Source organism: Promicromonospora xylanilytica, assembly GCF_054782895.1.
In genome coordinates, this window is the sequence record NZ_BAAGRP010000021.1 from 1 (window position 1) to 57,671 (window position 57,671).

Annotated in this window: 49 protein-coding genes and 2 tRNA genes (1 of these 51 running past the window's edge); 20 read left to right on the plus strand and 31 right to left on the minus strand. The window is 69.5% G+C overall.

Going from position 1 to position 57,671, the window contains the following annotated elements; all coding sequences use genetic code 11:
* From ACYVK7_RS17225 to ACYVK7_RS17255, 7 genes are all read left to right on the plus strand, one after another.
* On the plus strand, window positions 1-363 hold a 363-nt coding region (locus ACYVK7_RS17225), incomplete at its 5' end, for an HAD family hydrolase (protein WP_460888954.1).
* On the plus strand, window positions 360-977 hold the full coding sequence (gene folE / locus ACYVK7_RS17230; protein ID WP_460888955.1) for a GTP cyclohydrolase I: 618 nt from the start codon (window positions 360-362) through the stop codon (window positions 975-977). The genes ACYVK7_RS17225 and folE, both read left to right, overlap by 4 nt.
* Window positions 974-1,477 (plus strand): 6-pyruvoyl trahydropterin synthase family protein, encoded by a 504-nt coding sequence (locus ACYVK7_RS17235; protein WP_460888956.1) that lies wholly within the window; start codon window positions 974-976, stop codon window positions 1,475-1,477. Before folE ends, ACYVK7_RS17235 begins: the two co-directional genes overlap by 4 nt.
* Window positions 1,474-2,289 carry a nucleoside-diphosphate kinase gene (locus ACYVK7_RS17240; protein ID WP_460888957.1) on the plus strand — a complete coding sequence of 272 codons (816 nt, stop codon included), beginning with the start codon at window positions 1,474-1,476 and terminating at the stop codon, window positions 2,287-2,289. The genes ACYVK7_RS17235 and ACYVK7_RS17240 overlap by 4 nt, the downstream gene beginning before the upstream one ends.
* 37 nt (window positions 2,290-2,326) lie before the next feature.
* Window positions 2,327-3,112 carry a DUF2797 domain-containing protein gene (locus tag ACYVK7_RS17245; RefSeq protein WP_460888958.1) on the plus strand — a complete coding sequence of 262 codons (786 nt, stop codon included), beginning with the start codon at window positions 2,327-2,329 and terminating at the stop codon, window positions 3,110-3,112.
* On the plus strand, window positions 3,096-3,737 hold the full coding sequence (locus tag ACYVK7_RS17250; RefSeq protein ID WP_460888959.1) for an AAA family ATPase: 642 nt from the start codon (window positions 3,096-3,098) through the stop codon (window positions 3,735-3,737). The genes ACYVK7_RS17245 and ACYVK7_RS17250 overlap by 17 nt, the downstream gene beginning before the upstream one ends.
* A complete protein-coding gene (locus tag ACYVK7_RS17255) occupies window positions 3,734-4,954 on the plus strand; it encodes a glycosyltransferase family 4 protein (protein ID WP_460888960.1) in 1,221 nt (406 codons plus the stop codon). Before ACYVK7_RS17250 ends, ACYVK7_RS17255 begins: the two co-directional genes overlap by 4 nt.
* Window positions 4,955-5,060: 106 nt before the next feature.
* On the opposite strand, the gene ACYVK7_RS17260 is transcribed toward ACYVK7_RS17255, so the two are convergent.
* Window positions 5,061-6,161: a helix-turn-helix domain-containing protein gene (locus ACYVK7_RS17260; RefSeq protein ID WP_460888961.1), complete on the minus strand. Its 1,101-nt coding sequence runs from the start codon at window positions 6,159-6,161 to the stop codon at window positions 5,061-5,063.
* 87 nt (window positions 6,162-6,248) lie between these two features.
* On the opposite strand from ACYVK7_RS17260, the gene ACYVK7_RS17265 reads away from it, so the two are divergent.
* Entirely contained in the window at window positions 6,249-7,232 is a 984-nt protein-coding gene (locus ACYVK7_RS17265) for a hypothetical protein (RefSeq protein ID WP_460888962.1), read from the plus strand.
* Window positions 7,222-8,349, plus strand: coding sequence for a ParB N-terminal domain-containing protein (locus ACYVK7_RS17270; RefSeq protein ID WP_460888963.1), 1,128 nt, complete (start codon window positions 7,222-7,224; stop codon window positions 8,347-8,349). Before ACYVK7_RS17265 ends, ACYVK7_RS17270 begins: the two co-directional genes overlap by 11 nt.
* On the opposite strand, the gene ACYVK7_RS17275 is transcribed toward ACYVK7_RS17270, so the two are convergent.
* The 8 genes from ACYVK7_RS17275 to gyrB form a co-directional block, all read right to left on the minus strand.
* Window positions 8,318-9,640 (minus strand): tyrosine-type recombinase/integrase, encoded by a 1,323-nt coding sequence (locus ACYVK7_RS17275; RefSeq protein ID WP_460888964.1) that lies wholly within the window; start codon window positions 9,638-9,640, stop codon window positions 8,318-8,320. The genes ACYVK7_RS17270 and ACYVK7_RS17275 overlap by 32 nt on opposite strands.
* A gap of 3 nt (window positions 9,641-9,643) precedes the next feature.
* On the minus strand, window positions 9,644-9,976 hold the full coding sequence (locus tag ACYVK7_RS17280) for a helix-turn-helix transcriptional regulator (RefSeq protein WP_460888965.1): 333 nt from the start codon (window positions 9,974-9,976) through the stop codon (window positions 9,644-9,646).
* Between the two features lie 123 nt (window positions 9,977-10,099).
* Window positions 10,100-10,172 (minus strand) — tRNA-Ala (locus ACYVK7_RS17285).
* Window positions 10,173-10,184: 12 nt separating this feature from the next.
* Window positions 10,185-10,304: a DLW-39 family protein gene (locus ACYVK7_RS17290; protein ID WP_229872280.1), complete on the minus strand. Its 120-nt coding sequence runs from the start codon at window positions 10,302-10,304 to the stop codon at window positions 10,185-10,187.
* A gap of 35 nt (window positions 10,305-10,339) precedes the next feature.
* A tRNA-Ile gene (locus tag ACYVK7_RS17295) sits at window positions 10,340-10,413 on the minus strand.
* Between the two features lie 147 nt (window positions 10,414-10,560).
* On the minus strand, window positions 10,561-11,811 hold the full coding sequence (locus ACYVK7_RS17300) for a DUF3566 domain-containing protein (RefSeq protein WP_460888966.1): 1,251 nt from the start codon (window positions 11,809-11,811) through the stop codon (window positions 10,561-10,563).
* The gene (gene gyrA, locus ACYVK7_RS17305; protein ID WP_460888967.1) at window positions 11,811-14,471 is read right to left on the minus strand and encodes a DNA gyrase subunit A; all 2,661 of its coding nucleotides are present in this window, start codon (window positions 14,469-14,471) and stop codon (window positions 11,811-11,813) included. The genes ACYVK7_RS17300 and gyrA overlap by 1 nt, the downstream gene beginning before the upstream one ends.
* A 158-nt stretch (window positions 14,472-14,629) precedes the next feature.
* Window positions 14,630-16,711, minus strand: a complete 2,082-nt coding sequence (gyrB, locus tag ACYVK7_RS17310) for a DNA topoisomerase (ATP-hydrolyzing) subunit B (RefSeq protein ID WP_460888968.1) — start codon at window positions 16,709-16,711, stop codon at window positions 14,630-14,632.
* Window positions 16,712-17,278: 567 nt separating this feature from the next.
* On the opposite strand from gyrB, the gene ACYVK7_RS17315 reads away from it, so the two are divergent.
* Window positions 17,279-17,932 (plus strand): PT domain-containing protein, encoded by a 654-nt coding sequence (locus ACYVK7_RS17315; protein WP_460888969.1) that lies wholly within the window; start codon window positions 17,279-17,281, stop codon window positions 17,930-17,932.
* Between the two features lie 125 nt (window positions 17,933-18,057).
* Here ACYVK7_RS17315 and ACYVK7_RS17320 read toward each other — a convergent pair whose 3' ends face one another.
* From ACYVK7_RS17320 to dnaA, 5 genes are all read right to left on the minus strand, one after another.
* Window positions 18,058-18,573, minus strand: a complete 516-nt coding sequence (locus ACYVK7_RS17320; RefSeq protein ID WP_460888970.1) for a DciA family protein — start codon at window positions 18,571-18,573, stop codon at window positions 18,058-18,060.
* A gap of 19 nt (window positions 18,574-18,592) precedes the next feature.
* A complete protein-coding gene (gene recF, locus ACYVK7_RS17325) occupies window positions 18,593-19,831 on the minus strand; it encodes a DNA replication/repair protein RecF (RefSeq protein ID WP_460888971.1) in 1,239 nt (412 codons plus the stop codon).
* A gap of 26 nt (window positions 19,832-19,857) precedes the next feature.
* Complete coding sequence (gene gnd / locus ACYVK7_RS17330; RefSeq protein WP_460888972.1) at window positions 19,858-20,754, minus strand: phosphogluconate dehydrogenase (NAD(+)-dependent, decarboxylating); 897 nt, start codon at window positions 20,752-20,754, stop codon at window positions 19,858-19,860.
* A 134-nt stretch (window positions 20,755-20,888) separates the two neighbouring features.
* Window positions 20,889-22,019 (minus strand): DNA polymerase III subunit beta, encoded by a 1,131-nt coding sequence (gene dnaN / locus ACYVK7_RS17335; RefSeq protein WP_460888973.1) that lies wholly within the window; start codon window positions 22,017-22,019, stop codon window positions 20,889-20,891.
* A 640-nt stretch (window positions 22,020-22,659) separates the two neighbouring features.
* The gene (dnaA, locus tag ACYVK7_RS17340) at window positions 22,660-24,096 is read right to left on the minus strand and encodes a chromosomal replication initiator protein DnaA (protein ID WP_460888974.1); all 1,437 of its coding nucleotides are present in this window, start codon (window positions 24,094-24,096) and stop codon (window positions 22,660-22,662) included.
* A gap of 430 nt (window positions 24,097-24,526) precedes the next feature.
* Between dnaA and rpmH the strand changes: the two genes are divergently transcribed.
* The 8 genes from rpmH to ACYVK7_RS17380 all read left to right on the plus strand — a co-directional run bounded on the left by rpmH (window position 24,527) and on the right by ACYVK7_RS17380 (window position 32,521).
* Window positions 24,527-24,664, plus strand: coding sequence for a 50S ribosomal protein L34 (rpmH, locus tag ACYVK7_RS17345; protein WP_108493057.1), 138 nt, complete (start codon window positions 24,527-24,529; stop codon window positions 24,662-24,664).
* A 3-nt stretch (window positions 24,665-24,667) separates the two neighbouring features.
* Window positions 24,668-25,045, plus strand: coding sequence for a ribonuclease P protein component (gene rnpA, locus ACYVK7_RS17350; RefSeq protein ID WP_460888975.1), 378 nt, complete (start codon window positions 24,668-24,670; stop codon window positions 25,043-25,045).
* On the plus strand, window positions 25,042-25,350 hold the full coding sequence (gene yidD / locus ACYVK7_RS17355; RefSeq protein WP_460888976.1) for a membrane protein insertion efficiency factor YidD: 309 nt from the start codon (window positions 25,042-25,044) through the stop codon (window positions 25,348-25,350). Before rnpA ends, yidD begins: the two co-directional genes overlap by 4 nt.
* Before the next feature lie 88 nt (window positions 25,351-25,438).
* Window positions 25,439-26,593, plus strand: a complete 1,155-nt coding sequence (gene yidC / locus ACYVK7_RS17360; RefSeq protein ID WP_460888977.1) for a membrane protein insertase YidC — start codon at window positions 25,439-25,441, stop codon at window positions 26,591-26,593.
* Window positions 26,594-26,604: 11 nt separating this feature from the next.
* Window positions 26,605-27,159 (plus strand): Jag family protein, encoded by a 555-nt coding sequence (locus tag ACYVK7_RS17365; protein ID WP_460888978.1) that lies wholly within the window; start codon window positions 26,605-26,607, stop codon window positions 27,157-27,159.
* A gap of 98 nt (window positions 27,160-27,257) precedes the next feature.
* Window positions 27,258-27,947, plus strand: coding sequence for a 16S rRNA (guanine(527)-N(7))-methyltransferase RsmG (rsmG, locus tag ACYVK7_RS17370; RefSeq protein ID WP_460888979.1), 690 nt, complete (start codon window positions 27,258-27,260; stop codon window positions 27,945-27,947).
* 1,108 nt (window positions 27,948-29,055) lie between these two features.
* On the plus strand, window positions 29,056-31,155 hold the full coding sequence (locus ACYVK7_RS17375) for a ParA family protein (protein WP_460888980.1): 2,100 nt from the start codon (window positions 29,056-29,058) through the stop codon (window positions 31,153-31,155).
* A 97-nt stretch (window positions 31,156-31,252) separates the two neighbouring features.
* Entirely contained in the window at window positions 31,253-32,521 is a 1,269-nt protein-coding gene (locus ACYVK7_RS17380; protein WP_460888981.1) for a ParB/RepB/Spo0J family partition protein, read from the plus strand.
* Window positions 32,522-32,601: 80 nt separating this feature from the next.
* On the opposite strand, the gene ACYVK7_RS17385 is transcribed toward ACYVK7_RS17380, so the two are convergent.
* The 8 genes from ACYVK7_RS17385 to ACYVK7_RS17420 form a co-directional block, all read right to left on the minus strand.
* Window positions 32,602-33,624 carry a D-alanine--D-alanine ligase family protein gene (locus tag ACYVK7_RS17385; protein WP_460888982.1) on the minus strand — a complete coding sequence of 341 codons (1,023 nt, stop codon included), beginning with the start codon at window positions 33,622-33,624 and terminating at the stop codon, window positions 32,602-32,604.
* 103 nt (window positions 33,625-33,727) lie between these two features.
* Entirely contained in the window at window positions 33,728-35,038 is a 1,311-nt protein-coding gene (locus ACYVK7_RS17390; RefSeq protein ID WP_460888983.1) for an aminotransferase-like domain-containing protein, read from the minus strand.
* 171 nt (window positions 35,039-35,209) lie between these two features.
* Entirely contained in the window at window positions 35,210-35,536 is a 327-nt protein-coding gene (gene trxA / locus ACYVK7_RS17395) for a thioredoxin (protein ID WP_377182718.1), read from the minus strand.
* 66 nt (window positions 35,537-35,602) lie between these two features.
* The gene (gene trxB / locus ACYVK7_RS17400) at window positions 35,603-36,598 is read right to left on the minus strand and encodes a thioredoxin-disulfide reductase (protein ID WP_460888984.1); all 996 of its coding nucleotides are present in this window, start codon (window positions 36,596-36,598) and stop codon (window positions 35,603-35,605) included.
* 220 nt (window positions 36,599-36,818) lie between these two features.
* Window positions 36,819-38,693 (minus strand): protein kinase family protein, encoded by a 1,875-nt coding sequence (locus tag ACYVK7_RS17405; RefSeq protein WP_460888985.1) that lies wholly within the window; start codon window positions 38,691-38,693, stop codon window positions 36,819-36,821.
* Between the two features lie 154 nt (window positions 38,694-38,847).
* Entirely contained in the window at window positions 38,848-40,575 is a 1,728-nt protein-coding gene (gene murJ / locus ACYVK7_RS17410) for a murein biosynthesis integral membrane protein MurJ (protein WP_460888986.1), read from the minus strand.
* Window positions 40,576-40,659: 84 nt separating this feature from the next.
* Window positions 40,660-42,906 carry a DUF6049 family protein gene (locus tag ACYVK7_RS17415; protein ID WP_460888987.1) on the minus strand — a complete coding sequence of 749 codons (2,247 nt, stop codon included), beginning with the start codon at window positions 42,904-42,906 and terminating at the stop codon, window positions 40,660-40,662.
* Window positions 42,903-43,538 carry an NUDIX hydrolase gene (locus ACYVK7_RS17420; RefSeq protein ID WP_460888988.1) on the minus strand — a complete coding sequence of 212 codons (636 nt, stop codon included), beginning with the start codon at window positions 43,536-43,538 and terminating at the stop codon, window positions 42,903-42,905. Before ACYVK7_RS17420 ends, ACYVK7_RS17415 begins: the two co-directional genes overlap by 4 nt.
* Window positions 43,539-43,650: 112 nt before the next feature.
* On the opposite strand from ACYVK7_RS17420, the gene ACYVK7_RS17425 reads away from it, so the two are divergent.
* On the plus strand, window positions 43,651-45,090 hold the full coding sequence (locus ACYVK7_RS17425; RefSeq protein WP_460888989.1) for a CCA tRNA nucleotidyltransferase: 1,440 nt from the start codon (window positions 43,651-43,653) through the stop codon (window positions 45,088-45,090).
* A gap of 18 nt (window positions 45,091-45,108) precedes the next feature.
* Here the strand turns inward: ACYVK7_RS17425 and ACYVK7_RS17430 are convergent, their stop codons facing one another.
* Window positions 45,109-46,059, minus strand: coding sequence for a ribose-phosphate diphosphokinase (locus ACYVK7_RS17430; RefSeq protein WP_460888990.1), 951 nt, complete (start codon window positions 46,057-46,059; stop codon window positions 45,109-45,111).
* Between the two features lie 62 nt (window positions 46,060-46,121).
* On the opposite strand from ACYVK7_RS17430, the gene ACYVK7_RS17435 reads away from it, so the two are divergent.
* A complete protein-coding gene (locus ACYVK7_RS17435) occupies window positions 46,122-47,375 on the plus strand; it encodes an SMI1/KNR4 family protein (RefSeq protein ID WP_460888991.1) in 1,254 nt (417 codons plus the stop codon).
* A 72-nt stretch (window positions 47,376-47,447) separates the two neighbouring features.
* On the opposite strand, the gene ACYVK7_RS17440 is transcribed toward ACYVK7_RS17435, so the two are convergent.
* The 8 genes from ACYVK7_RS17440 to ACYVK7_RS17475 form a co-directional block, all read right to left on the minus strand.
* Entirely contained in the window at window positions 47,448-48,977 is a 1,530-nt protein-coding gene (locus tag ACYVK7_RS17440; RefSeq protein WP_460888992.1) for an MDR family MFS transporter, read from the minus strand.
* 143 nt (window positions 48,978-49,120) lie between these two features.
* Window positions 49,121-50,419, minus strand: a complete 1,299-nt coding sequence (locus ACYVK7_RS17445; protein WP_460888993.1) for a M23 family metallopeptidase — start codon at window positions 50,417-50,419, stop codon at window positions 49,121-49,123.
* Window positions 50,416-51,042, minus strand: coding sequence for a hypothetical protein (locus ACYVK7_RS17450; protein ID WP_460888994.1), 627 nt, complete (start codon window positions 51,040-51,042; stop codon window positions 50,416-50,418). Before ACYVK7_RS17450 ends, ACYVK7_RS17445 begins: the two co-directional genes overlap by 4 nt.
* Window positions 51,042-53,024, minus strand: coding sequence for a hypothetical protein (locus tag ACYVK7_RS17455; RefSeq protein ID WP_460888995.1), 1,983 nt, complete (start codon window positions 53,022-53,024; stop codon window positions 51,042-51,044). The genes ACYVK7_RS17450 and ACYVK7_RS17455 overlap by 1 nt, the downstream gene beginning before the upstream one ends.
* Window positions 53,021-55,552 (minus strand): ATP-binding protein, encoded by a 2,532-nt coding sequence (locus ACYVK7_RS17460; protein ID WP_460888996.1) that lies wholly within the window; start codon window positions 55,550-55,552, stop codon window positions 53,021-53,023. The genes ACYVK7_RS17455 and ACYVK7_RS17460 overlap by 4 nt, the downstream gene beginning before the upstream one ends.
* A 6-nt stretch (window positions 55,553-55,558) precedes the next feature.
* Complete coding sequence (locus ACYVK7_RS17465; protein WP_460888997.1) at window positions 55,559-56,299, minus strand: hypothetical protein; 741 nt, start codon at window positions 56,297-56,299, stop codon at window positions 55,559-55,561.
* A gap of 125 nt (window positions 56,300-56,424) precedes the next feature.
* A complete protein-coding gene (locus tag ACYVK7_RS17470; RefSeq protein WP_460888998.1) occupies window positions 56,425-56,712 on the minus strand; it encodes a hypothetical protein in 288 nt (95 codons plus the stop codon).
* 14 nt (window positions 56,713-56,726) lie between these two features.
* Window positions 56,727-57,671 carry the 3' portion of a conjugal transfer protein gene (locus ACYVK7_RS17475; RefSeq protein ID WP_460888999.1) on the minus strand. Its footprint extends 201 nt past the window's final position, so the window shows 945 of its 1,146 coding nt (coding positions 202-1,146); its start codon lies beyond the right edge, outside the window; the stop codon is at window positions 56,727-56,729.

A 57,671-nucleotide genomic window follows, 5' to 3' on the forward strand; every position in this document is an offset into this window, starting at 1 on the left:
AGCCCTACACGCCGCTGCCCACCCGGTCCCGGCAAGCCTGGAAACCAACTAACCAGCTCTCCACCAAACCCGGGGCTTGACAACCTGTCGAAGGCAACGGCGTTGGATGCGGTCCGGCAGACCCTGGGTATACCGAGCACTCACACGGTCGCGGTGGGCGACGGCATCAACGACATCGCGATGCTGACCTGGGCTGCCCGGGGAGTTGCGATGGGTCATGCCCCTGCCGAGCTGAGGGCAGTCACCGACGAGGTCACCGGGACCATCGCGGAGAACGGCGTCGTTCCTGTGCTGCGGTCTTTGCTCGCGACGTCTCCTGCCTCTATCTCCCGCAATTCCACCTTCGATCGGAGCGTCAGATGAGCATCCTTGCCCAGAACGCCGACACTGCAGCCAGTGATACCGGCGCCGCACATGACGACCTCGCCGACATTTCTACGGCCGAAGCACATGCCGGGCTGATGCTCACGGCGCTCGGTCTGGATGTGTCCGGCCCCGGCCTGATCGCTACGCCGGGCCGGATGGTCCGTGCCCTGCGCGAGATGACCACACCCCCGCAGTTCACCCCGACGGACTTCGAGGTCACCGCAGAGCCCGGCCAGCTAGTCCTGGTACGAGACATCAGATTCGTTTCGGTGTGCGAGCACCACGTGCTGCCCTTCGTCGGTGTCGCTCACGTCGGGTACGTACCGCGCTACCGGATCCTCGGGCTGAGCAAGGTCGCCCGCGTCGTGCACCACTACGCGCGCAGGCTCCAGGTCCAGGAGCGACTGACCCGGCAGGTCGCGGACTGGATGTCCGGACAGCTCGACGCCGCCGGAGTCGGCGTGCTGATCTCTGCCGAGCACACCTGCATGACTCTGCGCGGAGTCGGAGCGGCCGGGTCCAGCACCAAGACGTCTGCGCTGCGTGGCCTGCTCCTGGACGACGTCGCCGCTCGCGCCGAGTTCATGTCGCTCGCGACAGGCCCGGCATGACCGTCTCGACGGCGGCCCGCCACCTAGCCCGGGCACGCGTAGGCGGCCCGGGCTGGGACTTCAACGCTGCCCACACCGGCTTGCACGACGGCGCCTTCGAGCCCTTGCACGGGCACACCTACCAGGTCGCGCTCACGGTCTGGGGTGAACCGGACGATGCCGGGATGATCGCCGACTTCGCCATCCTCAAGAGCGCCCTGCGTGCGACCCTGGCCCCGCTCAAGCGCCGCACCCTGCTCGCGACCAGTACCCCTGGCGTGCTGGTGGCCGAAGATGACGAGCTGGTCCATGTCACGGGCGGCGGCGCCTTCTTCACCTTGCCGCGCCGTTGGGTCGCGCTCTTGCCGATCGCGAGCACGAGCACCGAGGCGCTCGCCGGGTACCTCGCCGACCAGCTCGCGGTGCAGCTTGCCGTCTCGTGCCCGAGCGTGGAACGACTCGAAACGACGATCACGGAGTCCGCTGAGTGCGCTGCCACTGTCGAGGTAGTGCTCCGATGAATGTGGATCCGCTACGGCTCAGTGCCGCCCTTGGACTGGGTCTGGAGACATGGCTGCATGGCGCGGTAGCGCCCCCGGTCGCCGTGGAATCGGCGTGGGATGCCTGGTGGATCGCGATCCGTTCCGGCGGTCTCGTGCGCCCGATGCTCGACGGCAGGTCAGCGTGCCCGGTGTGCTCGGTGTCGGTGATGGCCGAAGTCGTGCGAGCGGTCCCTGAGCATCCAGGTCTGGAGTGGCGATGCGGTTGCTTCATGGCGTGGGCGTCCGCGATGCGCAGCCCGTCACCTGTACTGCGTAGGACGTGGGCGTTGCCGCAACGGCTCACCGTCGCGCTCCTCAAGCCGGGCGCTCCCGAGGCCGAGATCTGGGCGCACCTGAGACGGCGATTCCGGATCGTGCATCAGGCCGAACGAGCCTTGACCGCTGCCGACTGCAACCGGCTCTACCCCGACGCCTACGGCACGGACTTCGTCGCCACGACCTCCGCCTACCTTACCTCCGGACCGAGCCAGGTCCTCGTTCTGGTGGGCGGGGATGACGCCGTCGTCACCGGGCTCGACGTGAAACGCGCGGTGCGCAAGGAGCTGGCCACTGACAGGATGCGGAACCACCTGCACATGCCTGACACCCCCGCCGAAGCCCTGGCCGACGTCGCCCTGCTGGCCGGGACCGACACTCTGCAGACTCTCTACGACCGCTGGGAGACACCCCATGACCGACACGCCCGCACCCGCCTGGCGGCCTACCGGGCTCGTCTGGACCCAGACCGACACACCGGCCGCGATCCTGGAGTGGCTCTCCCCCACCGGTGAGGTGCGCTCCAGTGCCCTGGACGTCGGGGCACGGCTGGTGCTGACGGTCGGCCTGGACCGCCGGTGCGTCGGGCTCTGGTGGGACGGGCGCCGCATCCCCTGCGTCGCCCAGGCAGCGATCGCACCGGAAGCGAAATCCGGTCAGTGCGAATCGTGCGCCGCGATAGCCCGCTCCCGGTCCATCGCGACCGACACGAGACTGGACGACTCACGGGAGTTCAGCGTCTACCTCGCCCATCATGGAAGCCTGGTCAAGGCCGGGATCACTGCCACGGAACGCGGACAGGTTCGGCTGCTGGAACAGGGTGCGCTGTCCTCGCTGTTCCTCTCGGCCGGCTCCCTGATGTCCGCTCGGCGGTGCGAGTCCCTGCTGACCGCTGCGCTCGGCCTGCCGCAGCAGGTCCACACCGCCCGCAAGCGTGCCGCCCGCCTGGCACCCGGGACGGCGTCGTCCCGCGCAGAGGATCTGGCTGCCGTCGCTGAACAGGCGGCTGGTCTGGACTGGCCGCCCGGCCAGAGGCGGACCAGCGCTGAGCCGGTGGACCACACGCGGGCCTATGGGCTGACTGACGAAGGCGTCGCCCCGGACCGTCAGCTCGACCCCCTGTACGTCGGAGCGACGATCAGCGGCGAACTCATCTGCCGGATCGGGCGCGACCTGTACCTGACGGCGCCTTACGGTGTCGTGCTGCTCGATACCGGCCTGCTGCAGGGCTGGGCGCTGACCCGAGCCGATCACGACACGTCGTTCACCGCACCGACCTCACCTGTGGCGCCGTCTCCGAAGCCGTCCAGGGAGACCGAGCATGACGTCCTCTTCTGATGAGCAGACGCTGAAGGGGCCTGTCGTAGGCTGCGCGGGCGTTATTGCGGTGGAAGGCATGCCAGGCGCCGGGAAGACCACAGCGATGACCGTCCTCGCCGACCGTGGACATACCGTGCTCGGCGAGTACACCGACGACCACGCGCAGTCACTCACCCTGGCCGCGCACCCTCATCACGACGACGAGCACCAACATCTGGCGAACTGGCTCCGCAAGGATTCCCAGGCCCGCCGACTGGCCCGTACGAGCGGCGCGGTCATGGACCGGAACTGGCTCACCGCTCTCGGCTGGGCCGCGTCCGTCGGCGGCTTGCCCGACCGCGCCGGGTGGGCATACTCCCAGCTCGTTGCCGGGCGGCTCACCCTGCCGGAGCGCTGGATCGTCTTGGACTGCACCGTCGAGACGAGCCTCACCCGCCGTCGCGAACACCTCGACCTCACGCACCCGTGGGCCCGCGCGGAGCCGCTCGACCGGCTTCGCGCGTTCTACTGCGACCCTGCCGCTGCCGTCCGGCCCGCGCTGCGCACCCTGGCTGATGCCCTCGCCACGGTGCCCGTGATGAGGATCGACGCTGAGGCCGACCGTGATGCCGTCGGGCACGCCATCTGCGAGGCCACACCGTGAGGCACGCGCTCGTCGTCGCGCTCCACGACGGCTTCTACAGCGCCGCCACCGGCGCGGGCCTGTCTAATCAGGCGCTCTTGGCAGCCGTCGCCGAGCACTTGCCCGACGGGACCGACCTGGTTGTCGCGCCCGTCCACCTCGACCCGACTAGCCCTGAGCACGGCCACACCGCTCACCAGCGGACCCTCGCAATCCTCGACCGCGTCCCGCACAAGGTCATACCGCTGAGCAACGGGACCGGCGGGCAGAGCCGGTTCGGCGACCTAGCCGCGTTTCAGCACCTGGCCAAGGACTCGGCGCGCGTGATCAAGGACCTGAAACGCGACTACGGCAGCGGAGCACTCGTCGCGATCGACCGGCCGTTCGTCGGCCTCGGCCCTCACCTGTCGGATGACCCTTTGTGGAACATCGTCTACCTGCCACGATCGAGCGCTCTGCACCACGCCGACGTTGAGCACACGGATTGGGAGAGTCGTGGCCTGGTCGGCTGGCTGCGTGCCGGCGCGACAATCGGAGCCATCAGCACCCACATGCGCGAGCTCCTGGACGACCAAGCAGTCCCGACGGACCGAATCCTCGATGTACCGAACGGGCTGACCGGGGCCGTCGTGCCGCTCTCCGCTGCACCGCCGATCCCGCCCGAAGCCGAGAGTGGATTCCTGCTCGCGTTCGGCCGCGCCGCACCCTACAAGGGATTCGACGACCTCCTCGACGCACTCGACCACCTGCGCTCCAGGGGCGTTCCGGTCCCGCACCTCGTGCTCGCCGCCGTCACCGACGATGGCGGACCGAGCGCCTATCAGCTGCACCTCAGGCGCCGCTGCTCCGACCTGGCAGTCACACTCTGGACGCGCTTCAACCGCGGCATACCCGGGCTGCTCCGCCACCCCGCACTGGGTGGGGTGATCGTGCCGTCCCGGGTCGAACCGTTCGGGCGCATCCCGCTGGAGGCGTTCATTGCCGGAGCCGGACCCGTTGTCGCCACCACCGTCGGCGGGCTCACCGACACCGTCATCGACGGCGTCACGGGCTACACCGCCACGCCAAGGTCCCCGATTGCCCTCGCCGATGCGATCCAGCGCGCACTCAACGCTGATCCCCAGGCCGTTGCGCTGATGGGCCTCGAGGGCCGCCAGCTCGCCGCCGACCGGGACTACACGCGCATCATCGGCGCCCTGGTGGAACATCTTCTCGACCGGCGTCCGATGACATGTTGAGCATGAGGCTGCCCCGGTCGTCGAGACCCCGTCGTGGCCGTGGATGCCTCGCACACGTCGTCTCGGCGCACCGCAACGCGTGAGCTTCGCTGTCGCCGTAGCGCTCTTACAGTCCCGGTGCGTCTAGGCCTCCGCTGTCGCGCCGATGGGACGGGCCCGCTGGGGACGGCCAGGGCTCGGTCTTCGGTGGCTGGGGTTTGGTTCGCCGTGTCGGTGCCTGCAGGTTGGTCTCGAACGCGGTGGCTGGCCGGGTCAGGTCGGGTGGGGTCCACCGGTCTTCGGGGTCGTTCTGCAGGTAGAAGGGTGTGGCTCCGGGTTCGGGGGCGCCGATGGTCAGGACTCCGTGCACGTCGGGCCGTTCGAACGGATCCTCGATGAACCCGGGAGGGGGCGTGGTGGCGACATGCTCAGCTAGCGCCCGTTCCTCGTCGCTCACTGCGGGCCTGGTATCGCCGACCTTGGCCGCGAGCAGCTGGTAGGTGGTGATTGCGTCGAGGGCCAAGCGTGCGAGGTCGTAGACCTCCATCCGCAGGACCCTCATGAACTCAGCGGGCGCGGGGGCGCCGACCGTCTGGGCACGCGCTTCCAGGGCTCCGGCCTTCTCTTCTTCTCGGAGCATCGCCAGGAGTTGGCCGCGGGCCTCGAATCTGCCGTAAGCGGTGATGGCCGCCAGGCGTGCTTCGAGGACTCTGCCGTACCCGCCGGTGAACCATGCGACGGCAGCGGGAGCTCGCTCGGTATGGCCGGGCAGGATCTCGGCGCTGGTGTTCTTCAGCACGCCCCGCCGGACCACCCCCACGGGTGTGGATGTGGCGGTCGGGACGGTGCTGACCTCCAGCGGATACAGGATCTCGACCGGCGAGACGCCGAGCGCGGCGGCCAACACGGTGACGTCTTGCAGGTAGATCTTCTCCCGCGGCCTGGTCTCCAGGTTCGCGATGCTCGCCCGCGCCATCGGGTAACCCAGCGCGGCGGTCCGGTCGGCGACCTGCTGCGTCGTCAACCCAGCGGCCCGACGGACAGAACGTAACCGCTCGCCGATACCCGCAGTCCAGGACCTCGACCACGCCTGGCCATCATCCGGCAGGCGCACACCACCAGGCTGGCCGGGTCTGATGGCGAGATCGGGGTGTTCGGGCTCGGTGGGCTGTCCCATGCGCATCAGGTTATCCCCTATGCGCGCGATCACAACGCTCCAGTTGTTCATGTGTCAATCTTGCACATAGTCCGCTTTCGGCGTAATGTATTGCACACGCCGTGGTGTGCCGATGCGTGCCGTGGCTGGGGACTGATGATGAGCGATCAGAGCACGGGCGCGGTTCGGACGGCAGGGCCGGACCGCCACCCCGACCAGCAGCCCGCCGGTACTTCTTCGCGCCCCGACGCCGCCACGGCACCTTCGCCCGCCGGCCGGAACGGTGGCCCCGCCGACACAGGCGCTGCGCCGGATTTCACTACCCCAGATGGACTCCGCTCCCTGCTGAACCGGCTTGCCGGGGCAGGTGATGAGGCGTGGTCGACGGATCTGGAGGCCGCGGAGCTGCTCGCCTACTGCGCCGTCCGGTACCGGGCCATGGCACGCAAATACCGTCTGACCGAGCACGATGCCGTTGTCGCGGCGTTCGAAGTTCTCCGCAACGACGCGGTACGGCACGCCGACAACCCGTGGGCGGTCGTGACCGTAGCGGTGAAGCGCACCTTGGGGGCCGAGGCTCGGGCCAATCAGCTCCTGTGCTCTCCGAGCCGCGCGCGCCACCTGATGACTCACACCGACCTGCCACCTGCCCTGCGTATCGGCGACCCGTCTACACCGACTGCGACACCAGCAGGTGAGACTGCCCCCTGGCTCGAACTCGCCCTCGCCACCACGAACGCGGGCGCGACAACAGCAAGCGATCTGGACCCGACCACAGCCGCCACCATCGCTAGGGTCCAGGCCGCGACCCGGACGACGATCGCAGTCCTGGTCGCGGTCGGATGGCCCCAAGACGTCGCCATGGCCGGTTTGGAACACATCACCACGACCCTGACCACAGCAGCCGGTGTACCCGCCGCACGCGACCGCTTGCGCAAGGACCGCCACCCCGCAGCGGAACTCGACATCGACCGGGCAGCCTGGACCCGCCTCGTCTCTGCGGTCCTGGGCACCCCGGCCCGGCACGGCCTCCTGCACCGCCTCCTGGCCGGGCACACCGCATGCCTGGTCATCGAGCAGGACGCGCATGACCTGACCCCGCCCCACCACCTCGACGCCCGGGAGGCAAGACATGCCGCATGACAACACCGACGGGCTACGGCTGGACCGCGCCGTCGACTCGATCACCGTCGGACACCGGCACCGGCGCGAGCTGGGCGACCTCCAGGCGCTGTGTGACTCGATCCGTCGTGTCGGGCTGCTGTGCCCCGTGACTGTCACCCCGGACGGCCTGCTGCTGTGCGGGTGGCGACGCCTGGAAGCCGTCAAGCTGCTCGGCTGGAAGACCGTACCCGTCTTCGTACGCCGTGCTTCGGCCGCGCTGCGCGACCTCATCGCCGAACACGACGAGAACACCATCCGCGAACCCCTACCGCTGGAGACCGCCGAAGAGCTGTACCGCGAGTACAAGACTGCAGAGACCGAACAAGCCGCCCGCCGGCAGCAAGCCACCCGCTTCCATGCCGCCAAGAACGCGACCAACGCAGGCTGGAAGGACGGCAACACGAACGGCGGGGGCAAAAAGGACAACACCGGCCCCGCCGAATCGGCGGCACCGGGACCGGCAGAGCCCGTTCCGGGTCAACACGGTGACGCGCGCGCCAAGGCCGCCCAGATGGTCACCGGCACCAAGTCCTATACCCGCCTCGAACACGCCGGACGGATCAAGGACACCCGCGACGACCCGGACATGCCCGAACATGTCCGCGCCATGGCCGAGACTGCCTGGCACGACATCACGAACAACGATGCATCCCCCGAGAAACACTGGAAACTGATCCGCGCTGCGATCACCGAATACGACGCCACCGACGCCAAGCCCCCGGCAGGCGACCGGCAGAATGATCCCGCCGAGCTAGCCGCCGTAGCCCGGGCCGCGCTCGCCCGACCACGTACACCGCGCCCCAAGGCGCCCGCGTCCGACGACGCCAAAGCAACAGCGCCAGGTACAACACGACCCCTCGCCGAGGTTGTCGCCGACGTCAACGAATGGATCGACCGGGCCGACGTCGCTGGACTCGCCGCAGGCACGAGCAGCAGCGACCTCGCCCACCTGCACCGCGCGACCGAGCGCCTCGACCACCTATGCATCGAGCTTCATGCCGCCCACCGCAAGCGGCACCCTGCGCTCCGGCTCAAGAAGCAGACCGGAGCGCAGAGCCACGCCGCTAACGGAGAGCAGCAACCTTCGCTCTGGTGAGCTGGCTCTTGGATGCTTCGGCGTCCTCGGCAGCCTGTCGCGCTGCTTCCCGGTCGCCGAACTCGACCATGGCTTGCAGCACCGCCGAGGTGTCCGGCGCGAGCCGCAGGCGTTCGATGTAGTGCCTGCCGGTGACTCCGGCGTCGATCGCGTGTCCGAGCAGTGCTGCGGCGTCGGCTGCTCGCATCTTGCGCGCGACCTGGGTCGCCACTGTCGAGCGCAACAGGTGGGGGTGCACCTCGCCCTTCATGTCCGCGAGCTCCAAAGCAGTGCGCAGCATGCGGCGGAGGTTGTGCGTGGAGACGGGCCGCCCGGCGTTGCGACCGTCTTTGAACAGGCGCCCCTGGAAGACGGCCATCTCGGCGGTCGTATCGGCGGGCCGGATCGAGTTCAGCGCGTCAACGGCGAACTGCGGGATGATGATGGTGCGGGCTCCGGCGTCCGTCTTCGGCTTGCCCTGCCGGACTACCCCCTGACCCTTGATGTCGGTCAGGGTGGCCTCCACTGCGATCGTGGGCAGCCCGTCGGGGGAGAGGTTCACTTCTCCCCACCGCAGGGCCAGCACTTCGCCGATTCGCAGGCCGGTACCCAGCATCGCGTCTACCGCAACGCGCAGGTGCCCGGTCGGCTTCGGGCCCAATGCGCCTTCCCTCGACTCCTCCCAACTACGCACGACCCTGCGCAGTCGACCGATGTCCAACGCGGTGATCGCCTTCGGCTGCGGCTTCTCCTTCGACGGCGCGATCGTCTTGCGCATGGGGTTGTCCCGCAGTGCGTCGTGCACGACGGCACGGTCGAGCACCTGGTTCACCACGTTTCGTGCCTGACGCGTCGTGGTGACCATGTTGTGCTTGCCGCCCTTGCCCTGCTTCAGGAGGGTGTCCAGGAACTTCTGGCACAGCGCCGGTGTCAGCTCGTTCAGTCGCCGCTGACCCAGGCGCGGGACGACGTGGTTGCCGATGACCCGCTCGTACTCATCCACGGACTGCGGAAGGATCGGCGGCTTCGGCCACGACGACCGCTCCCGCATCTCCTCGATCCACTGCCGACACGCGAGTCCGACCTTCGACGTCGGCTTCAGGTCGTCCGAGCCGCGTGCCGCGCCGAGGCGCTCCCCGACTCCTTTCTGCACGTTCAACCGGGCCGCGTCTCTCGTCGACGCGTTGCGGGAGACCCACACCTCCGAGCGGTCCCACAGGCAGAGCCGGGTGCGGCCACGCCACTTGTCGGGGCCGGTCTCCTGAAGAAAGATCTCACCGTGCTCGCCCGGCTCCAGTCGCTGCTTGCCCACGAGTCACCACCCCGACCCGTTGCCAGCAGAGCCTCGCTCGCCGCTCGGCTCGCCGTCGATGTCCGACTCCGCGGCAGAGGCGCATGCAGCCAGCCATTCAGCCACGTCCGCCTCCGCGAACAGCAGGTGGCGCCCGACCTTGTAGGCCCGCGGCCCGGTGCCGCGCTTGCGCCAGGTGTGCACCGTGGCCGGCGTCGTGCGCACCAACGCGCACAACTCGTCCAGCGTCCACATCGGAGTGCGGTCCAGCCGGTGGCGCTGCTCATCGGGCGTCGTGCTCATACCCATGATGAGTCCGGCGGCGACCAAGTCCCGCCCGCATTCACCGTCGATCACGGGCAACCGTCGGCGCCGCAATCGTGTCACGAACCGTGTCATCCTCATCGCATCGCTCTTTCGTCGATGCCTCACGAGGAACGTCGAAGGCCGTTGACCAGCAGGTCAACGGCCTTCACCAGGTGGAGCCAGCGGGACTCGAACCCGCAACCCCCTGCTTGCAAAGCAGGTGCGCTACCAATTGCGCCATGGCCCCGCTGAGGGCCGCTCAGTCGATCGAGTCGGTGACCTCGGACCACAGGTCGCGCCCTGCCGCGTCCTCACTGAGCTTGCGCCAGAGAACGTAGCCGGCGCCGGCAGCGAGCAGCACTACGAGCAGCTTCTTCACGAGTTCCTCCTGAGGAGCCTCTGCAGGTCCGGGAGTGGGGCTAGGAGGACTTGAACCTCCGACCTCTTCCTTATCAGGGAAGCGCTCTAACCGTCTGAGCTATAGCCCCGGGCGAGCGTTCCGCACGCTCACGCGACACTGGAGGTTACCCCAGGCAGGGACGATGTCCCAAACCGAAATCGTGGTCCGCGGTGTGACGTGCGTCGAGTCGTGCGCAACAGCGCACGAGAACGCTCTGGGTGACGCCGAAGAGGCGTCAGTCGTCGGTCAGCGTCATGTGCACGCCGCCGACAAGTGCTGCCGTGATGTTGTACAGGAACGCCATGATGGTGGCGATCGCCGTCAACAAGACAATGTTACAGATGCTGATCAGGGTTGCCAGCGAGATCACGCGGGGGAACTCCACGAACTGCGTGAGGTTCACGTTGCTCTGCGGCCCCACGGCGTCCACCACGAACTCCTGCACCGTGGTGAACACGCCGAAGCTGTTCAGTACCGACCAGAACACGGCGGTCGCGACCACGGTCATGATCGCGATCGCCACGGCGAGCAGGAACGCCAGCTTCATGACGGACCACGGGTCCACCCGGGAGATCGCGAGCCGCACCCGACGCGGGCCGGCCGGGGCCGGACGCGGTGCCTCGGGTGTGGCACCCGACGCGGGCTGTGCGGGCGCCTGCGGCCCCGGAGCGGCCGCCGCCTGCGCGTCGGCCGTCGTGGCGGTACCGCGCACCCCTGCTGCCGTGTAGTGCATCTCGGGCCGCGTCGTGGACTCGTTCGTGGGCGTGGAGCTTCGCCCCTCGTCGTCAGGCATGATCGACGTCACCTTCTTGGCTGCGCTACGGGCCGCGTCAAGGGCGGCCTGAGCCGCCTTCATCGCACCGGCCCGGACGCCGTCAGTGCTCTCGGCAGCACCCGACGGCGCCGGCGGGACGCTGGGCGCCGGAACCCTGTTCCAGGACTTCGCACTCGTGTCGGGCTCCTGCGCCGCGGCGCTCTGCGGAGCCGGGGTGGCCTTCGAGGCAGGAGCGTCGGTCTTCTCCGACACCCGCCCGATCGCCGAGACCAGCCCCGGCGGGGCCTTGGGCTCGCTCTTCGCGGCAGCCGGTGCCGCGGGCGCGCTCTCCTTACCGGTTCGACCCGCCTCATAGGCGGACCGCCAGACGCCTCCGGTCGTCGGGACTCCCGAGGCGTTCTCGTCCGGGGCGGGGGGAACAGGGGTCTCCGTACGGGCCGACGACGTGGCCGCGGCGGACCCGGAAGCGCTCGCCGGCGGTGCCGGCGGCGCGGGGACAGCGACCGGGCCGGACCTCAGGTCGGTGTTCTTGCTCGCGTCCGAGGCACCGTTCGAGGGGGCGTCGGGTTCCGCCGCGTCGGACTGCGGTGCGTCGGGTGCCTCGGCCGGAGCCTGCTCCCCGGTCACGTCCTTGCGCACCCGGGTGGTCTCCAGGTCTTCCTCGAGCGCGGGCGACGCCGTGCGCACGGGCCCGCTCTTGTCACTCGTCATCAGCTGTCCTCGCGTCCGGTGCTGGTCTGCTCAGGGGTGCTCGGAACTTCATCAGGGTTCGGAATCCCTTCCACGGTAACCCGCTCAGGGGAGTCGCCGTCGGAGTTCTCGTCCACGGCACCCGCAACCTCGCCCGCGTCTTCACGCTCCGCGTTGCGCGCGACGGCGATGATCCTGTCGCCCTTGTCCGGCTTTGCGAAGGTTACCCCCTGCGTGTTCCGCCCGGTGAGATTGACCTCGGCCACGGCGGAACGCACGATCTTTCCGCGCTCCATGATGACCAGCACCTCGTCGTCCGCGTACGTGACGAGCGCACCCACGAGATCACCGCGCGCCTCGACGAGGTTCGCGACCTTGATCCCGAGACCGCCACGGCCCTGGATCCGGTACTCCGAGATGCGGGTCCGCTTGGCGAACCCACCCTCGGTGACGACGAACAGGTCCGCCCCGTCGATCACGACAGCAGCGGAGAGCAGCTCGTCGTCCTCGCGGAACTTCATGCCGGTGACGCCCGAGGTGGCGCGGCCCAGCGGACGGATGGACTCGTCGTCCGCGTGGAACCGGATCGACTGGCCCTTGCGCGAGACCAGGATGAGGTCGTCGTCGGCGTTCACGAGCCGAGCCGAGACCAGCTCGTCCGCGGCGCCGTCGGCGTCCTCGCGCAGGTTGATCGCGATGAGGCCGCCCGAGCGCGGGGAGTTGTACTCGCTCAGCCGGGTCTTCTTCACGAGACCACGGCGCGTCGCCAGGACCAGGTACTCCGCGGCGTCGTAGTCGGGGATGTCGAGGACCTGGGCGATCTTCTCGCCCGGCTGGAACGCCAGCAGGTTCGCGACGTGCTGCCCCTTGGCGTCCCGGCTGCCCTCGGGCAGCTCGTAGCCCTTGGCCCGGTAGACCCTGCCCAGGTTGGTGAAGAAGAGCATCCAGTGGTGGGTCGTCGTCGTGAAGAAGTGGTCCACGATGTCGTCCTCGCGCAGCTGTGTGCCGCGCACGCCCTTGCCTCCCCGCTTCTGCGAACGGTAGTTGTCCGTCCGCGTCCGCTTGGCGTACCCGCCGCGGGTGATCGTGACGACCACGTCCTCCTCGGGGATGAGGTCCTCCATCGACATGTCGCCGTCGTACGGGAGGATGGTGGTGCGTCGCTCGTCGCCCCAGCGCTCGGTGACCTCGTCGAGCTCGTCGCCCACGATGGATCGCTGGCGCTCGGGCCGGGCGAGGATGTCCAGGTAGTCGTCGATCGCGGCCTGGAGCTTGGCGTGCTCGTCGAGGATCTTCTGCCGCTCGAGAGCGGCCAGACGGCGCAGCTGGAGCGCGAGGATCGCGTTCGCCTGCTGCTCGTCGATCGTGAGCAGCTCCATCAGCCCGGTCCGCGCCTCGTCGGCGTCGGGGGAGCGACGGATCAGCGCGATGACCTCGTCGAGCTCGTCGAGGGCCTTGAGGTAGCCCTCGTAGATGTGGATCTGGTCCTGCGCCTCCTTGAGGAGGTACTCGGTACGCCGCCGCACGACCTCGATCTGGTGCGTGGTCCAGTGCCGGACGAACGCGTCGATGCTCAGCGTGCGCGGCACCTCGTCGACCAGCGCGAGCATGTTGGCGCTGAAGTTCTCCTGCAGGGGCGTGTGCTTGTAGAGGTTGTTCAGCACCACCTTCGCCACCGCGTCGCGCTTGAGCACGATCACGAGGCGCTGCCCCGTACGGCCCGACGTCTCGTCGCGGATGTCCGCGATGCCCTGGATGCGGCCGTCGTTGACCAGGTCCGCGACCTTCGACGCCAGGTTGTCCGGGTTCACCATGTACGGCAGCTCGGTGATGACCAGGCAGATCCGGTTCTGGATCTCCTCGACGTTCACCACCGCGCGCATCGTGATGGAGCCGCGGCCCGTGCGGTAGGCGTCCTCGATGCCCTTGTGTCCCAGGATCTGCGCACCCGACGGGAAGTCGGGGCCCTTGATGCGCTCCAGCAGCGCCTCGAGCAGCTCCTCGCGCGTGGCCTCGGGGTGCGCGAGGTGCCACCGAACGCCTTCGGCGACCTCACGCAGGTTGTGCGGCGGGATGTTCGTGGCCATGCCGACCGCGATGCCGGCCGAGCCGTTGACCAGCAGGTTCGGGATCCGTGCCGGAAGGACCACCGGCTCCTGGGTACGGCCGTCGTAGTTCGGCCGGAAGTCGACGGTGCCCTTCTCGATGTCGCGGACCATCTCCAGGGCCAGCGGCGCCATCTTGCACTCGGTGTACCGGGGGGCCGCCGCGGGGTCGTTACCCGGGGAGCCGAAGTTGCCCTGGCCGGCGACCAGCGGGTAGCGCAGCACCCAGTCCTGGACCAGCCGGACCAGGGTGTCGTAGATAGCGGTGTCACCGTGCGGGTGGTACTTACCCATGACGTCGCCCACGACGCGCGAGCACTTGGAGAACGCCCGGTCAGGGCGGTAGCCGCCGTCGTACATCGCGTAGATGACGCGCCGGTGCACCGGCTTGAGGCCGTCCCGGACGTCGGGCAGTGCACGGCCCACGATCACGCTCATCGCGTAGTCGAGGTACGACCGCTGCATCTCTAGCTGGAGGTCTACCTGCTCGACACGGCCGTGGTGCACCGCGACTCGCGCGTCCTCCATGGGAATGCCGTCGTCAGGGTTGTCCACGCCGGGGGTCTCGTCCGTCACCGTCTGTACTTCCTTCCCACGCCGGTGGGCGTGTTACTTCGTCTCCTGGGCCGCCATGTCCGTGCCCGGTGCCGCGCGCCCTGATCGGGTGGTCGCTCCGGGACGCCTCAACTGACGCGGCTCACGTCGATGTCTCGCGGGACCCGCGAGCTCGCTCCTCAGATATCAAGGAACCGCACGTCCTTGGCGTTGCGCTGGATGAAGGTGCGGCGGGACTCGACGTCCTCGCCCATGAGCACCGAGAAGATCTCGTCGGCCGCGGCCGCGTCGTCCATGGTCACCTGCAGCAGCGTCCGGTGGTCCGGGTCCATCGTGGTGTCCCAGAGCTCGGAGTAGTCCATCTCACCGAGGCCCTTGTAGCGCTGGATGCCGTTGTCCTTGGGGATCCGCTTGCCCTGTGCGGTGCCGGCCTCGAGGAACGCGTCGCGCTCCCGGTCCGAGTACACGTAGTCGTGCGGGGCGTTGCTCCACTTGATCCGGTACAGCGGCGGCTGCGCGAGGTACACGTGGCCGTGCTCGATGAGCGGACGCATGTACCGGAACAGCAGCGTGAGCAGCAGGGTGCAGATGTGCTGGCCGTCCACGTCGGCGTCGGCCATGAGCACGATCTTGTGGTACTTCAGCTTCGTGATGTCGAAGTCCTCGCCGATGCCCGTGCCGAACGAGGTGATGAGGGCCTGGACCTCGGCGTTGGACAGCGCCTTGTCGAGACGCGCGCGCTCGACGTTCAGGATCTTGCCGCGCAGGGGGAGGATCGCCTGGTTGTGCGGGTTGCGCCCGCGTACCGCCGAACCGCCGGCCGAGTCGCCCTCGACGATGTAGATCTCGCACTCGTCGGGGAACCGGGACTGGCAGTCCTTCAGCTTGCCGGGCATGCCGCCGCCGTTGAGGATTCCCTTCCGCCGGGTCGCCTCGCGTGCCTTGCGCGCCGCGATCCGGGCCTGGGAGGCCGAGATCGCCTTTCGGATCACGTCGCGCGCCTCGTTCGGGTGCGCGTCGAACCAGTCGACGAGCTGCTCGCGCACCACACGCTGCACGAAGGTCTTGGCCTCCGTGTTGCCCAGCTTCGTCTTGGTCTGCCCCTCGAACTGCGGCTCGCCGAGCTTGACGGAGATGACCGCCGTGAGGCCCTCGCGGATGTCGTCACCCGTGAGGTTGTCGTCCTTCTCCTTGATGATGCCCTTGTCCCGCGCGTAGCTGTTGACCAGCGTGGTCATCGCCGCTCGGAAGCCCTCCTCGTGCGTACCGCCCTCGGTGGTCGAGATCGTGTTCGCGAACGTGTGCACCGACTCGCTGTAGGCGCTCGTCCACTGGAGCGCGACCTCGACGGCGATCTTGCGCTCGGTGTCCTCGCTCTCGAACGAGATCACCTCGGGGTGGATCAGGTCCACGCGCTTCGCGGAGTTGAGGTGGTGGACGTAGTCCATGAGGCCGTGGTCGTACTTGTACGTGACCGTGCGCCAGCTCTCCGCCGCCTGGTCCGGGTCCTGCGGCTGACCGTCCGCGTCCGGCTTGCCGTCCGTACCCACGACGTCGTCCGCCGCGACGTCCGGCTCGGCGCCCGTGACCTCGTCGGTGGGCGAGGAGTGGCCCGCGCGCTCGTCGGTGAGCGTGATCTTCAGGCCCTTGTTGAGGAACGCGTACTGCTGGAACCGGGCCCGGAGCGTCTCGAAGTCGTATTCCGTGGTCTCGAAGATCGAGCCGTCGGCCCAGAAGGTCTGTGTGGTACCGGTCTGCTCGTCGGGGCCGAGGGGCTCGAGCCGGTCGACGCCGGTGACCGGGTTACCGCCCTCGGTGTACTCCTGACGCCAGTGGTACCCGTCACGGCGTACCTCGGAGACGAACTTGTGGCTCAGCGCGTTCACCACGGACATGCCGACACCGTGCAGGCCGCCGGAGACCGCGTAGCCGCCGCCGCCGAACTTGCCGCCGGCATGCAGGATCGTCATGACGACCTCGAGCGTGGGCTTGCCCTCTGTGGGGTGCATGGCGACCGGGATACCGCGGCCGTCGTCGGTGACCCGTACGCCACCGTCGTCCATGAGCCGCACGTCGATCTCGGTGGCGTGACCCGCCAGGGCCTCGTCCACAGCGTTATCCACAATCTCGTACACAAGGTGGTGGAGCCCACGCTCACCGGTCGATCCGATATACATGCCCGGTCGCTTACGAACGGCCTCGAGACCTTCCAGGACTGTGATGTTCCCGGCGTCGTAGCCGCCGTCGATTCGCTCTGTCACGGGCGGGGTTGCTCCTCGTCTTTCAGGCACACGATGTGCACGACGACGGACGTACCAGCTGGCTGCACGAGCGGCTCGGACCCTCAGGGTTCAGGCCATGCTCGGGTGCTGACGTACGGTCCGACGGCTCGTCGGTGCTCAGCGTTCCGGGCTCTCAGGACGATCCTGGGAAGCCGGCGCGGTTGACCCCCTCATACTACCTTCTGAGCGGCGAAAACCCGGGATCCGCTGCCGTTTCCGGCCACTCCTCCACAACCTTTCTCCACAGGGTGATTTTTGGGGTCCAGGACGGGTTCCGAGGCGGCTGCCAGGCCCCCACCCACGAGTCGTACTGGCGTTCGTCGGACGCCGTGGCCCGTCGTCGGCGGACGGTCCCCGCACGCGCGTTCGGCCTGCGACCTTCCCTGGTCATGAAACATCTTCGAATCGTCATGCCATCCCCTGCCGAAGGTCAGAACACCTGTGGGCGGAAGGTGATATTTCTCTGATTTGTCGTTTTCTGCTCTAATAGCGCCGACCGGTCATATGCGCAACTTGGCGCACTGTCTCACTTCGAAGGGCTACAGAGTGAAGAAGCTTCTCGCCGGCGGAACTCTCGCCGTACTGGCGTTCGGCGGCATGATCGCCGGGGCGGCTCCCGCCTCGGCACACACCCCGGTGGTCTCCGCGGACTGCGGCTGGGTGGACGTGAACCTCACTTACTACAGCGGAGCCAAGGTCACGGTTGTCATCGACGGCACGACCGTCGAGGACACCGAGTTCTCCGACACCTTCCAGGGGCGGTACGACGGCCTCGCGCTCGACGCGGCGCACGAGTGGTCCGTCACCGTCGACGCCTACGACAACGACAAGTTCGACTGGGCCGACTCCGGCTCGCTCGAGGCCTGCGAGGCTCCGCCCGTCGAGGAGGAGCCCACACCGGAGCCGACCGTGCCTCCCGTCACCGAGGAGCCGTCGCAGGAGCCCAGCGTGGAGCCCACGGTGGAGCCCACGGTGGAGCCCACGGTGGAGCCCACGGAGCCCGCGGAGGAGCCGACGGACGAGGCCTCCGTCGCGCCCGTCGACGAGGAGCCGGCGCCGTCGCCCAGCCCGTCCTCCGACGAGCCTCCCGTGCTCGCGGCGACCGGTGCGACCGTCGGTGGCGCTGTCGCGTTCGCCGCGCTGCTCGCTGCTGGTGGCGTCGCCCTCGTCTGGGCCCGCAAGCGCATGCAGAACGCGTGAACGACTAGTTCCTGGCTGACGCCCCGGCGCAGCTGATCAGAGAAGGGCTCCTCGGCTTCTGGCCGGGGAGCCCTTCTTGCTGTCTGCCGCACGGGTCCGTGCCCCGGCTGTCCACAGGCCGACGCTCAGCCCCACGTGTCCCGCGGGCCGGGGCCCCGTACCGATCGAGGTCCCTTCCGGAATCCAGGGCCCGCCGGTCCGAGAACCGTGACCTCCTCGACAACGCCCTCCCCGATCTCCTCCGCCACCCGACGGCGCAACGTCGGCGCGAGCAGGCGCAGCTGTGTCGCCCAGGCCGTGGAGTCCGCACGCACGACGAGCACCTTGTCCTCGAACGTCTCCGGCGTGCAGTGGTCGGCGATCTCCTGGCCCACCACCTCGCGCCACCGGCCCATGACGCCGCCCACGGAGACGTCCTCGGTCCAGCCCTTCTCGCGCAGCAGCCGGCCCACCACCGCCCCGAGGAGCTGCGGGTCCCGCGCGCCGGGCCCTGCTCCACTCGAGCGCGGTTCGGCCAGGGGAGAGCGGCGCGACGGTGCGCCCGGCCGCAGACCGCGGGCACGAGCCGCTGCCTTCGCCCGGTTGAGGGCGGCACGCGCCACCTCGGAGGCGGGTGTCAGAGGGGGCTCAGAGTTATCCACAGGCCCCTGTGGAGATTCGTCAGTCACGGGTCACCGTCCCAGGTTCCACGTGAAACCGTACGCCGTCCAAGGTGACGGGGATGTCCTCGGGCACCGCAGCGGTCACCAGCACCTGGCGAGCCGGGAGCACCAGGTCCGCGAGGCGCTGCCGACGTCGCACATCGAGCTCGGCGAACACGTCGTCGAGGATGAGTACCGGGTCGGCGTCCGTGCCCAGCTCGGGGTCCCAGAACGCGGGTGAATCCGCCGAATTCTGCGGATCTCCGCCAAGGAGTCGGAACGATGCGAGCCGCAGCGAGAGGGCGAACGACCAGGACTCGCCGTGACTCGCGTAGCCCTTTGCAGGGAGTCCGCCCAGGGTCAGGACGAGGTCGTCGCGGTGCGGCCCGACGAGGCTGACTCCACGTTCCAGCTCCTGCGGACGCGCCGTGACCAGGGCTTCCAGCATGAGGTCCCGCAACCGCCCCACGTCGGAAAAGTTATCCCCAGACCCTGTGGACAACTCCGGTGGATGACCGGTCGAGAGCGCCGGGAGCGACGACCGGTAGGTGATCTCCGCGTGCCCGTCTGCGTCGCTCACCTGCTCGTACGCTGCCGCGACGGCGGGGCGCAACGCGTCGACCAGCTGAAGCCGCAGGGACAGGATCTCCGCACCCAGCTCGGCAAGGCGGGCGTCCCAGACATCAAGCGTCGCGAGCTCCGCCGCCGCGCTCTCAGAACGCGACGAACCACCACCCGCCCTCCGGGCCGCCCGCGCCGACTTGAGGAGCGCCGAACGCTGCCGCAGTACCCGCTCGTAGTCGGAGAGCACCGCCGACACCCGGGGCATCATCAGCACGAGCAGCTGGTCCATGAACCGCCGTCGGCCGTCCGGCTCCCCCTTGACCAGCGCGAGATCCTCCGGGGCGAAGAGCACCGTGCGGAGGACTCCCAGCACGTCCCGCGCCCGCACCGCCTGGCCCCGGTTGATCCGCGCGCGATTCGCCTTGCCCTGGGTGATCTCCAGCTCGACGGTGCTCGCGCGGTCCCCCCGGACGATCCGTGTCCGCACGACGGCGCGCTCTGCACCTGACCGGATGAGCGGCGCGTCGTTGGCGACCCGGTGTGAACCGAGCGTCGCGACGTAGCCGATGGCCTCGACGAGGTTGGTCTTGCCCCGGCCGTTGCGCCCTACGAAGGCGTTGACCCCGGGCTCGAGCTCCACGTCGGCCGACGCATACGACCGGAAGTCCAGCAGGGAGAGGTGGGAGACGTACATCGGTAGGAGATCGTACGTCCCGCTCGCTACTCCGCCGACTTGACCGCGTGCCCGCCGAACTGCTGGCGCAGCGCGGCCACCGCCTTCATGGCCGGCGACTGCTCCTGGCGGGAGGCGAACCGTGCGAAGAGCGCGGCCGAGATGACGGGGAGGGGCACCGCCATGTCGATGCCCTCGTCCACGGTCCAGCGGCCTTCACCGGAGTCGTCGACCCAGTCGTCGAGGAGGGCGAGCTTCGGGTCCTCCTCCAGCGCCTTGACCATGAGGTCGAGCAGCCATGAGCGCACGACCGTGCCGCGGCTCCAGGCCCTCATGGTGCCGTGGACGTCGGTGATGACGTCCGACTTGGCCGCGAGCAGCTCGTAGCCCTCCGCGTAGGCCTGCATCAGGCCGTACTCGATGCCGTTGTGGACCATCTTGGCGTAGTGGCCGGCACCCACACCGCCGGCGTGCACGAAGCCCTCCTCGCGGGGGCCCTCGGGGCGGAGCGCATCGAAGACCGGCATGACGGCCTCGACGTCCGCGTCGGCACCGCCGACCATCAGCCCGTACCCGTTCTCCAGGCCCCACACACCACCGCTCACGCCCACGTCCAGGTAGCCGATGCCCTTCTCGGCGAGCTCCGTGGCCCGCTCCTGGTCCTCGACGTAGTGCGAGTTGCCACCCTCGATGACGATGTCGCCCTCGGTGAGGATCTCAGCGAGCTGGTCGAGCACACCACGCGTGGGCTCGCCCGCGGGAACCATGACCCAGACGACCCGCTTTTCCTGGGGGAGCGCGGCCGCGAGATCACCGAGCGTCGGGACGTCGGACACCTCAGGACGCGGATCGAACCCGGTGACCTCGATACCGCCCTTGCGCAGGCGGGACCGCATGTTGTTGCCCATCTTCCCCAGGCCGACGAGGCCGATGTGGGTGACCATGTGTGTGCTTCCTCCAGGGTCGATCAACGGACTCGCTCGTGGCGGGCGGCCGTCCATGGCGCAGCCTGGCTTTCCAGACTGACGGGTGTCGGGCTGTGGATATCGGGGTACGTCAGAGGACGGGCCCCGGACCGTCAGCCGGTGAAGCGGATCGGAACCAGCAGGTAGCGGTAGGCGGAGTCGTCTTCGCCGTCCAGGCTGCCCTGACCGGTGAACTCGACCGGCTTGTTGGGGTGGGTGAACGAGAGCCGCACGAAATCGGTGCCCAGCGCGCCGAGCCCGTCGAGCAGGAACTGCGGGTTGAAGGCCACCGCGATGTCCTCGCCCACGAGCACGGCCTCCAGCGCCTCGGACGCCTGGGCGTCGTCACCGTGGCCGGCGTCGAGCACGACCTGGCCCTCGCTGAACGACAGTCGGATGGGGGTGTTCCGCTCGGCGACCAGGCTCACGCGCTTCGCCGCCTCGATCAGCGGCGCTGTGGCGACAACGGCATGGATCGGGGTGCTGTCCGGGAACAACCGACGTACAGCCGGGTAGTCGCCCTCGACGAGCTGGGATGTGGTCTGACGCCCGCCTGCCTCGAAACCCACAAGGTCGAGACCCTGGCCTGTGGACAACCCGAGGTTCACGAGACCGCCCGACCCGAGCGACTTGGCGACGTCGTTCAGCGTCCGTGCGCGGACGAGGGCCACGGCGGAGAACCCAGGTGTCGCAGGCGTCCACGTGAGCTCGCGCAGCGCGAGACGGTAGCGGTCCGTGGACAGCAGCGTGATGCGCTCGCCCTCGATCTCGACCCGGACACCGGTCAGCAGCGGCAGGGTGTCGTCACGGCTCGCGGCCACGGTCACCTGTGCGACGGCGTGCGTGAAGGCGTCGCCGGAGACGGTACCGCTGACCTCCGGGAGGCCCGGCAACGCCGGGTACTCGTCCACAGGCATGGTGAGGAGGGTGAACCGGCTGGCGCCACAGGTGACGATCACCTTGTTGCCCTCGAGCGCCACGTCTACGGGCTTGTTGGGCAGCGCCCGGGAGATCTCGGCCAGGAGACGACCGGAGACCAGCACGGTGCCGGGCTCCGCGACCTCAGCGGGGATCTCCGACCGCGCGGACGTCTCGTAGTCGAAGCTCGCGAGGTTGATCACGCCCTGCGCATCGGCCTCGATACGGACCCCGGCCAGCACGGGGGCCGGTGGGCGCGTGGGGAGCGTGCGAGCGGTCCATGTCACGGCATCGGCGAGGACGTCGCGCTCGACCCTGAACTTCATGCCGTTGCATCTCCTCTTGTTCCTGGACTGTCGAGGGAAACCCTACGCGAGTTGGTGACCGCGTGGCACTCGATAGGCAGGAGCTGTGGATGGACTTCTTCCGGGCTCTCGTACTAGTGTTCGAAGAGGTGCGCCGAGCGCTCGGCCCGCCTGATGAAGGCGCGCAGATTTCCCTCTGAGAGATAGATGTCGTAGTCGTAGTAGGTGTTGTGGAAACTGGGGATATCCCGTCTTCGCGCAGGTCAGAGGACCTTTTCTCCTGTGGAGGAGCTGTGGGTCCACCTGTGCAAGAACTGGGGACACCTGTGGAGGGCCGTTTTTTGTACACAGGCTGTCCACCGATCAGGGTGTCTCCGCCCACAGAAGATCGGGGTTCATCCACAGCCATCCACAGCCTTGTCCCCAGGCTCATCATCGCTGGTCACGGCGGTGGAGGGAGTTCTGCACAGATCTCGTCCACAGCACTGGGGATAGCCGAGGGGGATCGGGGAAATCCCGGGGATCCGTGTGTGGATAGACCTGTGGAGGTGCGGATACGCAACACCCCCGTGCACCGGATCGGCTGTGCACAGGGGTGGGGAAAAGTGTGGAAAGAGGCGGACTGCCCGGTTTCGGTGAGAGCCGGAGACCGTTCTCGAGGTCAGCCGCGCTGCTGCTGCTTGATCCGGCTCGTGAGCTCGGTGACCTGGTTGTAGGTCGAGCGGCGCTCCGCCATCTGGCCCGCGATCTTCTTGTTGGCGTGCATGACCGTCGTGTGGTCACGCCCTCCGAACTGCTGGCCGATCTTCGGCAGAGACAGGTCGGTGAGCTCGCGGCACAGGTACATGGCGATCTGCCTGGCCGTCACGAGCACCCGGGATCGTGACGAGCCGCACAGGTCGTCGATGGTCAGCCCGAAGTACGCGGCCGTCTGTGCGATGACCACCGCCGGCGTGATCTCGGTGGTGTCGTCGTCATCGGTGATGAGGTCCTTGAGGACTATCTCCGCGAGGGCGAGGTCCACCTGTTGCCGGTTGAGGTTCGCGAAAGCGGTGACGCGGATCAGGGCGCCCTCGAGCTCCCTGATGTTCGTCGAGATGCGGGAGCCGATGTAGGAGAGCACGTCCGCGGGGACGTCGAGGTGCTCGCTCGCCGCTTTCTTCCGCATGATCGCGATGCGGGTCTCGAGGTCGGGCGGCTGGACGTCGGTGATGAGGCCCCACTCGAAGCGGGACCTGAGGCGGTCCTCGAAGCCGTTGAGCTGCTTGGGCGGCACGTCCGACGTGATCACTACCTGCTTGTTGGCGTTGTGCAGCGCGTTGAACGTGTGGAAGAACTCCTCCATCGTCTGTTCCTTGCCCTGCAGGAACTGGATGTCGTCGATGAGGAGGACGTCGACGTCGCGGTAGCGGCGCTGGAACGCGCCGGCCTTGCCCTCGCCGATGCTGTTGATGAAGTCATTGGTGAACTCCTCGGAGTTCACGTACCGCACCCGGATGTGTGGATACAGGTTGTGGACGTAGTGCCCGATGGCGTGGAGCAGGTGGGTCTTGCCCAGCCCGGAGTCGCCGTAGATGAAGAGCGGGTTGTAGGCCTTGGCGGGGGCCTCGGCCACCGCGACCGCTGCCGCGTGCGCGAACCGGTTGGACGACCCGATGACGAAGGTCTCGAAGATGTACTTCGGGTTGAGCCTGGTCGGCTCAGCCGAAGGCTTCGGGGCCGGCTGCGGCGCGATCGGCATCTGTGCCTGCTCGGGCTCCGGCGGCTCCTGCTCGAGGGAGAGCGCGGCAGGTCCGGAGATCTGCGAGGGACCGGCGAGCGTTCTGCTGCTCAGCTCTGGGTCCACGGTGATACCGAACCGGACGTCCCTGCCGAGGACGGACGACATGGCGGAGACGAGGTCGTCCCGGACCGCGGTCTCCAGGTACGTACGTGTCTGCTCGTGGGGGACGGCGATGAAGACCATGTCGTCCAGCACCGCCATCGGCTTGGCCAGGCGGATGAAGGCGAGCTGCCGGGGGCTCATATCGGGCCGGGCCTCGAGCGCCGTCAGGGTCTGTGCCCAGACGTCGCCGATGTTCTCGTCCGGGTTGGCCACTGGCTTTCCTTCGTCTCGTGCGCGGGGTGCTGCAACTGCTGGGGGTGACTTGGAGTCTGCCATGATGGGGCACCGTCCACACAGTTGTCCACAGGTTGTGGATTGCGTGGATCACCGCTGGACAGGTGGTACACGGGCCGGTCAGCGGGCCCTCCGTGAGGTCGCTTCAGGCGCGCGGTGTGGCGCGCCCGACACGCATGATCCAGCCGTTCTGGTTTGACCAGAAGGGCGTCGACGGCGTAACGTCATACAGCCGTTCCAGGTACTTCTGCGCGCCCACACACGGATCCGAGCCGCGTCTCTCGACGTCGGCCACGACCAGTGGACCAGGCCCCGGGTCGGCTCGGCAGATCGCTCTACTGATCGGCCAACATTCACTGCATCGTCGAGGACAGACGGTGTGCCTACCCCGACGTTCTTGGAGTACCTCGTGAGCAAGCGGACCTTCCAGCCGAACACCCGCCGTCGTGCAAAGACCCACGGCTTCCGGCTGCGCATGCGCACCCGTGCCGGCCGCGCCATCCTGGCGGACCGCCGGCGCAAGGGTCGCGCCGAGCTCTCAGCCTGAGCCATGTTGCCCGCGGCGCACCGATTGCGCCGTTCCGTCGAGTTCGAGCGGACGGTGCGCCGCGGCACGCGTGCAGGTCGATCGACCGTGGTGGTCCACCTCCTGGTTCCGGACGAAAAAGTCCCGGACCCAGGATCGGGAACTCCTCAGGTCGGTTTTGTCGTTTCCAAGGCTGTGGGTAACTCCGTGCAGCGCAACCTGGTGAAGCGTCGGCTCCGTGCCGCCGCTGCGGAGCAGCTCTCGACGTTGCCGAGTGCCGCCCGGGCCGTCGTGCGCGCGCTTCCGCCCGCCTCGTCGGCCACGTTCGCGGATCTCGAACGGGACCTCGACTCATGCCTGCGCCGTGCTGTCGCACGCGCCACCGGAGACGGCAAGAGATGACCACGACCCCCGCACCCGAGGGTGAGGCACCGGCACGCGAGCCCTCGCTGATCGGCAGGCTTCCGGTCACCCTCCTCGTGGGGATGGTCCGCTTCTACCAGGCGTTCATCAGCCCGATGAGCCCTCCGAGCTGCAAGTACTACCCGTCCTGCTCGCAGTACGCCCTGATCGCCTTCCGGCGTCATGGTGCGCTGCGCGGGCTGGGGCTCGCGCTGTGGCGCCTGCTGCGGTGCAACCCGTGGAGTCTCGGCGGTGTCGACGACGTACCGCCCGCGCGCGGCGCACACACTCACGCCGAGGGCTGACCGGCTCCGGCTCGGGCTCGTGGTGCCGTACATGACACCCGCACCTCCCCGCAGACTTTGCGTCATCAACTCTGGAGCTTCTTGACCGATGGACTTCTTCGCATTCCTCTGGCCGATCGAATGGGTCGTCGCCTGGATCATCTACGGGTCGCACTGGCTCTTCACGACACTCGGGATGTCGGCAGGCCCGGGCACCGCCTGGGTGCTTTCGATCGTCGCCCTGGTCATCGTCATCCGCATCGTGCTGATCCCGCTCTTCTTCAAGCAGATCAAGGCCTCGCGCGGGATGCAGATGATCCAGCCGGAGCTGCAGGCCGTGCAGAAGAAGTACAAGGGCAAGACGGACCCGGCATCTCGCGAGAACATGACGCGCGAGACCATGGAGCTGTACCGGAAGCACGGCACCAACCCGTTCGCCTCCTGCATGCCGATCCTGCTGCAGTCGCCGATCTTCTTCGCGCTGTTCCGGGTGCTGAACGGCCTCGAGGCGATCTCGACCGGTGACGCTGAGCCGATCGGTCCGATCACTCAGTCGGTAGCCGGTGACATCGAGTCGTCCACCCTGTTCGGTGCGCAGCTCAGCGACGTCTTCCTCCAGACGGACTCCTGGGCTTCTCGCGCGGTCGTCATCGTGCTCATCATCGCGATGAGCGTCACGACCTTCACCACGCAGCGCCAGCTGACCATGAAGAACATGCCGCCGTCGGCCCTCGAGGGTCCGATGGCACAGACGCAGAAGATGATGCTGTACATGCTGCCGCTGGTCTTCGCGATCTCCGGTGTCAACTTCCCCGTCGGTGTGCTGATCTACTGGACCGTGACCAACATCTGGTCGATGGGCCAGCAGTACTACACGATCAAGCGGATGCCGACGCCTGGCTCCATCGCAGAGAAGCAGATGAAGGAGCGGCAGGCGGCGAAGGCCGCGAAGCGGGCTGCCAAGACCGGTGAGGTCGTCGAGGACGAGACCCCCGTGGTCGAGCAGCCGAAGACTGGCCAGCGGGTGCAGCCCAAGCGCAAGGACCGGCAGAAGGGTGCGGCCCGTCCCGAGCCCACACGTCCCGCCGTCGCGCAGTCGGCCCCGCAGGACGCCACCGACACGACGCCCGGTAAGCAGGCCGGATCCAAGCCGAAGCCGTCCGGCACCACCCCGGGAAAGCAGCCCGGTTCGAAGCCGAAGCCGTCCGGTACGACACCAGGGGCTACCCCGGCGTCGTCGGGCAAGCGCAAGCAGAAGAAGTAGGAGGAGACGCGATGAACGCGAGCACAGGTACGGCCGCGCCCGATCCCGCGGCCCCGGTCGTGGATCCGGAGGACCGGACCAAGCGCCTCGAAGAAGAGGGCGAGATCGCAGCCGACTATCTCGAGGAGTTTCTGGACATCGCCGATCTCGACGGCGACATCGACCTGGACATCAAGCACGATCGTGCCGCGGTCGAGGTCGTGGCGGACGACCAGGCGTCGCTCACACACCTCATCGGTCCCGATGGCGAGGTGCTCGACGCGATGCAGGAGCTCACGCGCCTCGCGGTGCAGACCCGAACGGGGGAGCGCAGCCGACTGATGCTCGACATCGGCGGCTACCGCGCCGAGCGCAGGGTGGAGCTCACCCGGATCGCCGAGGCCGCGGTGGAGCAGGTGCGCGGCTCCGGTGCGGAGGTCGAGCTGGATCCGCTGAACGCCTTCGAGCGCAAGGTGGTGCATGACGCCGTTGCTGCCGCTGGCCTGGTCAGCGACTCGCGAGGCGTCGAGCCCGAGCGATACGTGGTGGTCCAGCCGGCTGGCGACGCGGTCGCGGCCGACGACTGATCTCACTGGCCTCGTCCGAGGGCCGGTGCGCGTCCCGAGGGCGTGCACCGGCCCTCGGTGTGTTTGGCTACTTCTCGACAGCGACTGGAGGACGGGACGTGGAAGGTTCGGACATGGCGGCGCAAGGGGAGCCTGACGCCGGCGCTGAGGTACCGGACGGCGAGACGCTTGGCGTGAGCGATGGGGTCAAGGCGTATCTGGGTGATGCGTACGACCGGGTAGCGCACTACGCCGAAATGCTCCGTGACCAGGGCGAGCTGCGCGGGCTGATCGGGCCCCGCGAGGTGAGTCGCATCTGGGAGCGGCACATCCTGAACTCTGCCGCGGTGGTGCCTTACCTCCCGACGTCTGGCTCGGTGGCCGACATCGGGTCGGGCGCTGGACTGCCCGGTGTCGTGATCGCTGCGATGCGCCCGGAGCTCGACGTGATTCTCGTCGAGCCGATGGAGCGGCGTACGACCTGGCTCGCCGAGGTGGTGTCAGAGCTGGGCCTGACCAACGTCGAGATCAAGCGCGGTCGGGCGGAGGAGTACCACGGGGCATTCGAGGTCGATGTGGTGACGTCCCGGGCCGTGGCCGCTTTGTCCAAGCTGGTTCGGTTGAGCATGCCGCTGGTCCGGGTGGGTGGCGAGATGGTGATCCTGAAGGGACGGAGCGTCACGCAGGAGATCGAGCCGGCACGAAAGGTGCTGCAGAAGTACGGCTCTGGAGTCCCGGACGTACTGGACGGCGTCACCGTCGCGGGCGTGGAAGCGACCGCGATCGTGCGGGTGCGTCGAGCGAAGTAGCCCTCGCTGAGAGCTACTGTTTCACGTGGAACGGGGGAGCAGTCACCTGGTGGTGACTGCTCCTCGTTGTTTAGGGCGACGTCGGGGTCCGGGCGTTGAGGGCAGCGATCGGGCGAGGTGTTCATCGCGAGGCGAGCGGGCAGGGCGACTGAGGCGCGAGTACGGGATCGGCACCTCGGTACGTCGCCGAACGGGCATGGCGTTTCACGTGAAACTGAGCTCACCTCGCCAGTCCGTGCTCAGCACGGATCGTGCGGTGGGATTGCCGACTGCCGACTGCCGACTGCCGACTGCCGACTGCCGACTGCCGACTGCCGACTGGCGACTGGCGACTGGCGACTGGCGACTGGCGACTGGCGACTGGCGACTGCCGACTGGCGGCTCTCCGGCCGAGGCAGAGACAGTTGGAGTCGGCCCGGACGACTCCACCGCTCGCGTAGGCGGCGCTGAGGCACGCTCGGGCGCCGCCTTGAATGATCGGGGGCGCAGGAGGATGTCGAGCGCGGTTTCACGTGAAACGGAAGTGTCGAATCAACGGGCGAGGTGCAGGGGCTCGGCTCGCCCGGCTCCCAGCAGCGAGCGGGGAGTGTCGACGGAAGCACGACATCGTCCGTAGAGGCGGTTTCACGTGAAACGGTCCTCGGAGCGGCCCCGGGGTGGTGGAGAACAAAGCAGTCATACCGATCCCCCAGGGCCTTGTCCTGCCGCCGAGGGGAAGTAGGCGGCAGGACATCGGTGAGAAGAGACGATCTGATCGCTCCGGAGTCGGCGTTTCGACACGCTTGCGCAGGCCCGCGACCTTAGCGTTACAGGCGTGTGCTTCTTCAGACGAAAGTCCAAGCGAGTAGCGGCGGCCAAGGCCGCAGCCAAGTCTGTTGTGGCGCCCGCTGCCGCCGACACAGCGTCCGACTCGTCCGCTTCGGAATCTGCCTCCGCTGTCAGGAGTGCAGCAGGAGAGGCTGACGCGGTGCCCGTCGCCAGACCGGTGGCCACGGCGTCGGCTCCCGAACAGGCTGGGCTCGGCGAGGCAGGGGAGCCCGGTGCGAACTCCGGCGCTTCTGACGTTCGCCTCGATCCTGCGCACCCGGTCAGCGAGCCCGGAGTTGCCGTGGCAGCGGCCCCGCCCGAGCAGTCGGCCGATGCCACGTTGGGTGCGGGCGTCGGGGATTCGGGCGACGGAACCCAGGTGCCGCCGGAGACAGTGCCCATGCTCGACGGAGAGACTGCACCCGGCTCGGGGCAGGGCTCTGGCACCGTGCCAGGAGCAGCTGATGAGGTCGGCGCGGAACCCCCGCCCGGCTCGATGCAGAAGGAGTCCGATCCCTCGGACGGGATTCCCTCGAACGAGACTCCCTCGGACGAGGCTCCCTCGGACGGCACCGAGCCTGCCGATGAGCGCGGTGATCGCGGCGAGCCAGTGCAGGACGCAGCGCTCCGGCCTGACGACCATCCCGAGGCCGGACCGGAGGCGTCTGCTGACGACTCGCCGCCGGCCGATTCCGGTGACGAGGTGTCTTCCTCACTGGAGATGGCGTTGCCGCAACCCGCGATCCTGGGGGACGGCCCCCGCGATCAGGTATGGGGCCAGGATCGCCCCGGCCCTGAGGGGAAGAATGTCGCCGCGCTGAACCAGTTGATCGAGTCGGTCACGATGCCCGTTTCGGGTACTTCCGGGGAGGTGCAGCCTCCCGCCGACGCCGACGCCGACGCCGACGCCGACGCCGACACCGAGACCGACACCGACACCAAGGCCGACACCGAGACCGACACCGAAGCAACTCGAGCACCGGCGACCGTGAGCACGGGCGCTGCGGACCAGCCAGCACCGGCGGACCCAGCGCCGGCGACCCCAGGTGCAGGGCCAGCCGCCGATGAAGCCGACCCGGATCAGATGGAGGAGCTGCCGACGGATCGGCCGATCCCGGCCGATGCGATCAGGAGGGCGAGCGAGGCCCTCGACGCTGCTGTCAACGCGGCACCGGCAGTGATCGGCTCAGCATCCCGGCCGGTGGATGCCGAGGCAGGAGCGCTCGTGGATGCCGAACTCACACATTTCGACGGAGAAACTGAGTCGGAGTCCGAGCCAGAACACGTGGCCAGCGATTACAGTGTCCGCGTGACGGATCCGATTCCTGTGCAGGGCCTCTCCGCTCCCGGTGTTTCACGTGAAACGTCCGGGTCGCAGACGTCCAATGGCACGCAGCAGCCCACAGGCGGCCCGCACGGTGGCGATGACGAGCGTCGGTCAGCCCTCATCGCAACCGTCCCGGCCGTTGACGACACGACTCCTGTCGCCGCCGAGCTCGCGATGGATGCTCGCCGACGCATCGAGCTTCAAGGGCGCAGGTTCCCGCGCCCACCCAAGACGCGAATCATCACGGTGGCGAACCAGAAGGGCGGCGTCGGCAAGACGACGACCACGGTGAACGTCGCCGCCGGCCTGGCCCAGTCCGGACTCAACGTGCTGGTCATCGACAACGATCCGCAGGGGAACGCCTCCACCGCGCTGGGTATCGAGCACCGAGCGGGTACGCCTTCGGTGTATGAGGTGCTCGTCGAGGGGGAGTCATTGGCCAGCACGGTGCAGCAGTGCCCAGACGTGCCGAACCTCTGGGGTGTGCCGGCGACCATCGATCTCTCGGGTTCCGAGATCGAGCTCGTCTCGCTCGTTTCACGTGAAACGAGGCTTCGGAAGGCGATCGACAAGTACCTCGCTGACCGGCTCGCGGCAGGCGAAGACCGCATCGACTACGTCCTCATCGACTGCCCGCCGAGCCTCGGCCTCCTCACGGTCAACGCGTTCGTGGCGGGCCGCGAGGTCTTCATCCCCATCCAGTGCGAGTACTACGCGCTCGAGGGGCTGAGCCAGCTGCTGAAGACGATCGACCTCATCCGGTCGCACCTGAACCCGGAGCTGCGCGTCTCGTCGATCCTGCTGACCATGTACGACGGCCGCACCAACCTGGCGCAGCAGGTCGCAGGCGAGGTCAGGTCCCACTTCCCGGCGGAGACGTTCAAGACGACGATTCCTCGCTCGGTGCGGATCTCGGAGGCTCCGAGCTACGGCCAGACGGTGATGACCTACGACGCGACATCCACCGGCGCGCTGGCGTACCTTCAGGCATCCCGTGAGTTGGCCGAGCGTGGTCAGGGCGGGTCAAGCCCTCGCCGAGCGATGCAGGCCGAGCCGGTCGGGGCGCAGGACTGATGGTTCGCAGTGACGAACGGAGCCGGCTGGGCACCGTGACGATGGAGACCAAGCCCGTCCGCGCTCGGCGCGAGACCGGAACCCACGAGGAGACACGATGAGTGCGAAGCGACGCGGGCTCGGGCGGGGCCTGGGCGCCCTGATCCCGACAGGTCCGGAGCCGGACGAGCAGGCGTCCGGTGTGGGACCAGGCGAGTCCGACGCCGCGGACAACGCACTCGGTGGATCGGTCGCGACGGTCGTGGAGGAGCGCCCGTCCCCGGCGCTGGACGCGACGGACGAGGTCCCGGTGAGCACGGTCTCAGTGACTGCTCCCGCGCCGCAGACGGAGAAGAAGGCACCCAAGAACGCGGGGCCTCGTCCCAGCACCGTGAAGTGGGACTCCGCTATCGCCAGCGGCCGGCTCTCGGTAGCCAACGAGGCAGTGGAGGGCGGCGGCGCCTCGGCACTGGACGACACGTTCTTCAGCCGTGAGCAGGGCGAGCCAGCCGACGTTTCACGTGAAACGGCCGAGCTCCTGCCCGTCCCCGGTGCTCGTTTCGCCGAGCTGCCGGTCGCCGCGATCCGGCCCAACACCTGGCAGCCACGCTCCGTCTTCGACGAGAGCGACCTTGACGAGCTGGTCGAGTCGATCAAGGAGATCGGCGTGCTCCAGCCGATCGTCGTCCGTCCGGACAAGGAGCACCCGGGCGAGTACGAGCTCATCATGGGCGAGCGGCGTTGGCGGGCGACGCAGGCCGCCGAGCTGGAGACCATCCCGGCGATCGTCCGCGACACCGACGACGGCGACATGCTCCGTGACGCACTGCTGGAGAACCTGCACCGCTCGGACCTGAACCCGCTCGAGGAGGCCGCGGCGTACCGCCAGCTCCTGGACGACTTCGGGTGCACGCACGAGGAGCTCGCGATTCGGATCGCGCGCAGCCGTCCGCAGATCTCGAACACCCTGCGCCTCCTGCGCCTGCCTCCGCTGGTGCAGCGCCGCGTCGCCGCGGGAGTACTCTCGGCGGGTCATGCCCGTGCGCTCCTCGGCCTGAGCGACGGCGCGGAGATCGAGCGGCTGGCTCAGCGCATCGTGTCGGAAGGGCTCTCGGTCCGGGCGACCGAGGAGATCGTGATGCTGACGGAGTCCGACGGCAGCAACGGCAAGACGCGCAAGCCGCCGCGGGCGGGCACGCGAAGCGAAGCGGTGGACGAGCTGGCAACCAGGCTCTCAGACAGGTTCGAGACCCGTGTCAAGGTGGCGCTCGGCAAGACCAAGGGCCGGATGACCGTCGAGTTCGCCTCGGTGGAGGACCTCAACCGAATCCTCAACGTCATGGCTCCTGAGGAGCGCGGCCTGCTCAAGCCGCCCTCCGACGCCTGACGGACACAGCGCGGACGACGCCGGGCCGGCACCTCCTACGGGAGATGCCGGCCCGGCTTCGTTTCACGTGGTGAGGTGAGCTATCGCGCGGCGACCAGTGCCGTGTCGACGACCGTGCGGTACAGCGTCGCGAGGTCATGACCGCTCGCGGCCACCGCCTGCGGCAGGAGTGACATCTCAGTCATGCCCGGCGCCACGTTGACCTCGAGGATCTGGGCAGTGCCCGTGGTGTCGAGAATCATGTCCGTGCGGGACAGGTGGCGAAGGTGCAGCCCTTGATGGGCGCGCACGGCGACGTCGGCCACGTGGGCTGCCTGGGGACCGGTGAGGCGAGCGGGTGCGAAGAACTCGGTCTTGCCTGCGACGTAGCGGGCGGCGTAGTCGTACCCGCCGTCGGCGACGATCTCCACGGCGGGCAGTGCTTCGGGCCCACCAGGTCCGTCGATAACGCTGACCGCCAGCTCGACGCCGGTGACGGCCCGCTCGATGAGCGCTGTCTCGCCGTATGCGAAGCACTCCACCATGGCTCGCGGCAGGTCCTCGGCGCGGGTGACGACGGTGACGCCGAGCGCCGAGCCGCCCTCGGTCGGCTTGACCACCAGGGGAAGGCCGAGCCGGCGCACGACGGTATCGAGCACAGGCTGGGCTCCGAGGTCCCGGAAGAGACTCTGCGGGAGCGTCACGTAGTCGGGGGTCGCGAGCCCCGCCTCGAGCAGCGCGGCCTTGGAGATCGGCTTGTTCCAGACGACGCGGCTGGCGCGCGGGCCGGAGCCGACGTACGGCAGGCCGGCCATGTCGAGCACGTCGCGCACCGAGCCGTCCTCGCCCGAGGCGCCGTGCAGCAGGGGCCAGACGACGTCGGGCCGGGTCTCGCGCAGAAAGGCCAGGAGGTCCGCGTCGACGTCGTGTACCACGACCTCCAGGCCGGTGGAGCGCAATGCCTCGGCGACGCGACGCCCCGAACGCAGGGACACGTCGCGCTCGTGCGACAGACCGCCGGCCAGAACCACCACCAGGGGAGCGCTGTCCGCGGCGTGCGCGTCAGGGACGGCCGGTGCGCCGGACGGCGCCGGTGCGGCCGGGACGGGGGTAGGACTGGTCATCGGGAGGCTCACTCGGTCGGGGTCAACGGGTCAACGGGTCAACGGGGCAGAGCTGCCATCGTGCCAGAAGCGAGATCACACGGACGGCCTGCGGGTTCGGACGTCAGGCGAGGTCCGGGGCGGGACCCTCGACGTCATCCGTGTCAGGGTCCGGCCGCGCGGAGGTACCGAAGAGCTCCACCAGCTCGGACTCGCTGTTCACGACACCGGCCAGCCGGCGCACACCCTCGCGGATACGGGCCGGCGTGGGGAAGCAGAAGGACAGCCGCATGTGGTCGGAGCCGCTGCCGTCGAAGTAGAAGGCCGTGCCGGGCACGTACGCGACACGCGCGGTGACCGCGCGGGGGAGCATCGCCCGCGCATCGAGCCCTTCGGGCAGTCGGACCCACACGAAGAAGCCGCCCTCCGGCACGTTCCACGAGGCGCTCGGGAGGTGTTCACCGAGCGCACCGACCAGCGCGTCGCGCCGCTCGCGGTACAGCTCCCGGTAGTCCTTGATCTGCGCCTTCCAGTCGCACGTCTCGAGGTAGGTGGCCACAGCGAGCTGCGAGGCGTTCGACGGCGAGAGCACGGCCGTCTCACTGGCGAGCACGAGCTTGTCACGCACGGCGTGCGGTGCGATCACGAAGCCGACCCGGTACCCGGGGGCGAACGTCTTGGAGAACGAGCCGAGATACAGCACGCCCTCCGTGTCGTAAGAGCGCAGTGCGGGCAGCGGTTCGTTGTCGAAGCCGAGCAGGCCGTACGGGTTGTCTTCCACGACGAGGACGCCGTACCGCCGGCAGACCTCCAGCACCTGCGGACGACGCTCGACCGACAACGAGACGCCCGCCGGGTTCTGGAACGTCGGAACGGTGTAGAGAAACTTCACGCGCCGACCTTCCCGTGCCAGCCGGGCGAGCGTCGCCTCGAGCTCGGAGGGTACGAGGCCGTGCGCGTCGAGCCGTACCTGGACCACGTCCGCCTGGTACGACCGGAAGACGCCGAGCGCGCCCACGTACGACGGCGCCTCGGCCAGCACCACGTCACCCGGGTCCACGAAGATCCGGGTGACCAGGTCCAGCGCGGACTGGGAACCGGTGGTGACCACGACATCGTCGGGATGTGCGGAGACGCCCTCGAGCGCGACGACCTGCGTGATGTGCTCTCGCAGGCTCTCCTCGCCCTGGCCGGAGCCGTACTGCAGGGCGGTGGTGCCCTTGGTGGCGATGAGCCGCTGCATGGTGTCCGCGATGACGTCGAGCGGAAGGCCCTCGAGGTACGGCATGCCCCCTGCCAGAGACACGACCTCCGGTCGGTTCGCCACCGAGAAGAGTGCCCGGATCTCCGAGGCCCGCATGCCGTGCGCTCGCGCCGCGTACGAACCGAACCACGGGTCGAGGCGGTTACCGGCAGTCTCGGGAAGCTCGTTCACGCGCCCCAGTCTGGCACGGAGGCCGTGTGCGGCTCCGTGCCCGTTCGTGGCGAAACGGTGAGACTACGCCGTCCCCTCGACGCCAGAGAGCGCGTGCCCGGACCCCCCGATGACGTCACCAGGCAGGATCCGGACACGCGCTCTGAAGGTGGTGCGCGGTGTCCGTGGGGGTCAGACCGCGAGGACCTCTTCGATCTCCTCGGTCAGCGCACGCTTCGGGCGAGCGCCGATGATCGACTTCACGACCTCGCCGCCCTTGTAGACGTTGAGCGTCGGGATCGACACGATGCCGTAGTCCATGGCGGTCTGTCGGTTCTCGTCGGTGTCGATCTTGACGATCTTGATCTTGCCCTCGTACTCGTCGGAGAGTTCCTCGAGGATCGGCGCCACCATGCGGCACGGCCCGCACCAGGTGGCCCAGAAGTCGACGAAGACGGGAATGTCAGAGTCGAGGACCTCGGTCTTGAAGGTGTCGTCGGTGACCTTGATGGTGCTCATCCAGCATCTCCTTGTTCATGGCCTCTTACGGGCCGAGCGGGTGGGCCGTGGCGGCCGACCGAGCGGTCAGTCGTTCAGCGAGTCGAGGAACGCCTGAGCGTCGAGAGCCGCTGAGCAGCCCGAGCCGGCGGCAGTGATCGCCTGGCGGTACGTGTGGTCGACGGCGTCGCCGCAGGCGAAGACGCCGGGGAGATTGGTCCGAGTGCTACGGCCCTCCACGAGGATGTAGCCGTTCTCGTCCAGGTCGACCTGGCCCTTGACCAGGTCGGTGCGGGGCTCGTGGCCGATCGCGACGAACAGGCCGGTCGCGTCCAGCTCGCGGACCTCGCCGGTGACCGTGTCGCGCAGGCTGATACCCGAGACCTTGTTCTCGCCGGTGATGCCGGCGATCTCGCTGTTCCACGCGAACTCGATCTTCGGGTCCGCGATGGCACGCTCTGCCATGATCTTCGAGGCCCGCAGGCCGTCGCGGCGGTGCACCACGGTGACCTTGGAGGCGAACCGGGTGAGGAACGTGGCCTCCTCCATCGCGGAGTCGCCGCCGCCCACCACGGCGATGTCCTGGTCGCGGAAGAAGAAGCCGTCGCAGGTGGCGCACCACGAGACGCCACGACCGGAGAGCCGCTTCTCGTCCGAGAGGCCCAGCTCGCGGTACGCGGAGCCGGTGGCGAGGATGACCGAGCGGGCACGGTAGGTGTCGCCGCCGCCGGTCACGATCGTCTTGACGTCACCGGTGAGCTCGACCTGCTCCGCGTCGTCCCAGACGACCTGCGCGCCGAACTTCTCGGCCTGCTCGCGCATGGCGTCCATCATGTCGGGACCCTGGATCCCCGCGGGGAACCCGGGGAAGTTCTCGACCTCGGTGGTGTTCATCAGAGCGCCGCCGGCAGTGACCGAGCCCGCGACGACGACGGGCGCGAGGCCTGCGCGCGCCGCGTAGATGGCTGCGGTATATCCCGCGGGGCCGGACCCCACGATGACGACGTCGAGCACGGGGGCGTCGGTTGTCCCGGCAGCCGGAGCGGTGGTCTGTTCGGTCAAGGCGATCTCCTCGATTTCCATGGGCACACGCGACAACACGCGAGCGCGTCCCAGTGTTCCAGCCGATGGCGACCGCGGCGCGATCGCAGGGGTGAGTCTCGCCACATAATATCGACAGGCATCGATGCATGGGCAGGCGACGCGGATCAGGGGCGCGACAGCGCCGAGGCTCGCGTGGTAGCGGGTGCTACCACGGGAACGATCGGCGCCGTCGCGCCCCCGTGCTTCGGCTGACCCCGTCCTAGCTGAGCACTACCTCGTTCAGCTCCAGCCGGAATCCGTCGGAGACCTGCGGCAGCTCCGTGATCCAGATGGTGAACGCGTTGCTCACCACCGGCTCGGTCAGCTCGAACGTCGTCGTCTCGGCGAAGGTGCCCTCGGCGAGCACCTCACCGCCGGCGCCGCCCTTCAGGATCTGCACCTTGCCGCCGGGGGTGTTGGTCAGCAGCTCCACCTTGGTGACCGACGCGGGCTCGCGCAGCCGCAGCTCCATGCCCAGCGAGTCCTTGAATCCACCGAAGGCCGCCTGCTGGTACGTGGTGGTGAAGTAGAAGGTGGCCGGGTCGGTGTCGTAGGCGAGCTCCACCTTCTCCGGGTGGTCGATCGTCTGACCCTCCCAGTCGAGCGTGCCCAGGAGCGCGGCGGAGTCGATGACGGGCCGCGCCTCCGTCTCGGCGGGCGGTGACGGAGCCGTGCTGCCCTCGGTCTCGTCCTCGCCGCCCGCTGAGGCGCTCACCGTCGGCGTCGGGGACGCGTCGGCGATGACGTCGGGCGTCGGCGCGAGGACCGAGTTGATCGCCCAGATCAGACCCGCCACGACGGCGACGCCGACGAGGCCGAGGACGATCGGAGTCGGGTTGACGCCGCCGCGCTTGGGCGCGGGCTGGGTGGCGAACCCACCGTCCTGCTCGTAGTAGCCACCGTTCGGGTCGTACCCGCCAGGGGCGTACTGCGGCGGGTACTGCTGCGGCGCACCCTCCTGCGGATACTGAGCATGCGCGTACTGAGCCTGGTCGTACCCGGGCTGACCCTGCCCGGCGGGCTGCCCGAACTGGTCGTAGCCGACCGGGGCACCCGCCTGCGGGGGCGGAGGCACGGGGGCGTGCCCGCCGTACGCCTGCGGCTCGTACGTGTACTCGTTCTGCGGCTCGGGGTAGCCGGCGGGCACGCCGCCCGCTCCCATCGCCATCGTCTCGTCGTTGCGTGCGATCCGGCCGGTGACGGGGCGTCGTGCGGGCGGTGTGCCCTCGCCCCCGAAAGCGTCGGCGATGGACTGCCGCCGCGGGCCCTCCGGCTCGGGCTGCACAAATCCAGGCAGCGATGCCACTACGGAAACCTCTCCCCACGGCGCCAGGGCCGTGGTCACATCGTCGGGGTTCATCGGTCCGTCGGTACCGCCGGACGCGTTGAACGTCCGGCTCACCAGGGCATCGATGTCGGCGTCCACGTGGGGAACCAGCGTGGACAGCGGCGCCACGGCGCCGGAGTCGTCGAGCTGCGCGGGCAGCGGGATCAGGGTGTCCTTCGCGATCCAGCCGGCCTCGAGGTCCTGTCCCGGCCAGCGTGCCGTCATCGCGTAGTAGAGCAGGGCCACGAGCCCCTGGGCGTCGAGCTGCGCCGGCTTGCCGTTCAGCGTGTCACCGGAGGCGAGGCCGCCGTCGAGGCCCAGCCCGGTGACCCGGACGGCATGTCCGTCCACCCGGACCGCCTCGGGGCGCAGCGCGGTGTGGTGGACACCGCGGGCCCGCGCCATGCCGAGTGCCGAAGCGGCCTCGCCGACGATCGCCCGGGCCTGCTGCTCGTCCACCAGCCCGCTCGAGACGATCTCGGTCAGCGTGGTGCCCGTGTGCGGCTCGGTGACGATGTACCTGTGACCGTCCGCGTCGGTACCCGCGTCGAGCACCCGGACGAGGCGCGGGTCCGTGACCAGGGCCGCGCGCCGGGCGGAGTCGAGAGCATCGCCCGCATAAGGCCCGGTCACGAGGGTCACGCGGACCTCACGGTCCAGGACCAGGTCGTGCGCCTCCCAGGCGGTGGCCGCGGCAAGGTCGGTGGACGCCTGCTGGCGCAGTCTGTATCTCTCGACCAGCACGCTGCCTGGCTCGACGGTGCTCACGCGGACCTCCTCGCTCGGTCGGGGGACAGTAGCAGGTACGTGACCGCATGGATCACGCACCGTCGCCATGCTACGCGGAACCGCCGACAAGCCGCCGAAATGTCGTTCCTCCGCAACCGAACCGCGAACCAGCGCGGCCCGACGGCGGGGCGCGTCAGCGCTTGAACCGCGCGAGCACCGGGCCGAGCAGGCGGTCGAGCTCACGGACCCGGAACAGCCGGAGCAGCAGCACGTAGACCAGGACCATGACCAGGCCGCAGAGCGCCGTCACCCACAGGCCGCTGAGCATGGTCAGCACCCAGCCGCTACCGAACGAGAGCGCCTCGAACCCGCCGACCCAGCTGTACACGCCCCACCCGGCGGCACCGGAGACGCAGGCGGCGAGAAGGGTCTTGGCGTGCAGAGCCAGCACCCGCCCGCCGTCGAGCCGTCCACCGAGCTTGGTCCGGAGACCTCCGGTGCGCAGGAGGACCGTGATCCAGTTGGACAGGGCGTACGCCCCGCCCGCCGCGACCACCCAGTACTGCGGAGCCAGCCAGATCTGTGCGGCGACCAGCCCGCCCACCAGGGCGAACGTCGACGGCACGGTGATCAGAAAGACCGAGCGGCCGTCCTCGTAGGCGTAGTAGACCCACTTCATGAGCGCCATCGCGCCGAGCGGAACGAGGCCGAACGACAGGGCAACGAGCACGGGAGCGATGAGTGCGGTGCCCTCCTCCCCGGCCGTCGGCACGATGAACGCCGTGGCCGGCGCCGCCAGGACGGTGAGCGCGGCGGTGGCGAACACCGTGAAGACGCCGATGGTGCGCAGGCCCAGCGAGAGATCGGCACGGACGCGGTCGGTGTCGCCCTCCTGTGCGGCCTTGCTGATCCCGGTGAACAGGGCCGTCGCGATGGAGACCGTGACCAGGGAGTGTGGCAGCAGGTAGATCAGGAGCGCCTGCGTGTACGCGGCGTTACCGGCGAACTCGACGCCCGGGCCCCCGGCGGCACCGGCCTCCGAGGCGACCCGGGTCAGGTAGAGGACGCCCGCCTGCTCCAGCACCACGGCGGCGAACGTCCAGATGGCGACGGACCCGGCGGAGCGCAGCCCGATGCCGCGCAGCCCGAGCCGGAAGTTCCAGCGGAAACCGGAGCGCAGCAGCGGGACCAGCAGGACCAGGGCCTGCGCGACGATGCCGAGCGTGGCGGTGGCCGCCAGCACGATCGTGCGCGGGGTGTCCCACTCGGACAGGTCGTTGATCCCCAGCTCCGGAGCGGAGCCGAACACGACGAGGAACACGCCGAACCCGATGACGGAGACCACGTTGTTGGCTACCGGCGCCCACATGAACGGCCCGAACTGCTCCCGGGCGTTGAGCACCTGGCCCAGCAGCGTGTAGAGGCCGTAGAAGAACAGCTGGGGGATGCACCAGTACGCGAACACGGTGCCCAGCGCGAGCTGTTCGGCGGTCCAGCCGTCGGTGTAGAGCATGACGACCCACGCCGACGCCCCGGTCAGGACGGCGGTGATCGCGAGGATGCCGACGGCCGAGATCGTCAGGAGCTTGTCGATGCGCTCCTGCGCGTTGTGCGCGCGGAAGGCCTTGACGATCTGCGGGACCAGCACGGCGTTCAGCATGCCGCCGGCGAGGATCGCGAACAGCACGTTGGGCAGCTTGTTCGCGACGTCGAACGCGTTGGCGACCGTGCCCGCCGAGCCGATGGCTGCCACCAGCATCATGTTGCGGACCAGGCCGCCAAGACGGGAGGCGGCGGTGCCCGCCGCCATCACCAGCGAGTTGCGGCCCAGGCCGCGGGCCGACGGCGGGGTTGCGGACTCGCCCGGACCGCTCGCGGCCTCGGAGCTGGGGTCCGAGGCGGGGTCGGTCGGTACGGTCACGGTGTTCTCCTGGGTCAAGCGACTACTCCCGTGGTCTGGGCCTTGCCCGGCGTGGTTCCGCCGACAGGTGCGGCGGCCGAAACATTACTCCGCCGGGACGGCCACGGAGCTCGCCGAGGTGGTCGGGGGCGACTCCACGGCCTCGGCCGCCGTCCCGGTGGCCTCCTCGACGTCCTTGCTGGTGGCACGGTACGGGGACTTCCCGCGGCGCACGGTACGCCAGATTCCGGCCAGGAACAGCAGCGCGACCAGACCGGCGGCGATCCAGGTGCCGACCTCCTCCCAGCCCGCGCGGACGCGCACCTGGAACGACGAGTCGTCGGTGATCTTGGCGCCGGTGGGTGTCAGGATCTGCGTGGTGACCTCGACGTCGCCGGAGCCGATGGCGCGCACCGGGACCTGGACGTCTACCTCCTGGCCTGCCGGGACGGTGGCGACGCGGCGGGCGTCGACCGTGAGCCGCGGGTGGTCGGGGCGGAGCACCACCGTGACCGTCGTGTCCAGGTCGAGCCCGTTGCGGACACGGACCGGGATGTTCCCCACGTCGGTGATGAAGTTGATGTCCTGACGAGGGACGACCGTGATGGACTCGTGCGTCAGCTCGTTCGTGTCCTGGAGGACCTGCTGGACGATCGAGGACCGGCGGCCCGGGTCCTGCCGCTGTGCGACCGACAGCGGTGCGATCAGGCGGACGACGCCGGGGCGCCAGATATCGCCCTGGTTCGCGCCGGCGACGGCCGAGAAGGTGACGACGGCGTCGCGAGCCTGCTCGAGGGCCGCCACGTCGTTGGGGCTGATCTCCGACTTGGCGACGTGGTGCGCCGGCAGGGGAGTGCGGCCCTCGTTCTGCGGATCCTGCTGGAACAGGGTGTCGATCGTCGTGGTGTCGACCCAGCCCGCTTCGTCGACCGTCTTGAGGATGGAGATCGCCGCCTCGGCGTCGGGCGTCCAGCTGCGGGGAGCCACGATCGACACCGTGGGCGGAGTGGTGGGGGACTGGCTCACGATCGCTGCCGTGTCCGCGAGCAGGCGCTGGGCACCTTCCGCTGCGGTGGCGGCGGTCGTGGCGTCCGCCGCCGAGTCGGTGGTGCTCCCGGACCCGGATCCGACGCCGGACAGGTCGGTCGCCGAGACGTAGGTCTGGGTCAGCGACGTGTCGGTGACGGCGGTGCGCGCGGTGCCGGACGGCGTCTCGACGTCCGCACGGCCGGTGACGGTGCCGAACCCTTCGTAGGCCAGCCCGCCTCCACCGACCACGACGTTCGGCCTGCCCATGGCCACGGCGAGGTCGAGCGTCTCGATGTCAGGTACCGCGTCGTCGGCCGGCCAGGCGAGCTCCTGGTTCCAGCTCTCGGGGATCGGCCACTGCGGGGTACGAGGGGCGCGCACGAAGCTTCGAGGCCCCCTGGCGAACATCTCGGTGTGCGCGAGCGCGGCGAGATCCAGGTCGTGGTTGGGGAGCGTGTAGGTGGCCGTCTTCTCGGCGGCGGCGAGCATCCGGTCGGACCATTCCGTGAGGGCAGGGTCGTCCGACCTGGTCGCCCTGCCCATCACGTTGGGGTCGATCGCGAGCGACAGGTCCGTGCTCTCCGCGACAGTCAGCACCCCGTCGAGGCGCTGGCCCTCGGCCGCCTGCTGCGCCAGCTCGATCTGCGCCGCGTCCGGATCGGAAGGGTCCGTCGCGGGACTGGTCACGGCGGCCAGGACACTGAGCCGCATGGGCGACCGGTCGGCGCCGTCGGCGTCGTACATCAGGAACGTGCGGGCGATGCCCAGGCGCCCCGTGGCGTCGTTGACGCTCACCGCGAGCCGGCGAGGACCGAATCCCTGCAGGGCCGGGACGCGTGGGTCGTAGGTGAACGAGACGTTCGTGGAGGCACCGGGCGCCAGCGGAGGTACCGATTCCTCGATGGGGTCGCCGAGCACCGGGTCGAGCAGGTCGGCGTCGGACCAGGCGGCGATCTGCTCACGGGAGGTGAGTGCGAGGAAGTCGACGGTCAGCTGGGCCACCGTCCCGGACACCTTGGCACCGGTGTTGTTGGTGACGCGCGCCCGGATGGTCACCTCGTCGCCCGGCCGCGCGACCGGGTGCGAGATCTTGATGACCGAGACGTCGAGCGCGCCCTGCTCGGAAGCGGTCGCCGGGACGGCCTCGACCACGGCGCCGGTGGGTGCTGGGGCGCGGCTCGTGGACGGTGCGTCCGCGCTCGCCGGTACGGCGGCCGACCCGACGAGCAGCACGGCCGCGAGGACCACTGCGCCAATCTTGCCGGTGCGGCGGGCCGCCGGACGGGGAGCGGAACTGCGGGAGATGTCGGGGTGCTGCGTCATGGCAGGTCGGGGCGCTCCGTGGGGAAGGCGTCAGCGCGCAGCGCGTCCCGGAGACTTCTCGACGACACGAGGAGGTCCAGGGCGGCAGCGGCCAGTCGCTGCTCGTTCGGGTACGACAGGCGTTCGGCGAGCTCGTCGACCCTGACCCAGAGAGCGTCCTCGGCTTCGCCGTCCGGATCGTCCTCCACGGTCAGGCGACCGCCCTCCGCGCGCAAGAGGTAATGGTGCACCACCTTGTGGACTCGCCGGTCCTCACCGGTGAACCAGTAGTCGATCACGCCGAGCTCCGCCTGGATGGAGCCGCGGATCCCGGTCTCCTCGTGGATCTCCCGGATCGCCGCTTCCTGCGGCGTCTCGCGGCCCTCGAGGTGTCCCTTGGGCAGGCACCACTCGAGCCGGCCGGTGCGGTTCCGGCGCAGCAGCACTGCGGCGCTGAAGTCCTCGGGACGCTCGGACCCGCCCCGTAGCACGAGGCCGCCCGCGGACGTCTCGTCCACGATGGGCAGGTGCGCCGGGCTGCTCGTCGTAGCGGCTCGGCGGGCAGGATTCACCCGCAAGGGCGCTCCGCCGGGAGGCGTGGGCACCTCCGGACGACCGTCTGGACGGTCGCTCGCCGGAACAGGGGTGGACATGCCCCAACACTACCGACTGAGCACGGTGGGTCCGGTCAGGGTGGGTGGGCGGTTTCGGGCACGGAGTGCGTCGGTGCGTGCTGTCCGGTCACGTCTGGGAGAATCTTGGGCTGTGTCTACCCCTGAGCAGGATCTGTTGCGGCGCGCACTCGGCGTGCTGACCGAGATGGCGCCCGCCGCGCTCGAGCTGGGCGACCAGTTCCGTACCGCCGGTCACGAGCTCTCCCTGGTCGGCGGCCCGGTGCGGGACGCGTTCCTCGGCCGTGCGAGCAACGACCTCGACTTCGCGACGTCGGCCTCGCCGAGCCAGACGCAGAAGATCCTCGCGCGCTGGGGCGACGCCCACTGGGACATCGGTCGGGAGTTCGGCACCATCGGCGCGCGCAGGGGAGACGTCGTCGTCGAGGTAACGACCTACCGCACCGACAAGTACGACCCCGCGTCGCGCAAGCCGCTCGTCGAGTTCGGGGACACGCTCGACGGCGACCTGTCCCGCCGGGACTTCACCGTGAACGCGATGGCGGTCCGCGTACCCGACCTCACCTTCGTGGACCCGTTCAACGGGCTGAGCGACCTCGCGGCCGGTGTGCTGCGCACCCCCATCGCACCAGAGCGCTCGTTCGACGACGACCCCCTGCGCATGATGCGCGCCGCGCGGTTCGCCGCCCAGCTCTCGTTTCACGTGGAACAAGGAACGCTCGCCGCGCTGGTGGCCATGGCACAGCGCATCCAGATCGTGTCGGCAGAGCGAGTGCAGGCGGAGATCACCAAGCTGCTCCTGAGCGACAACCCGCGCGCGGGCCTCGAGGTACTGGTCGACACGGGCCTCGCCGAGCAGGTGCTGCCCGAGCTGCCGGCGCTCCAGCTCGAGATCGACGAGCACCATCGGCACAAGGACGTCTACCAGCACTCGCTCACCGTGCTGGAGCAGGCGATCGCGCAGGAGACCGGACCGGACGGCGCGGTGCCCGCCCCGGACCTGGTGCTGCGACTGGCATCGCTGCTGCACGACATCGGCAAGCCGGCCACCCGCCGTTTCGAACCGGGCGGCGGCGTGAGCTTTCACCACCACGAGGTGGTCGGTGCCAAGCTCACCGCCAAGCGGCTCAAGGCGCTCAAGTTCGAGAAGCAGGTGGTCAAGGACGTGTCGCGACTCGTGGAGCTGCACCTCCGGTTCCACGGGTACGGCGACGGCACATGGACCGACTCCGCGGTCCGCCGTTACGTGACCGACGCTGGCCCGCTCCTCGAGCGGCTGCACCGGCTCACCCGCGCCGACTCGACCACCCGCAACAAGCGGAAGGCCCAGCGGCTGTCCGACGCGTACACAGACCTCGAGAACCGCATCGCCGCGCTGCGTGAGCAGGAGGAGATCGACTCGATCCGCCCTGACCTGGACGGCACGCAGATCATGGAGATCCTCGGGATCTCGCCGTCGCGCCAGGTCGGCGAGGCGTACAAGTACCTGCTGAGCCTCCGCATGGAGAAGGGCCCGCTGGGTCAGGACGTGGCGACCGAGGAGCTGAAGAAGTGGTGGGCCGAGCGGGGCTGACGCCGCACCGGTGGACAGTCAGACGTGCGTCGGGTCGAAGAGGGCACTGACCGACTCACCGCTGTGGATCCGGCGCACCGCCTCGGCGAACGCCGGCGCCACGCTGATCACGGTCAGCTTGTCGTGCGCCAGCAGCCCCGCCGTCGGCACGGTGTTCGTGGTGACGATCTCGACGACGTCGGGATCGGCGGCGATGCGGTGGACCGCGTCGTTGGCGAAGATGCCGTGCGTGCAGGCGATCCGCACGGTGCGTGCGCCGTGCTCGCGCAGCAGGTCGAGGATGGCGATGATCGTGGACCCGTTGGCGATCTCGTCGTCCAGCACGATGATGTCGCGGCCGGTCACGTCGCCGATCAGGGACGTGATCTCGACCCTGTCGCCGTCGAAGCGCTCCTTGGCGGCCGCGGCGACCGGGATGCCGAGCATCTTGGCGAAGGCCGAGGCGCTCTTCGCGTTGCCCAGGTCCGGAGAGACCACCGTGGCTTTGGACAGGTCGCTCGGCAGGAAGTGGGCGGCCAGCTCACGCAGTGCGTTGAGCTGATCGGTCGGCACCCGGAAGAAGGCGTGCACCTGTGGCGCGTGCAGTGTCATCGTGAGGATCCGGTTCACGCCGGCGGTCTCCAGCAGGTCCGCGACGAGGCGGCCGCCGAGCGAGATGCGCGGCGCGTCCTTCTTGTCGGAGCGCGCGTACGCGAAGTGCGGCATGACGGCGGTGATCCGGGCCGCCGACGCGCCCTTGGCGGCGTCGACCATCAACAGGAGCTCCATCAGGCTCTCCTGTGCGGGACGCACGACCGACTGCACCAGGTAGACGTCGCGCTCACGGCAGTTCTCCAGGAGCTGGACCTGCAGGCAGTCGTTCGCGAAACGCTGGATCTTGATCGGGCTCAGCGCGACGTCGAGATCAGCGCACATCTCGTGAGCGAAGCGCTGACCTCCGGTACCAGCAAAGACCCGCACCTCGGCCATGGCTGGAAGTCTACGGAACGTCGACCCGACACGCCTAGGCACAAGACGGCATCATGTGCCTGGTGAGCCTCACCGAATGGCAGACCTGGGAACCGTTCGTCGACGCGCTGCGGCGCTCCGCGCCGCCCGCCACCGAAGCCAGCGAGTTCGTCGGCACCGTCGGTCGCGGGGCGTGGCAGGGCAGCTACCTGGACGACGGCGACGCCGATGCCCGCCGCGACCACCATCGCGCGCTCGCCCGCGAGGCGGCACGGTCCGGAGGGCGCGGGCCGAAGGCCGACCTCGACGACGCGCTGCGCACGATCGCCGAGCTCACACCCGATGCCGAGCGGCTCGTACGGGTCTGCGCCGCTGCCCGCCCCGCCGACGACGCGGTCGAGCTGTTCGCGCTGCCGCCCGCCGTCGTCTCCGGGCCGGCCGCTCCGGTGCTCGAGGTGGTGCTGGAGCCGGGCGCCCTGCCGATGCAGTACCGGGCGACGATCGTCCCGGCGCCGAACGCCACCGTGGCCCCGTCGGCCGATCCGGACGCGGTGGCGCGCGTGGTCGCCGACCGGATGCCGGAGGCGGTCGGCGCGGTGCCCGACGAGCTCGCCGCGGCCGAGGTGAGCCTGCCCGGTGGCGTCTCTCTGCCCGACGAGGTGCGTGCCCTGTATGCCACGGCGGGCTCGGGCAGCCTGAGGCTCGGCAGAGAGGACGGGCTGTTCGGTGGGTTCGAGATCGTGCCGCTCGGCGACGGCCTGCTGCGCGAGGCGTTCTTGCCCGCTGCCCGCTTCGACACCTGGACCGCCGACGCGGACACGATGGCGCCGGAGGACCCCGCGCGCAGGGTGCAGGCCGTCATCGGGTCACCGCTCTGGTTTCCCGTGGGGACGGACGGCGCGGGGAACGTCTACGCCACCGACCTGGCGCCGGCCGCGAACGGGCACATCGGGCAGGTCGTGTTCCTCGATCACGAGCGGCATGCCGGGGCCGTGTACCGGGCGGAGAGCCTGGCGGCGCTGCTCGTGGGGCGGCAGGTCGTTCTCGACGGCACCGAGCAGCGGGGAGGCGCAACCGACCAGACGGTCGACCTGACGCGGGACGAGTTCCTGAGCCTCGACCCGGCCGGGTGGACGGAGCGGCTCGACGCGGGGGCCGTGCCCGACACGCTCAAGGCGGCCGGTCTGGTGCCCGACCGCGCCCGTCCGCCGGCGCTGACGGATGCCGTCTCCGTGGCGAACCGGCTGCTCGAGCTGCGCGGCCTGGAGCCGATCGGCGTCACCCGCATCGCTCGCGAGGAGAAGAAGAGCTTGCTCGGCCGCCTCTTCGACCGCTGATACGCGCCCGGGTACGACGAAGGGCAGGAACCGGTGCCCCGGCTCCTGCCCTCGCGTCTCGGCCGCAGCGTGTCAGTGACCGCCCTGGAACTCGCCGTCGGACTCAGGGCGCTTGATCAGCGTCGCCAGGCCGATGGTCAGGGCCATCACGCCCGCGCCGATCCCGAAGGCCAGGCCGGCTCCGCTGGTCATGGCGTCGGCGGCGGACACACCCGTCTCGGCCAGGGAGTCCGACCGGAGGGTCATGATGGCCACGAACAGCGCGATCCCGGCTGCTCCGGCGACCTGCTGCACCGTGTTGATCGTGGCCGAACCGTGCGAGTACTGGTGCGGCTCCAGCACCCCGAGCGCGGAGCTGAACAGCGGCGTGAACACCGCGGACAGGCCCAGGCTGAGCAGGATGTGCGCGCCGAGCACGTAGAACGGCGAGGTGCCGGGGTGGAGGAACGCGAGCAGGCCGATCCCGACGGTGACGAGCACGGTGCCCGGCACGAGGAGCGGACGCGGCCCGACCTTGTCGTACCAGCGGCCGACGACCGGGCCCAGCAGACCCATGGCGAGTCCGCCGGGCAGCACGATGAGGCCGGACTGGAGCGGCGTCAGACCCATCGCGTCCTGCAGCACCAGCGGCAGCACGATCAGGGTGCCGAGCATGGCGAGCATCGAGACCGACATGATGCCGATGGCCACCCGGAAGTTGCTGTGGAGGAACGTGCGCAGGTCGAGCAGCGCGGAGTTGGTGCGCTGCCGCACGAGCTGCCGCCACACGAACAGACCCAGGAACACCAGTCCGGCGCTCAGCGGGATCCACGGGTTCAGCGTGCCCGCACTCGCGTGCGCACCCTCGCCGAGACCGGACAGGCCCCACACGAGCCCGCCGAACGCCACGAGCGCGAGGAGCAGGGAGACCGGGTCGAGGTGGTGCTTGTCCTTGTCGGACACGTCGCGGATCCACAGCAGGCCGGCGACGAGCGAGAGCACCGCGATGGGCAGCACGACGCCGAACACGCCGCGCCAGCCCAGCGGTTCCAGGATCACGCCCGACAGGGTCGGGCCGAGGGCCGGGGCCGCCGCGATGACGAGGCCGACGTTGCCCATCACCCGGCCGCGCATGTGCGGCGGGACGATGGTCATGATGGTCGTCATGAGCAGCGGCATCATGATCGCCGTGCCGGTCGCCTGCACCACGCGACCCGTCACGAGGATCGCGAAGCCCGGGGCGAGCATCGCCAGAGCGGTTCCGACGGTGAACAGCGCCATCGCCAGCAGGTAGGCACCGCGCGTGCCGAGCCGGTTGATGAGGAACCCGGTCGCCGGGATGACGACGGCCATCGTCAGCAGGAACGCCGTGGTGAGCCACTGGCCGACCGTCGCGGTGACCCCCAGCTCGTCCATGATGGGCGGGAGCGCCACCGACATGGTCGTCTCGTTCAGGATCACCGTGAACGCGCTCGCCATGAGCAGCGCGATGGCGCGGAAGTGGCCGGGGGCCAGCTTGTCGGTGCGCGACGGGGCCGCCCCGGTCGGTGCCACGCCCGTCGAGGGCGCCTTCGCCGGTGGCTCGCCCAGGTGGTCGGACGTGTCGATGGTGCCGGTACTCATGTGTTCCCTCTCGGTACGGTGCGCGCGGGCCGAGATCGGGAGCGACACTGCACACGACCTACGTCTAACGACGCCGGATCATCGTCGGGTATTCCCACCGAGGATCGCGACCTCTTTTTACCGACGTCTGCGGTGAGCAGAAGTCATCGGTCCGCGTCCGCGGGCTCCACGCCGTCCGGTGCGTCACCCGGGGCGACCGACTCGGTCACCGGGGCCGCGACCCCGAGGGTCACACCCTGCTGGGCCATGAAGGGTTCCGGGTTCACCGCCTGCCCGTTCACCCGCACCTCGTAGTGCAGGTGGCAGCCCGACGAGGTGCCCGCACCCGCCGGGTCGATGCGCGAGTCGCCGCCCATGGACGCGATCTGCTGTCCCGCCTGCACCGTGTCGCCGACCCGCACCAGGTTGGTGCCGGTGAGCAGGTGGCCGTACGTCGAGTCGAGGCCCATGCCGTGCTCGATGCGAATCGTGTTGCCGGTACCCCAGCCGGTCGCCCCGGAGATCACGACGCGCCCCGCGGCGGCCGCGAACACCTGGGTACCGCACGACGCCGCGATGTCCTGGCCGAGGTGATAGGTCGACGCACCGGCGATACCGGTGCTGCGCGGCCCGAAGCCGGACGCCTTGGACCCGACGGCCGGGTTGGCCCACCCGCCGGCACCGACCGCGGCGTTGCCGATCGAGCCGCTCATGCAGGGCGCACCGGCCGCGGCGCCCTGGATGGACTGCGACAGGGCGGCCAGGTCCTGCTTGTCCGCACCGCTGACGAGCTGCATCACCTCGAGTGACTGGTCCCAGTACTTCTGGTAGTGGTACGGGTCGGCGTTCCGCTGCGCCTTGTGCGCCGCGATGGTCGGCTCGAGCGTCTCCCAGCCGGTCACGCCGAGCAGCCGGTCGTAGAACCGGCCCGACGACTGCACGGGGTCAAGGCGCTCCTCGACCGTGCCGTACCACTTCTGCTCCTGGAACATGCCGATCGAGGAGGTGAGCGTCCCGTCCGGGTTGCGCACCCCGAACCGGTCGTCGCCGTAGTCGAGGTTGCGCATGCCCGACTCGCCGAGCGCCGTCATCACGGCGATGGCCTGGGCCCTTCCTGGCACGCCCCGCTCCTGGCCCACCTGCAGGATCACCGACGCGTTCTGCAGCTGCTCGCCCGTGAAGCCCCCGGCCGACGTCGCCTGGCCACCGGCCGGCACGACCGACGCCGACAGGCTGCAGCCGTCTCGTGACTGGTTCTCGCTCACGGCACCGCCCACCAGCACGACCATCGCGATGACCGCGGCCGGCAGTGCCAGGACGGCCGCGACCAGCACGCCCAGCACGAGCAGGGCACGCCTGGTCGAGTCGTCCTTCCCCCCACGCCTGCCCGGCCGCCCGCCCCTGGACCGGACCGCCTGCGCGGCCACGCGTGTCGCGAGCCCGGTGGTGCCCTGCCCGCTCACGACCCCTCCGGCGGCCTGATCTGCTCGGCGAGCCAGGGAGCCGCGCCGTCGGCCCGGGTCAGGAGCACCGTGTACCTGCCGATGTCCGTCGGCACAGCCACCTCGGCGAGCAGCGTCGAGGTCTCGTCGGTGACCTCCGGCTCACCCGTCACCTCGGTGACCGGGACGAGCCGCGGGTCCACGTCCTGGTAGACGGGCTGCGCCTGAGGGGTGAGCAATGGCTTGAGCCCGGTCCACCACTCGTCAGCGGTCTGGTCGGTCGCTGCGAAGGCGGCGACCGTGGCGCGGGCCGCGTCGCGTGCGGCGGTCCGGACCGCCTCGTTCCAGGACGCCTCGACGGGTTCGCTGGGTGCCGTCTCGTCGAACTCGGGCTCGGCCGACACCTCGGTCGCCGGCTCGCCCGCTCCCGGCTGTCCCTCGACCTCCTCGGTGGCGGGCGGCACCGCCGCGTCGTTCCCGGTGGAGCTCGCCGGGTCGCCGAAGTCGTCCGGGGACCCGGGAGCCAGCACGCCGGAGCTCTCCTGCGCGGAGGGGTCGACAGGGCCCCCCTCGCGCGGCCAGCCGATCCAGGTGCCGATCGCGAGGGCGACCACCGTGATCACCACGATGACTACACGTTTCATCAGCGACCCAGCCCTCGCATCTGACGGCGGCCGGGGTTGTGCACGATCGCCGAGGGCTGCGGCCCGCCGGCCTGCGGCGCCCCACCCTGGCGTGCGGCGTTGAGCGACTGGGCCAGCCGGGCGGCGCTCTGCGACCGTTCACCCTTGCGGGCGAGCCCGCGTGCTGCCCCGAGCGTCTGCTTGGCCTGCCTGGCCTTGCGCACCACGCTGAGCGCCTTGGAGGCACCCACCGCCGCGCTGGACGTGCCGCCGCTCGCGACCATGGATCCCGCCTGCAGGGCGACCGACGTGCCGGTGCGTCGTGCGCTGCCCAGCCGGTCGCTGAGGCGCTCGCCGGCGGTCGGCGGCAGGTGCGGGCCGGGCTCGTTCGAGGGCTTCTCCCCGGCGTTCGAGCCGTCCGGCAGCGGGTCGCCCCCGCGGCCGCCGTCGGGCGACCCGTCCTGGACGCTGCGCGCCGCGGTGGTCCAGGCGTTGCCACGGCTGTCGGTGCCGTCGGCGCCGTCGGGCCCGACCGGAGCGCCGGAACCGTCGACCGGGATGGGCATCGTGCGGTTCTCGTCGCCCGTGCCGGCCGAACCACCGGAGACGCCGCCCGTGGTGCTGCCGACCGAGCCACCGCCGGGGTTCCCGTCCATGGCGGACGGGCCGGCGGCGGGGACGTCGTCGCCGTCGACCTCGAGTCCCTGGCCGTTCGGCTTCACGGGCGCCGGGCCCAGGCCGACACCCGCCCACTCCTTGGCCTTGTTGTAGCGCCCGCGCCACTTCGCACTGCCGTCCCACGGCATCGCGGCGGGCTCGCCCACCTGCGAGGGCACGCCGGCGGCCGCCAGCTTGTCCGCGAGGCCGCGCAGCGCCGCCCGCACGCTCGCACCCATCAGCACGTAGAACACCGCGCCGGCGATCACCAGCGTGTTGAACAGGTACAGGCGGACGAGGAACGGCAGGCCGCTCGTGGCGTCGTAGAAGCCGAGCAGCATCTTCATCCACGCCACGAGGAACATCGTGGCCATGGCGACGAGGATGCACCCGAAGCCGACGCTCGCGAACGTACGGAAGAGCTGGGCACGGGTACCGCTCGAGACCACACCGACGGGGAGCTGCCACAGCAGCTTGATCGCCGACCAGCCCAGCAGGAGCACCGCGAAGATGGTGCCGCCGACGATCACCACGGACAGCAGCAGGAACACGAACCCGGTGGTGAGCAGGCTGAGCGTGGAGACGACGGTGCCGGCGTCGACGTTGGCCGCCGCCTCCTTGTACGCGGAGTCGCAGGACCCGATCGCGTCGACGGCGTCGTCCCGCCCCACGTTCTCGGTGTAGGTGTCCTCGCAGCCCGTGCCGTCGATGACCGTGCCGTAGTTGATGATCTGGTGCGGCGCGCGGAGCAGGGTGTCCACGAGCTGCCCCTTGAGGCCCTCACGGATCACCGTGGAGTCCCGCTGGAACGACGCACCCTCCGTGGCGAAGCCGGTGGCGATGTCCATGCCGGCGTTGCGCGACTGCATGATGACGCCCTGCTCGCCGCCGATCGTCGCCATGGGGTTCGCGAGGAACCCGGTGGCGAGAGCCGCGATGAGACAGCCGATCAGCAGCTCCATGAAGCCGCCGGCGAACCGACCCTTGAGCAGCCAGAAGCCGACCACGAACGCCAGGATGATGAGCATCAGGTTGAGCAGGCCGATCTGCGCGATCATGCCCTGCACGATGATGCTCAGCCCGGCCAGGGGCGCCAGGATGTAGCCGAGCCAGTCCATGCCGAGCACCCAGTCGAGCACCCAGATCTGCACGGCGACCATGTCCCGGTACCAGACCCAGAACATGCCGGCGAGGGTCGAGAAGATCTCGGAGTCGACGTTCAGCGGGTTCCACGGCGAGCCCGTGTCCCACTGGAGCGTGAACCGGTCGACGGCCACGCCCTGCGTGTCCTCGAGGTTCAGCCCGCCGCCCGGATCAGCGGACGGTAGCGGCGCGAGCCGGTTCATGACCCGATCACCGCACCGGTGGAGCTGGTGGGCGTGGTCTTCACGGTCTTGGCGCGGCTCTCCACCAGCGGCGCCATGACCTTCGCCCGGCCGTACCGGGCCTGGAAGTCGCGGATGAGGCACTCGCCCCGCCGCTCCTCCGTCACGCCGACGGCGGCATCGGTCACCGGGGCGGTGCCCTCGGTGACGAGCTTGACCAGTCCCTCGTCCACGGGCGCACTCACCGGGAGGCCGTGCAGCCAGCGCAGCCCGCGGCGGGCGAGGTTCGCGTCACGGTGCCGCAGGAGCACACGGAACGGGATCAGGCCGCGGACCACCTCGTTGCCGAAGTCCTCCTCGGCGTCGTGGCTGCCGAGCAGGAGCGCCGCCTTGTGCTTACGGCCGTCCCGGATGAACATGCCGATCTCCTCGGCGGCCTCCGGTGACGACATGGTCTTGGACGCCTCGTCGGCGGCGAAGATGTCGAGCCTGGAACGGTCGGCGAAGCAGCGGTACCTGGCGAGGGCGGCGATCAGCGCGAACGTGGCACGGCCGAACACCTTTTCCGCCTTGAGCTCCGCGAACAGGTGTCCGTGCTCCATGTCGGCCTTCGACGGCAGCTGCATCTTGTGGGTGTGCAGCACGATCGCCGGCGAGCTCAGGTCGAGCGGCGGCAGCGAGTCGTCGAAGAGCGCGCGCCCGAAGTCGAGCTCCGAGAAGATCCGCATCTCGTCGGCGAGCATGCGGGCGCCCGGGTACTCGCAGTCCACCTCGAGGTGGCGGGCGAGCGAGCCGAGCGACGTGATCTTGTGCCGCCACATGTACTCGGTCTGCAGCACCTTGGACAGCAGCACGTTCTGCTCGGACTTGGTCTGCACCGACAGCAGCACGGTGATGAAGGCGCGGGCCACGCGTGGCGCCTGCGCCGGCGGCAGGATCCGCAGCGGGTCCATGGAGACCGTCGCGTCCTCGGAGATCTCGACCACCTGCGAGCCCGGGATCTCCGAGACGGCGACGCCCCACTCGCCCATCTCGGTGTGGTCCACCGCCATGAGCGTGGCACCCATGTCCACGTTGTCCATGGCCACGGTCTTCATGCTGACCGATTTACCCGAACCGAGCTCGCCGACGAATCCCATCGCGAGGGCCACGTCCAGCTTGTCCGTCGCACCCGCCAGGTTCACGAACACGGGGTTCGGCCGTGCGGCCCCGTTGGAGATCTCCAGGGCGAACAGCGCGCCGGAGGTGTCCCCGAGCTCCGTGGTCGCGAACGGCACGGCCGCCGAGAACGCCCGCGCCGTCGTGATCTGCGAGTACTCCCGCACGGCGCGCGGCGTCGGCATGCCGGGCAGGGTGGCGTCGAAGAGGGTCGGCTGGATCGTGGGGTCGGTGCGCAGCGAGAACTGCATCGCGGCGAAGTACTTGGTGAGGTCACGCGCGTCGTCGAGCGCCTGCTCGGGGGTGTGGCCGGAGACGGTGAACATCGTGGTGGCGTCCACCTCGACCTCGAGCTCGTCCGCGTCCATGACCGCCTGGTACTCGCCCAGCGCGCGCGCCGTCGTGTCGAGGGAGGACCCGGCACGCTCCTCCTCGGAGCGCTGGTCGAACTGGTCGTTGAGCGTGCGCACGGCGCGCCGGTTGCGGTTGGTCACCTCGTCGCGGGAGCGCACGGTCATGCGGATCGCCCAGTCGCACGGCACGCCCGACTCGTCGACCCGGCCGATCCACTCGCACCCGGGGTACACGATCCCGCCCGACGGGGTGTCGCTCACCACGAGCGTCGTCTGGTAGGACGCGAGCTCGGGGTTGGTGGGGTCGAGCACCTTGACGTAGGGCCGCTTCAGGATCTGCAGGGGGCCCAGCTTCTTCTCGGAGTCGGTCTGCCCGGCCGGGTCCACGAGCGCGGACGGCAGCACGGACGGCCCGGACAGGTGCATCTCGGCGTCCAGCGACCCGTCGACGGGGACCGCCGTGTCCAGGCCGAGGCCGCGCTGCATCGCGTGCCCGAACATCCATGCCATCTCGGCGACCGTCGCCGGCCGCGGGTCGAACGCCGACGGCATCTCCTTGCGGAGCGCCTCGGCCTGCGCGGCGCGCTCACCGACCGCGTGCCTGCCCGGCACGGACCGCGGCATCATCAGCGTGTCCTGGAGCGTGGTCCAGCTGGCGTGGAGGGGCTCCATGAACGCCTTGGCGCCCGGGTTGGCCAGGGGGGCGGCGATCCAGTGGACGCGGCGCCCGATCGGGATCTGCTCCAGGAAGTCGAGGGTGGCCTCGCACTCGGCGGCCCACGCCTCGCGCTCGGTCAGGTCGACGCCCTCGATCATCGACAGCACGACCGATGCCGGGTCGGTGGCCGCCGTCAGACCCAGGTGCAGCGACTCGCCGCGCAACGCGCGGTAGAGGGCGGTGTGGTGCCGCCGTGCCGTGTGCTTCTTGTCGTCGGGCTGGAATGCGTAGGGCACAGGTGACACGCGCCAGACCGCCCAGACGGTCCCGGTGCGGGTCCACATGAGGCCGTCGGTCAAGGCCGAGATGTGGCTCAGCATGGGGGCTCAGTCCTCTCGCGGGGTGGTGGGGGCCGGCTTGTCGGTCTGCTGCGGTTTCCCGGCGAGCAGCTGCCCGACGCCGGTGAGGCCTGCGGTCTTGCGGTCAGGGGCCGTCGCCGCGGCGGTCGCTGCGGCCGCCGCCCAGTCGGCGGGTGAGCGCTTGTCGGGGCGTGGCCGGGGCTCCTGAGCCGGGGCGGGTTGGAGGCGCCGGCCGTCGAACGTCGCGTCGGCGGGCCCCCGGCTGGTCAGCTCCGGCAGGAGCTCGGTCGGTATCGGCTGGACCGCCACCGGGCGTTGCGGCTCGGCGGCGACGGGAGCCGGCCGGCTGACGGGCGCCTCGGCACGCGGTGCCGCGACGGTGGTCGGTCGCGGCAGCACGACCATGACCCGGTGGGTCATGAGCCGTGGCTTGGGCAGGGCCACCTGTCCGCCGGCCAGGCGACCCGGGCTGGAGGTCAGGTTCATCGCGTCCATGACGAACGCGATGGGGTTGCGACCGGTGCTGGGGAGCTTGCCGGTGGCCCAGACCACGCCGACCACGACCCCCACGGCCACCACGATGTTCATGAACCCGCCCAGCTGTGCCCACAGCGGAGCGGTCTTCCACAGTGCGAACGCCACCACGGCGCCCGCTCCCACCTGAGTGATCGTGTACGGGCCGCCCCAGATGCGCCCGCCGCTGGGTAGCTTCCCCACCAGCATGGGGATGCGACGGGCCTTCGTGTAGAACTTCGCGGTCTCGGTCACCGGACACCCTCCTCACCACGTGCTGGGCGCGCGAACGCGCCCACCTGACCAACCCTGTGCTGACCAACCCTGTGTCGTGCCCACAGCGTCCTGCCCATGTCCCGGCCCTGGCGGTCCCGGCGCGGTCAGAGCACCGTCTGCGTGCTCACGATGGCCGTGCCGGAGGCGAACTCGTCCCTGGCGAGGTCGGAGGTGACGTTGATGCCTCCGTTCACGAGCCACAGGACGATGCCGCCGACGATCGCGGACATCAGGATCGCCGCGATCGACATCTTCGTCTTCACCGCGGTGATGACGACCATGAGGATGACGACCACGAAGGTCACCGACTCGATGGCACTCTTGACCTCCTCGGACTTGACGGTGATGAGGTCGAGGAAGCCACCGCTGGCCATAACGATCTCGTTGATCATGGTTCTCTCCTTCGTTACTCCCCGGCGGTGCCGGGGTCGGTGCCGGATGGCGTCGTGTCGATACGGACGGCCGGCTCGAGGCCGGCAACCTCCCAGCGGCCATCACGCGCGACGAGCGTGAGGACGTACTGGGCGGTGGTCTTCTCCCCGTCGAGCCGCGTGAGCTCGACGGTGGTCAAGGCATGCGTGCCCTTGTCGTCGGCCGGGTCCTCCGCGACCTCGTGCGAACCCTTGATGCCCGTGACGGTCACGGCCGAGTACGGCGCGGGGAGCACGGCGTTGATCGACGTGCCGGGGCGCAGGTAGCGCGTGATCTCGCCGTCTCCGGCGACCAGGGCCGAGAGGAACCCGGTGACGGACTCGCCGGCGGCCGAGGTCGGGGAGATGGTCTCGGGGTAGTCGAGGTTCGGCGGCTCGGCGGCGGACGCCGGACCGGGCACCGGTGCGGGCAGCGCCAGAGCGGTCACGGCCAGCTCCGGTCCCGACCACCTGGTGTCCGTGCGATCGACCAGCACCGGCACCTGGAAGTAGCGCCGCACCCAGACGAGCGGCACCTCCGCCTTCTCCTTGTCGGCCTTGGCACCGGCCGGCGGGGGTGTGGAGCCGGGAGCGGGCTCGGCGACGTCGACGCCCACGGTCACCGACCAGACGCCGTCGTCCGTCTGCTCGACCTGGGCCACCGACGAGTCGCGGATGGTCAGACCCTCCTGGGGGAGAGAGCCGACCGGGGCGTTCGTCAGGGAAGCGATCAGCTGCTTGTCGTCGCTGTCGGCCCGCAGCCAGGTCTCGACGAGCTCGACCGCTCGTTCGTTCGCCGCGGCGGTCTCCCCGGTGCTCGCCGCGCCGGCGGCCGCCGAGACGGGGGCCGGCGCGGGCCGCAGCGCGGTCCACACCAGTGCGGCGGGCCCGGCCAGCAGCGCCAGCGCGAGCAGCGCGCCCCAGGCCTTGGTCACCAGGGC

What these genes read in the sequence shown, in the direction of transcription:
- yidC (WP_460888977.1), top strand. Translation starts at nt 25,439, where the DNA reads ATGGACTTCTTCGCATTCCTCTGGCCGATCGAATGGGTCGTCGCCTGG.
- ACYVK7_RS17450 (WP_460888994.1), bottom strand. Translation starts at nt 51,042, where the DNA reads ATGAAACGTGTAGTCATCGTGGTGATCACGGTGGTCGCCCTCGCGATC.
- yidD (WP_460888976.1), top strand. Translation starts at nt 25,042, where the DNA reads ATGACCACGACCCCCGCACCCGAGGGTGAGGCACCGGCACGCGAGCCC.
- ACYVK7_RS17385 (WP_460888982.1), bottom strand. Translation starts at nt 33,624, where the DNA reads ATGACCAGTCCTACCCCCGTCCCGGCCGCACCGGCGCCGTCCGGCGCA.
- trxA (WP_377182718.1), bottom strand. Translation starts at nt 35,536, where the DNA reads ATGAGCACCATCAAGGTCACCGACGACACCTTCAAGACCGAGGTCCTC.
- ACYVK7_RS17455 (WP_460888995.1), bottom strand. Translation starts at nt 53,024, where the DNA reads ATGAACCGGCTCGCGCCGCTACCGTCCGCTGATCCGGGCGGCGGGCTG.
- dnaN (WP_460888973.1), bottom strand. Translation starts at nt 22,019, where the DNA reads ATGAAGTTCAGGGTCGAGCGCGACGTCCTCGCCGATGCCGTGACATGG.
- ACYVK7_RS17430 (WP_460888990.1), bottom strand. Translation starts at nt 46,059, where the DNA reads ATGGCCGAGGTGCGGGTCTTTGCTGGTACCGGAGGTCAGCGCTTCGCT.
- ACYVK7_RS17470 (WP_460888998.1), bottom strand. Translation starts at nt 56,712, where the DNA reads ATGATCAACGAGATCGTTATGGCCAGCGGTGGCTTCCTCGACCTCATC.
- ACYVK7_RS17260 (WP_460888961.1), bottom strand. Translation starts at nt 6,161, where the DNA reads ATGAACAACTGGAGCGTTGTGATCGCGCGCATAGGGGATAACCTGATG.
- ACYVK7_RS17265 (WP_460888962.1), top strand. Translation starts at nt 6,249, where the DNA reads ATGAGCGATCAGAGCACGGGCGCGGTTCGGACGGCAGGGCCGGACCGC.
- ACYVK7_RS17415 (WP_460888987.1), bottom strand. Translation starts at nt 42,906, where the DNA reads ATGACGCAGCACCCCGACATCTCCCGCAGTTCCGCTCCCCGTCCGGCG.
- recF (WP_460888971.1), bottom strand. Translation starts at nt 19,831, where the DNA reads ATGTACGTCTCCCACCTCTCCCTGCTGGACTTCCGGTCGTATGCGTCG.
- ACYVK7_RS17300 (WP_460888966.1), bottom strand. Translation starts at nt 11,811, where the DNA reads ATGACGAGTGACAAGAGCGGGCCCGTGCGCACGGCGTCGCCCGCGCTC.
- rnpA (WP_460888975.1), top strand. Translation starts at nt 24,668, where the DNA reads ATGTTGCCCGCGGCGCACCGATTGCGCCGTTCCGTCGAGTTCGAGCGG.
- folE (WP_460888955.1), top strand. Translation starts at nt 360, where the DNA reads ATGAGCATCCTTGCCCAGAACGCCGACACTGCAGCCAGTGATACCGGC.
- ACYVK7_RS17420 (WP_460888988.1), bottom strand. Translation starts at nt 43,538, where the DNA reads ATGTCCACCCCTGTTCCGGCGAGCGACCGTCCAGACGGTCGTCCGGAG.
- trxB (WP_460888984.1), bottom strand. Translation starts at nt 36,598, where the DNA reads ATGGAAATCGAGGAGATCGCCTTGACCGAACAGACCACCGCTCCGGCT.
- ACYVK7_RS17240 (WP_460888957.1), top strand. Translation starts at nt 1,474, where the DNA reads ATGAATGTGGATCCGCTACGGCTCAGTGCCGCCCTTGGACTGGGTCTG.
- ACYVK7_RS17440 (WP_460888992.1), bottom strand. Translation starts at nt 48,977, where the DNA reads ATGAGTACCGGCACCATCGACACGTCCGACCACCTGGGCGAGCCACCG.
- ACYVK7_RS17250 (WP_460888959.1), top strand. Translation starts at nt 3,096, where the DNA reads ATGACGTCCTCTTCTGATGAGCAGACGCTGAAGGGGCCTGTCGTAGGC.
- ACYVK7_RS17235 (WP_460888956.1), top strand. Translation starts at nt 974, where the DNA reads ATGACCGTCTCGACGGCGGCCCGCCACCTAGCCCGGGCACGCGTAGGC.
- gnd (WP_460888972.1), bottom strand. Translation starts at nt 20,754, where the DNA reads ATGGTCACCCACATCGGCCTCGTCGGCCTGGGGAAGATGGGCAACAAC.
- ACYVK7_RS17365 (WP_460888978.1), top strand. Translation starts at nt 26,605, where the DNA reads ATGAACGCGAGCACAGGTACGGCCGCGCCCGATCCCGCGGCCCCGGTC.
- ACYVK7_RS17380 (WP_460888981.1), top strand. Translation starts at nt 31,253, where the DNA reads ATGAGTGCGAAGCGACGCGGGCTCGGGCGGGGCCTGGGCGCCCTGATC.
- ACYVK7_RS17270 (WP_460888963.1), top strand. Translation starts at nt 7,222, where the DNA reads ATGCCGCATGACAACACCGACGGGCTACGGCTGGACCGCGCCGTCGAC.
- ACYVK7_RS17460 (WP_460888996.1), bottom strand. Translation starts at nt 55,552, where the DNA reads ATGCTGAGCCACATCTCGGCCTTGACCGACGGCCTCATGTGGACCCGC.